This window comes from Mycobacterium sp. D16Q13, from assembly GCF_002013375.1.
In the GTDB taxonomy this organism is placed as follows: Bacteria; Actinomycetota; Actinomycetes; order Mycobacteriales; family Mycobacteriaceae; genus Mycobacterium.
This window is the reverse complement of sequence record NZ_MAEW01000017.1, coordinates 56340-112886: the sequence shown is the minus strand read 5'-3', so window position 1 is coordinate 112886 and position 56547 is coordinate 56340. Positions and strand designations below refer to the sequence as shown.

The following is a 56547-nucleotide window of genomic DNA, read 5'->3' as shown; positions in this document are numbered from 1 at the left end:
GACGGCAATGCCGACTTCCGCCAGCCCGGCCACGCCGAGTTCGAAGACAAGGACTCCACCGATCCGCTGGAGCTCAAGGCCAAGGAACACGACCTCAACTACGTCAAGCTTGACGGCCAGGTCGGCATCATCGGCAACGGCGCGGGTCTGGTCATGTCGACTCTCGACGTGGTCGCCTACGCCGGCGAGAACCACAACGGCGTGAAGCCCGCCAACTTCCTGGACATCGGCGGTGGCGCCTCGGCCGAGGTCATGGCCGCCGGTCTCGACGTCATCCTGGGCGATTCGCAGGTCAAGAGCGTCTTCGTGAACGTGTTCGGTGGCATCACCGCGTGTGACGCTGTCGCCAACGGCATCGTCGGCGCCCTGAAGACTCTCGGTGACACGGCAAGCAAGCCGCTCGTGGTCCGTCTCGACGGCAACAAGGTCGACGAGGGCCGCGCGATCCTGGCCGAGTTCAACCATCCGCTGGTCATCCAGGCCGAGACCATGGACGCCGGTGCCGACAAGGCCGCCGAGCTGGCGAGCAAGTAAGGGAGCTTGAATCAATGTCTATCTTTCTGAACAAGGATTCGAAGGTCATCGTCCAGGGCATCACCGGCGGTGAGGGCACCAAGCACACCGCACTGATGCTCAAGGCCGGCACCCAGGTCGTGGGCGGCGTGAACGCCCGCAAGGCCGGAACTACGGTGTCGCACAAGGATGCAGACGGCAACGACGTCGAGCTCCCGGTCTTCGGTTCGGTGGCCGAGGCCATCAAGGAGACCGGCGCCGACGTGTCGATCGCCTTCGTGCCGCCCGCGTTCTCCAAGGACGCGATCATCGAGGCCATCGACGCCGAGATCCCGCTGCTGGTCGTGATCACCGAGGGAATCCCGGTGCAGGACAGCGCGTATGCGTGGGCCTACAACCTTGAGAAGGGCAACAAGACCCGGATCATCGGGCCCAACTGCCCCGGCATCATCACCCCCGGTGAGGCGCTGGTCGGCATCACGCCGAACAACATCACCGGCACCGGTCCGGTCGGCCTGGTGTCGAAGTCCGGCACGCTGACCTACCAGATGATGTACGAGCTGCGCGATTTCGGTTTCTCGACTGCCATCGGCATTGGCGGAGACCCGGTCATCGGCACCACCCACATCGACGCCATCGAGGCGTTCGAGAAGGACCCGGAGACCAAGATCATCGTGATGATCGGTGAGATCGGTGGCGACGCCGAGGAGCGTGCGGCCGACTACATCAAGGCCAACGTGTCCAAGCCTGTCGTCGGCTACGTCGCGGGCTTCACGGCCCCCGAGGGCAAGACCATGGGTCACGCCGGTGCCATCGTGTCCGGCAGCTCGGGTACCGCTCAGGCCAAGAAGGAGGCCCTTGAGGAGGCCGGTGTGAAGGTCGGCAAGACGCCGTCCGAGACCGCCAAGCTGGCTCGCGAGATCCTGCAGAGCCTGTAACAGGTTACGTGCGCAAGGGCCCCGACCGGATTCCCGGTTGGGGTCCTTGTCGTTTCGCCCATGTTGTGCCGCATTCTGGCCGAAATCGCGCCTCCGGTAGCACCTTTCATCTCTCTGGAGGCGCCGGATCTACTGTCAGGCGATCTCGGGTTTCGTTCAGTGAGATTGTGTGACCTACGCATGAACAATCGGATGACGGGGCATCGTCGCCCCTGGTAACCGGCTACCTTCTCGGTTCGTGGGCCTCTCGTTCGACACATCCGGGCTGGTGCCGAGCGTTGACGGCTGGTACGACCCGGCGACCGGCGATCAGTTCTGGGTATCCGATTCGCGGGGTCCCTACCTGTCGGTGCCGCTGGAGGATCTGAGCGTGGTGCGCCGTGCGCTCGTCGAGACGGTGCTCGCTCGGCGCGCTGGAGTCATTGAGGCCTACATCGTTGGCGTCGATACCCTCCCGGGCCTGTTGTACGTGGTGAAGGTTCCGAAAGCTGATGCCCCGCAAGGGCTCACCTTCATGGCATCGATAGTCGTTCCGCGTGCGCATTCGTACGCGATGGTCTGCGGAGCGTTCGCGGAGGGGCCGGTGACCGGGGTGCGCGAGGCGACCGTGCTGGAAGAACTGCTGGCGGTTGGCGATCCGTCATCGCGCATGTGGCCCCCGCACCCGTACGCGCCTGATCTCGAACCGGGCATCCCGTACAACATCGCCGACGAAATACGTTGGGACGATAAGTTTCCCGATCATCCGCTATCGCGTCTACGTCGTTGGGTGGCGCGGGTGACGCCAACCATTCGAGTGGAACAGAGGTTCGCGGCTCAGCCGCCGTTCTCCGTGCGTTAGGCGAATGCGGCCAGTTTTCCGGACAGCCGTTCGATGTATGCCCGCACCTCGTCCTCGGAGCGATCGGGCATCCCGAAGATCGCCTCGGTGACACCCAGCTCGCGCCACGCGGCGAGCTGCTCGGGGTCCGGCTTGCCCGCCAGCACGTAGATCAGTGGGTCGCCCGCACGGCCGGCCGCCGCCCACTCCTCTTTGAGCGCCACGATCTTGCCGGTGATGTCCTCGTCGCGTGGGGTCGACATCCAGCCGTCGGCGTTCTTCGCGATCCACTTGAAGTTCTTCTCGGTGCCGCCCGCGCCCACGATCACCGGCACATGCTTCTGCACCGTCTTGGGCCACGCCCAGCTGGGGCCGAAATTGACGAATTCGCCTGAATAGCTGGCCTCTTCGTTCTCCCAGAGCTTGCGCATCGCCTCGATGTACTCGCGCAGCATGGTGCGGCGACGGCCGGCGGGAACGTTGTGATCGGCCAGCTCGTCAGTGTTCCAGCCGTATCCGACGCCGACGGTAACCCGGCCGCCGCTCATGTGATCAAGGGTGGCAATCGATTTGGCGAGGGTAATGGGATCGTGCTCGACGGGGATCGCGACCGCGGTGGCCAGCCGGATCTTTGAGGTCACCGCACACGCGGCGCCGAGAGACACCCATGGATCCAAGGTGCGCATGTAGCGGTCGTCGGGTAGTTCCGCGCCGCCGGTCCCGGGATGCGCGGCCTCGCGCTTGATCGGGATATGCGTGTGTTCGGGAACGTAGAAGGTGCTGAACCCGCCGTCCTCGGCCGCCTTGGCGGCGATGTCCGGCGAGATGCCGCGGTCACTGGTGAACAGAACGAGCCCGTAGTCCATCCACCAATTAGAACGTGTTCCAGTTTTGTTGTCGAGGGTGGGGCCCAAACCCGCGGGGGAACGGATCACGGTGAGCGAGACGGATGACCGCTCAAAGGGTTCGCTGTTTGCATATCCCCGTGACGACCGAACGGATATCCGACCACGTCAAATTCGCGTACTGGGTCCCCAATGTCAGCGGCGGGCTGGTCACCAGCACCATCGAGCAGCGCACGGACTGGGGTTACGACTACAACGTCGCCCTGGCACGCGCGGCCGAGAACAACGGCTTCGAATACGCGCTCACCCAGGTGCGCTACGAGGCCAGTTACGGCGCCGAGTATCAACACGAATCCACCAGTTTCTCCCTGGCTCTGCTGCTGGCCACCGAGCGGCTCAAGGTGATCGCCGCGGTTCACCCGGGGCTTTGGCAGCCGGGTGTGCTCGCCAAGCTAGGCGCGACGGCTGATCACTTGTCGGGCGGTCGCTTCGCCGTCAACGTGGTGTCCGGATGGTTCAAGGACGAGTTCACGCACTTGGGCGAACCATGGTTGGAGCACGATGAGCGGTATCGGCGAAGCGGCGAATTCCTCCAGGTGTTGCGCAAGATCTGGACCGAGGATGACGTCGACTTCCGGGGCGATTTCTATCGGATCCACGACTTCACGCTGAAGCCGAAGCCGCTGCACACCCCGGAGCTGTTCCAGGGCGGCAACTCGACGGCCGCACGGCGCAACGGCGGCCTGTACTCCGACTGGTATTTCTCCAACGGGAAGGACTTCGCCGGTATCACCGACCAGATCGTGGAGGTCCGGGACCACGCCCGAACCGTCGGCCGCGAGGTCAGCGTCGGGCTCAACGGTTTCATCATCGCCAGAGATACCGAGGCCGAAGCGCGCGAGGTGCTACGGGAGATTGTCGCCAAGGCCAACCGCCCCGCCGTTGAGGGTTTCCGCGCGGCCGTTCAACAGGCTGGTTCGGCCACCGGCGATAAGAAGGGGATGTGGGCGGATTCCTCGTTCGAGGACCTCGTGCAATACAACGACGGATTCCGCACCCAGCTCATCGGTACCCCGGAACAGATCGCCGAGCGGATTGTCGCCTACCGGCGGCGGGGTGTGGACCTGATCCTGGGTGGCTTCCTGCACTTCCAGGAGGAGATCGAATACTTCGGCGCCAAGGTGCTGCCACTGGTCCGTGAGATCGAGGCGGCCGACGCTCAGGAAACCCACAGCGAATATCGCGTACCGGTTTTGAGCTAACCGATGTGCCTCGGCCGCGTCTAGCCTTGTCTGCGTCCGTACCGGCGCCGGGTGCAGTAGCGTGGAGGCGATCCACCCCGAGACCACGACCGAAACCGTGATGTAGGAGATGTAATGACGTATTCGACCGGTGGGCCCGGATACCAGCCCGCGCAGCCGTCCAACCCGTACGGCACCCCGTCCTTTGTGGCTGAGCCCAACACGGGCGCGCTGGGGGTTTACCTACCCGGTGGTGTCTTGGTGCTGAGCCTGATCGGCTTCATTGCCGGCTTCGGGCCGTTCTACACCGGGAAGGCCAGCTCGGGGACATCGGGAAGCTTCGGCGGATTCGACCTCCTGGCCTTGTCGCCGGTCTTCGGCTTCGCGCAGTTCGCTCTGCTGATCGCCGGTCTGACCGCGGGTGTCTCGCTCCTCTCCGGCAAGGATGACAAGCAGGCTCCCGTGGCAATCCTGTCGATCGTCGGATTCCTCTTCGTGCTTGGTGGACTTTTCGGCAACCCGTTCGCGGCCGCCTTCGGTGAGGTCGGCATCGGGTGGGGCCTGATCACGCTCGCCGTGGTGTCCGGCCTGCAGGCCGCGGCCGCCGTCTACGCCCTGCTCAGTGAGGTGGGCGTCGTCAAGGCCAAGACCGCCTCTCCGGCGACCAACCCGTTTGGCAGCCAGTACCAGACGCAGCAGAGCCAGTACTACACCCCGCCGCAGCAGCCACAGCAGCAGCTTCCCAAGCAGGGGCAGGGCTACGGCCAGGCCGGTGCACAGGGCTACGGCCAGCAGCAGGGCTTCGGTCAGCCGGCCGCTCAGGGTTACGGCCAGGCCGGTGCACAGGGCTACGGCCAGCAGCAGCCCTCTCCCGCCGGGCCGCCCTCGTACGGCGGCTACGGCCAGCAGCCGCCGCAGTCGGCGCCTCCGACTCCGCCGCAGGGCTTCAGCAGCACCGGGTTCACGCCGCCGTCGGCACAGCCGGCTCAGCAGGCCGCGTCGTCGCAGCCGACCCAGCAGTACCCCACCTTTGGTGCGGCCAGCGGTCAGGCTCCCGGTGGTGAGCAGCAGGGCGGCGCCAGCGCCGGTTCGGCCGCTGCCAGCGGTGACGATCTGTTCGGCACCTCTCGTCCCTCCAACTAGACGGTGTTTACTGCCGTGATCGGCGCGTGAATCAAACCTCGCGCGCCAATCCCGCGCAGGCTCGCGCACTGCTGACGGTTGCCTTTGGCCCGTCAGCAGTTGCGTTGGTCATCATTGCGGCAATCGTCCTGGTGCAGTTGGTGATTGCCAACAGCGACATGACCGGGACGTTCGGTGCGGTGGCCAGCATGTGGCTGGGCACCCACCTGGTACCGATCTCGATCGGTGGGCGAGTCATCGAGGTGCTGCCGCTATTGCCAACGGCGGCAATGGTGTGGGGTGTCGCCCGAACCGTCGCCTCGACAATCGCACCCACCGCTTCCTGGTACGTGATCCGGTGGGTGATCGCCTCGGCGCTAGCCGGCCCGCTCCTCATGACGGCGATATCGCTGGCGATCATTCATGACGCATCGACGGTGCTGACCCAGCTGCAATCACCAAATGCCTTGCGCGCATTCGGTTCTGTCCTCGGTGTTCACGCGGCCGGTGCAATTGCCGGCGTTTTACTGCGGGTCGGCAGGCGGCTCGCGGTGGTCCTAGAGCTGCCGTCATGGCCGATGGAGGCCGCCCGTGGCGCTGCCGCCGGGGTACTCGCGTTGTTCGGGCTGTCCGCGGCCGTGACGGCGGGGTCGCTGGTGGTGCACTGGGCGACGATGGATCAGCTGTACTCGGTGACCAACGATTTCGTAGGTCAGCTGAGCTTGACACTGTTGGCGCTCCTCTATGCGCCCAACGTCATTCTGGGTGCATGTGCGCTGGCGGTCGGATCCAGCGCACATGTGGGCACCGCGGCCTTCAGTGCGTTCGCCGTATTCGGCGGTCAGCTGCCCGCAGTGCCGATCCTCGCGGCCGTTCCCACACCGCCGCTCGGCCCCGCGTGGGTGGCACTGATGATCATCGGTGCGGTGTCCGGGGTGGCCGTCGGCCAGCAATGCGCACGCCGACCCGTGCCATGGCCCACCGCGATTCACAAAGTGGTCACGGCGGCGCTTCTGGCGGCAACATTCCTGGCGATCGTCGGCAAGCTCGCCGGAGGACAGCTGGGGAACTTCGGACGCCTCGGGATCGACCAGGGCACGTTCGGCCCCGGGGTGTTCTTCTGGTTCCTGGTCATCGGCCTGTTGACGGTGTTCATGCTGGGCGGAGCCACCCGCCTCCCGGCCAGGGCGCGGCCGGAACCGGTGCAGGAGCCGGAACCCGAATCCGTGCCTGAACCGGCACCCGAGCCGGCGCTGGAACCCGAGCCGGACATTGAACCCGAGCCGGAACCGGAGTCGGAGCCGGAACCTGAATCAGATCCGGAGCCCGGCCCCGAGAGTGACTCCAGCGACCCTCCAGAATCGGCCACGTGACCAGCCCGGCTACGCTCAGCGGCGTGTCGGTGTCGGATTCTCTTCGCGCAAGCGGCTCATCGGAGCCCCAGCAGGCCGTTGAGATTGCGCCGTCTGCCCCCGCGCGCGTCGTGGTCCTGGCTTCCGGTACGGGAACCCTCCTGCGCTCCCTCTTAGACGCGGCCACGGGTGACTTCCCCGCTCGGATCGTCGCGGTGGGCACCGACCGGCAATGCGATGCCGTCGATATCGCCGCTGGCGCGCAGCTTCCCAGCTACACCGTGCGGCTCGGTGAGTACGACACCCGCGAACACTGGGACGCCGCGATCACCGAGGCCACCGCCGCGCACCGGCCCGATCTGGTGGTATCGGCCGGATTCATGAAGATTCTTGGACCACAGTTTCTTTCACAGTTCTTGGGTCGGGTCATCAACACTCATCCCGCGCTGCTGCCGTCTTTTCCCGGCGCGCACGCCGTGCCCGAAGCCCTGGCGCATGGGGTCAAGGTCACCGGCTGCACGGTGCACCTGGTCGATGCCGGGATGGATACCGGCCCGATCCTCGCGCAGCAAGCCGTCCCCGTTCACGGGGACGACGACGAGGCGAGCCTGCATGAACGCATCAAGGTGGTGGAACGGACGCTGCTGGTAGATGTGCTGGCCGCGGTCGCCACCAGAGGTTTGACATGGAACGGAAGAAGGGCCTCCATCAAGTGAGTACGCAGCGACCCGTACGGCGGGCATTGATCAGCGTCTACGACAAGACCGGACTCGAAGAGCTCGCCAGTGGGCTGCACGCCGCCGGTGTGGAACTGGTTTCCACCGGATCCACCGCGAAAACCATTGCCGCCGCGTCAATTCCGGTGACCCCCGTGGAAGAGGTCACCGGTTTTCCGGAGGTACTGGATGGCCGGGTGAAGACCTTGCATCCGCATGTGCACGCCGGTGTCTTGGCCGATACTCGCCGCGAGGAACACCTCACTCAACTCGAAGAGCTGGGCGTCAAGGGCTTCGAACTGGTGGTGGTCAACCTGTACCCGTTTGCCGCCACGGTGGCCTCGGGTGCCACCGAGGACGAATGCGTCGAACAAATCGACATCGGCGGACCCTCGATGGTGCGCGCCGCTGCCAAAAACCACCCGAGCGTGGCGGTGGTCGTCGACCCCGCCTCATACGGTGAAGCACTGGCTGCCGTCGGTGCCGGGGGGTTCACCCTGGAGGCGCGGAAGGTCCTGGCGGCCAGAGCGTTCCGTCACACCGCCGAGTATGACGTGGCCGTGGCAGGCTGGCTGTCGGCTGTCGCGGAGCCCGAGGGCGCGGAGTTGCCCGCCTGGATCGGCGGGACATGGAACCGCTCGGCGGTGCTGCGCTATGGCGAGAACCCGCATCAGCAGGCAGCCCTGTACACGGGTGCCTCCGGGCACGGATTGGCACAGGCCGAGCAGCTGCACGGAAAAGAGATGTCGTACAACAACTACACGGATGCAGACGCCGCCTGGCGTGCCGCGTGGGACCAGGACAAGGCCTGTGCGGCCATCATCAAACATGCCAACCCGTGCGGTATCGCGGTGTCGGACATATCGATTGCCGACGCCCACCTCAAGGCCCACGAATGCGATCCGTTGAGCGCTTTCGGCGGGGTGATAGCCGTCAACCGTGAGGTGAGCGTGGAGATGGCGGAGCGGGTCGCCGACATCTTCACCGAGGTGATCGTCGCGCCCGGTTACGCCGAGGGCGCGGTGGAGGTGCTGAGCCGCAAGAAAAACGTGCGTCTGCTGCGCCTGGCGCAGTCACAGTCCGGGCGCACCGAGTGGCGACACATCAGTGGTGGTCTGCTCGTACAGGAGCGCGACGCGCTGGACGCCGAGGGTGACGATCCGGCCAACTGGACACTGGTGGCCGGCGCCGCCGCGGACGAGGACACGTTGGCGGACTTGGTGTTCGCCTGGAAGGTCGGGCGGGCCGTCAAGTCCAACGCGATCGTCGTCGCCTCCGGTGGCGCCACTATCGGTGTCGGCATGGGACAGGTCAACCGCGTCGACGCCGCGCGATTGGCAGTCTCACGGGGTGGGGATCGAGTCTCCGGTGCGGTCGCGGCCTCGGATGCGTTCTTCCCCTTCCCCGACGGCCTGGAGGTGCTGACGGAGGCCGGAGTGCGCGCGATCGTGCATCCGGGCGGGTCGATGCGCGATGAGCTGGTGGCCGATGCCGCCAAGGCCGCCGGAATCACGTTGTACACCACCGGAGCACGCCACTTTGCCCACTAGGGTGCACTAAGAGGGAGAGCCAATGGTTCAGCCCAGTTTGGATTGGCCGGGCGAGCCATTGCGCTCGCTGGTGTGGACGCTGCAGGCGTGGGTGATCACCATGGTGGTCTTCCTTGCGGTGGCCTTTCTGATCGCCCGTTTCACTCAATGGGGGCAACAGTTCTGGCGGGTAAACGCCCCCTTCTTCTGGGGGAGCGACACCTGGCGCACGTGGGCGTTGGTGGCGTTCATGATGTGGCACACCGTGTACATGGCGCGCGTGACGGTCATCTTCACGTACCAGTACAAGGACCTGATGAATGCGTTGCAGGTTGGTTCGGAGGCGCTCGTCACCCATGACTCCGGACTGCTGGCGGACGCGCGTCAGGCATTTTTCACGTCCTTCGCGATCAGCGGAGTGCTGGTAGTACTCACCGTGACGTACACGGTGGTGGATCTCTTCCTGCGGAGAGTGCTCGCCATCCGGTGGCGGGTATGGCTCAACACGCGGCTCGTCGACGACTGGATGAGCAAGGATGCGTTCTACCGCAACCGTTTTCTGGATACTCCGGTAGAGAACCCGGATCAGCGAATCCAGATCGATATCGAGACGCACACCACCAAGTCGGTGGATTTGGTGCTCGGCGCGGTAAACAAAACCCTCTTGATCGTGATGTTCACCGGAGTGCTGTGGCAGCTCTCGGGTCCGTTGCTGCTGTGGGGAGTCGAGATCCCGCGCGCCATGGTGTTCATCGCCTTCGTCTTCTCGATCACCGTGACGGTCCTTGCGTTCTGGATCGGCCGGCCGTTGGTACGGCTGAATTTCTTGAACGAACGATTCAGTGCGAGTTTCCGCTATGCGTTGGTGCGCCTGCGCGACAGTGCGGAGCGGGTGGCGTTCTATCGTGGCGGCGAGCGTGAACGCGGACTGCTCCATGCGCGCTTCGCCGACATCATCGCCAACATGTGGCGGATCGTCTTCGCGCAGCTGCGACTGAACGGCTGGAATCGTGGTGTCGGCGATGTGACGACGGGAATGATCCCCTACATCGTGCAGGCGCCACGATTCTTTACCGGGCAGATCAAGGTGGGGGACCTGCTGCAGACCGTTGCGGCGTTTGGAAGTGTCTGCGGCGCAATGTCCTTCTTCCGGGACAGCTATGACGAATTCACCGTCTATCGGGCCGCACTCATGCGCATCGACCAGATGCTCGACAGCGACCACCGAGCCCGCGAACTGCCGAGGATCGACGTGACCGACGCGGACAACGCCCTGACCCTCACCGATGTCGATGTCCGAGATCTACAGGGGCTGGACATGATCGCGGACCTGAACCTCGAGCTGTCGGCGGGTGGCAGTGTCGTCGTCAAGGGCCCATCGGGATGCGGGAAGACGACCCTGCTGCGCAGCCTGGCACAGCTGTGGCCACAGGCCACGGGTGTGGTCGCGCGTCCCGACGGCTGGGCGACGCTGTTCCTGCCGCAGCTGCCGTATCTGCCGTTGGGCAATCTGCGCGAGACCGTGGTGTATCCGCTTCCGGTGGAGGAAGTTTCGGACGAGAAGTTGACGCAGGCTTTGCGTGATGTCTCCCTGGGACATTTGGCCGAGCGGTTGGAGGAAGAAGCCGACTGGGCGGCCGTGCTCTCGCTGGGCGAGCAGCAGCGGGTGTCCTTCGTGCGGGTGCTGCTGGTGCGCCCGACAGTGGTGTTCCTCGACGAGTCGACCTCGGCCCTGGATGAGGGGCTGGAGGACGCGATGTATGCGCTGGTGCGGGAACGGCTGCCCGACAGCGTCGTGTTCAGTGTGGGGCACAGGTCGACGATCGACCGCCATCACCAGTCGCGGTTGCAGCTGACGGGCAGTGGTGCGTGGGAGCTCTCGCCGGTGTGAATCGGCTGAACACGGGAACTTTTGGCTACGGCCGTACGACTGATCTAGTGACGGCGCCTGCGGGCTGGGCGTGGTCCACCGCAGTGGCTCCATGCGACGGATGCCACCACGGTGCTTCTGATGAGTTGGGCAGTTAACCGTTCAATGAAAGGAACCGCCATGCGCGATATCGCTGTTGAGATCGTTGTCGAGGACGATGAAATCGTCACCGCGACGGAAATGGTTGCCAGCCACTAAGAGTGGACGTCGGGCGTGCGTGGCCGTCCCCTAGGCCGCGCACGCCCGGACGCAAGCACGGAGGCGAAAACAGTGTTCGTCCATGACCCCCGCTGGCGCCGGTTCGTCGCGGACTGGGCCCCTCGCTATGAAGAAACGGTCTTCATTTCCGGGCTGGTGCCGGACCAGAAGGCGATCACCGATCGGATAGCGGCGGCAGTGACCTCAGCGACCACCGCCGAAGGAAAAGGACTGCGACTGCGCGCGTTCCGGGGCAGCGAGTTCGACTTCAAGCTCACCGAGCGGCTCTCACGCAGCGCGCCCAAAGGCGCGCAGTCCTTGACCGAGTGGCTCGCCGATAACGCCGACGATCGTCCGGCATGCGTCGCCATCAACGACGCCTCCTCATGGGATCTGGGTCTTGCCGCGTTGGCCCAGGCTGTGGTGCGCAGTCTTGTCCCGGATCGAGACCTGGTGTCCGGCGCGGATATTTACACCTTCATCGCTGATGTGGAATGGACACCCTTCGGAATTCACAAGGATGACGAGCCATCGCTGATCTTCCACCTGGGTCCGGGTGTCAAGGAACTCTGGGTGTGGCCCGCGGAGGGAATGGACCAACATCAGTTATTCGAGAACCCGTCATTGGGCAAGGTCTCATTTGACTTCGACCGACTGCTTCCCGGCGCCAGCCGCTACACCCTGTGTCCGGGTGACTTCGTGTGCATCCCCCGGGGGCGCTACCACCTTTTTCGCAACGCAGGTCCCTCGGTGTTTCTGGGGATCACACTATTTCCGCCCAACGTCCGGAAATCATTCTCGGACTTGATGATCGATCACTTCGGTGCGCGGCTCGACGCGGCAGGCGAGCCCCGCAGCTTCGAGGATGTCGGTCAGCTGGTGATGGAGATGCTCCACGACCCCGCGGCGATGTCCGGATTGGCGACAACCATGGAACTGGCGGCGGCGAAACAGCGCACCGCCGGGTATCTGCGCGCGCCGAAGGTGGCGGCCTTACGTACCGGCGATCCTCCCGTTGGTGCCACATTCGGCTGGGCTTATCCCGGAGTGGTGCAATCATTCATCGGCGCGGAGCGAACCCATCTGGTGGCCCGTGGTCGCGATATCGCGTTCGGCGGCGCGGTGAACCTTGACGGACTCTTAGCGCTTACCGGGGAGTTCACCCTGAATGATCTTGACGCGGTTCTTGCCGCAGAACTGGATATCGACCGGCGCCGTCAGGTTGTGAATGCGCTGTGGCGCTTCGGCGCTCTGGATCTTGTTACTGCTCTTCCAGCGACTCGCGCCGCTTGCGCCGCTTCCGCTTGACGTTCACGCCACCCCACAGCGAGAACCCCTTGACCGTCACGTGCGGGGCACCCTCTACGCCTCGGCCACTCGCCGAGTGATCGAAGCCACCCATCACCGCGACACCTTTGACGTCGACGTTGACCTCCGGCGGTAAGAGGATCGTCTGGCCGCCCATGATGGAGAAGGAGCGGATCTCCACCTCATTGGAGGTGAAGTCGGCGTAGCGCAGGTCCAGCACGCCGCCACCCCACAGCGCGAATGAAGTGAGCTTGCCGGGTACGTTCCAGCGGCCCCGTCGTTCAAATCCGCTCATGATTGCCATCAGCACCGTCGAGGGGGCTGGCTTGCTGTCTTGACCGCGAACTTGAGAAGTAGCGACTGCGGGCAGGTCCGCGCTGAGCTGATCAAGCTCACCGTATGTATTTGCCGAGTACACCTTCGTGAGGCGCTCCTCGAACTCAGAGAGCTCCAGCCGACCCTGCGCGGCAGCGTCGGATAACAGCTGTGCGACGCGCATACGATCGGCGTCTGCGGCCCGCATCGATGCGGTAACCCGCTCAGGGAGGTTGCTCATCACCGCCGAGCCTACGACGAACGGCGCTTAAAGGCACGCGGTTCATTAGTGTTGCTCAGCGCACTACACACGTAGTGCAGTCTGGTTCACACCTGCCACGCGGGCGGACGCTTCTGCAGGAAGGCCAACATGCCCTCCTGCGCCTCGGGAGACACGAACAAACGCGCGGAGGTTTCTGTCAACTCGACTGCACGCGCATCGAAATCGGCGAGGATCGGCGCGGTGGTGAGCCTCTTCGACTCGGCCAGCCCTTGCGGCGAACCAAGCGCGATGTCATCCACTAACGAAGTGACCGCGGCCTCGACTGCCTCGGGACTATCGACGGACTTGGTCACCAAACCGATCTCCGCGGCCACCCGCGCGTCGAACCTCTCGCCGGTGACGAAGTAGCGCCCGGCCGCCCGGCCGGTGAGCCGGGGCAGCAGCGTCAGCGAGATGATCGACGGCGCGACTCCGATGCGTGCCTCGGTCAGTGCGAAGGTGCTGTCGGGTCCTGCTACCGCGATGTCGGCGGCTCCCACCAGACCGAAACCCCCGGCCCGCACATGGCCGTTGACGGCGATGATGACGGGCAGGGGCAGCTCAAGAATGTCGCGCAGTAGCGTGGTGAGTTGGCCGGCCCGATCCTTGGCGACATCTTGGGGATCGGACGACGCCGCTGAGCTTTCCGACAGGTCGGCGCCCGCGCAGAAGGTGTTGCCGGTGTGGGTGAGCACCACGGCACGCACCGTCTTGTCGACAGCGGCCCGCTGCAGTCCCTCTCGCAGTTGCAGCACCAACCTGCTGGACAACGCATTGCGGTTGTGCGGTGAGTCGAGGGTCAGGCGAGCGGCGCGGCCTTCCACCTCGTACTGGACCAGAGTGTCAGATTCTTTCGCCATTCGGCGGACCTTTCCTTTAGTACGAGCGGGGTAGGCCGAGGGACGTCTGCGCCACGAAGTTGAGGATCATCTCCCGGCTCACCGGGGCGATACGCCCGAAGCGCGACAGATTCAGCAGGGGCGCCACGGCGTACTCGGAGGTCAATCCGTTGCCGCCCAAGGACTGCACGGCACGGTCGGCCGCGCGGCAGGCCACGTCCGCCGCGGCGTACTTGGCCATGTTGGCCGCCTCCGCGGCGCCCCAGTCATCGCCGCAGTCGTACAAAGTGGCGGCCTTCTGCATCATGAGCTTGGCCAGTTCCAGCTCCACCTTGATCTCGGCGAGCGGGTGCGCGATGGCCTGATGCGCGCCGATCGGGGTCTTCCACACCTGCCGGGTCTTGACGTAGTCGGTGGCCTTGTTCAATGCGAGCCGGGTGAGGCCAACTCCACTGGCAGCGCCCATGATTCGCTCGGGGTTCAATCCGGCGAACAGCTGCATGAGCGCGGCGTCCTCGGAGCCGACGAGCGCATTACCGGGCACCCGTACATCATCGAGGAACACCTGGAACTGCCGTTCCGGGAGCGTCAGCTCCATATCGATGGGTGTGTACTCGAACCCCTTGGTGTCGGTGGGCACCACGAACAGGGCAGGCTTGAGCTTGCCGGTCTTGGCCTCCTCGGTGCGCGCCACCACCAGCACGGCGTTGGCTTGGTCGACACCGGAGATGAAGACCTTGCGCCCATTGAGGATCCAGTCACCACCGTCGCGCTTGGCGGTGGTGATGATGTTGTGGGAGTTCGAGCCGGCGTCGGGTTCGGTGATGGCGAACGCCATGGTGAAGGTGCCATCAGCCATCGAGGGCAGCCAGTTCTTCTTCTGCTCATCGGTGCCGTAGCGGGCGATGATGGTGGCATTGATGGCGGGGGACACCACCATCATCAGCAGCGGGCACCCCGCCGCCGAGAGCTCCTCGAATACGAGCCCAAGCTCGTACATGCCGGCACCGCCGCCGCCGTATTCCTCGGGGATGTTCACTCCCAAGAAGCCGAGCTTTCCTGCCTCATCCCACAACTCGGTGAGGGGAGCATGAGTCTTGGACTTTTCCAGGTAGTACTCGTGGCCGTAGTTGCCAGTGAGCGAGGCCACCGCTTGCCGCAGTGCCTTGCGCTCATCGGACTCGACATAAGGATTGGTGACGGTCATGACTCTCCTTCGTTGGCGGCCAGCTGGGCCAGTACGGTACCCAGCTCGACCTGTTGTCCCGGTTCGACATTGAGGATCTCGATGACGCCGTCGGCGGGGGCGACGATGGTGTGCTCCATCTTCATGGCCTCCAACCAGACGATCGGCGTCCCTGCGGTGACGGTGTCTCCGACCGCGGCACCCACCCGCAGCACCACACCCGGCATCGGCGCGATGAGTGAGCCCGCCGCCAGCTCGGTGCTGGGGTCGGTAAACCGGGGCACCACAGTGAGTGCGACCGGGCCGAGCGGTGAGTCGACGTCTGCGTATTCCCCAGTGGGGGGACCGCCGTAGCGGGCGACGTCGAAGCCCCGCCGGACGCCGTCGATCACCAGTGCCACGTGATCCGGTGTCGCCGAAACTAGTTTGATGGCGGGCCAATCTCCATCGAGTTCCAGCCCCGCGCGGGTCAGGCGGTAGCGCACGCTGATGGTGCTTTCGCCCACCGCGAATTCCTTGGTCTGGTAGCCGGATGCCAGGTTGCGCCATCCGCTGGGCAGATCCGCGCAGACGATGGCATGTGCCCGGTTGGCCGCGGCATCGGCAAGTGCTGCCGCGAGCGCCGAGTACTGGTGCGCCGCTTCGTCGGCTAGGGGTTTCGAAAGGACGTCGAGGCCATGCTTGTCCAGGAAGGACGTGTCGGTGTCGCCGGCGAGGAACGCCGGATGCCGCAACACGTTGACCAGCAGGTCGCGATTGGTGGTCAGGCCATGCAGGCGAGTGCGTTCCAATGTCGACGCCAACAGCCGGGAAGCTTCGGTGCGCGTTGGTGCCACCGTGATGACCTTGGCGAGCATCGGGTCGTAGTGCACCGACACCACGCTGCCGTCGACGATGGTGGAATCCAGGCGCACCCCGTTGCGCCCCGGGTGTCCGGGCACGTGGAATTCCGCGGAGACTCCAGGGATCCGAAATGTGTGCACAGTGCCGCTTTGTGGCTGCCACCCGGCCGCGGGGTTCTCCGCGTATAAGCGCGCCTCAATCGAATGGCCATGAATGGCAGGCGGTTCGGCAGGAAGCTTGCCGCCCTCTGCCACCTGGATCTGCAATGCGACCAGGTCGAGTCCTGTGGTGCACTCGGTGACCGGATGCTCCACCTGCAGGCGTGTGTTCATTTCCAGGAAGAAGAACTCGCCGCTCTCCGTGGCCAGGAACTCCATAGTCCCCGCGCCGACATAGCCGATGGTCGACGCAGCGGTGCGTGACGCCTCGAAGAGCTGCTCCCGCATGCCGTCGATTCGGGTCACCAGGGGTGAGGGTGCCTCTTCGATGACCTTCTGGTGGCGGCGCTGGATGGAGCACTCGCGCTCACCCACAGCCCACACGGTGCCGTGGGTGTCGGCCATCACCTGTACTTCGATGTGTCGACCGGTGCCCAGGTAGCGCTCGCAGAAGACTGTCGGGTCGCCGAACGCCGATTGAGCTTCCCGTTGTGCGGCAGCGATTTCGGCGGGGAGCTTGTCGAGCTCAGAGACGATCCGCATGCCGCGGCCGCCGCCACCGGCGGACGCCTTGACGAGCACCGGGAGCTGATCGGCGGTGACGGTATCCGGGTCGAGCTGTCCCAGCACCGGAACGCCGGCGGCGTCCATGAGTTTCTTGGACTCGATCTTCGAGCCCATCGACTCGATGGCGGTGACTGGCGGACCGATCCAGGTCAGGCCGGCATCGGCCACCGCGCGAGCGAAATCGGCATTCTCGGAAAGGAATCCGTAGCCGGGGTGGATGGCGTCGGCACCGGTGGCCTTGGCCGCGGCGATGATCAGCTCACCGCGCAGGTAGGTCTCGGCGCTGGATGTGCCGGGTAGGTGGACCGCAGCATCGGCCTCGGAGACGTGCGGACTGTCGGCGTCGGCGTCGGAGTAGACGGCGACCGTGCCAAGCCCCAGCTTGCGGCAGGTAGCGAAGACGCGGCGGGCGATCTCGCCGCGGTTGGCCACCAGAACAGAGGTGATAGTCACTTAACTCTTACCTCACATCCGGAAGACGCCGAAGTTCGACGTCCCCTCGATTGGTCCATTAGCGATGGCGGACAGGCACATACCGAGCACGGCCCGGGTGTCGCGGGGATCGATGACCCCGTCGTCGTAGAGACGCCCGGACATGAACATGGGCAGCGACTCGGCTTCGATCTGCGCCTCGATGGCGGCCTTCATCGCGGCATCCGCGTCCTCGTTGACGGCCTGGCCCCGTGCCACCGCGGCGGCACGGCTCACGATGGAGATGACACCCGCCAGCTGGGTACCGCCCATGACCGCCGACTTGGCGCTGGGCCACGCGAACAGGAAACGCGGGTCGTACGCGCGCCCGCACATGCCGTAGTGACCGGCCCCGTATGAGGCGCCGACGATCAGCGACAGATGCGGCACGGTGGAGTTGGACACGGCGTTGATCATCATCGACCCGTGCTTGATCATGCCGCCCTCTTCGTACTCCTTGCCCACCATGTATCCGGTGGTGTTGTGTACGAACAGAAGTGGTGTGTTGGTCTGGTTGGCCAGCTGGATGAACTGGGTGGCCTTCTGCGCTTCCTCGCTGAATAGCACGCCACGCGCGTTGGCGAGGATGCCGATGGGGTAGCCGTGTAGACGCGCCCACCCGGTTACCAGTGACGACCCGTACTGCTCTTTGAACTCGTCGAACTCCGAACCGTCGACGATGCGTGCGATGACCTCACGCGGGTCGAACGGGATGCGGAGGTCTCCAGGCACAATGCCGATGAGCTCTTCCTGATCCGCGATCGGTTCGACGACCGCCGCGGGCTTGGGGCCCTTCTTGACCCAGTTGAGGCGGGACACGATCTGACGCCCGAGCCTTACGGCGTCCTGTTCGTCCACCGCCAGGTAGTCGCCTAAACCGGAAACCCGGGAGTGCATTTCCGCGCCACCCAGAGATTCGTCATCGGATTCCTCGCCGGTCGCCATCTTGACGAGCGGGGGACCGGCCAGGAACACCTTCGAACGTTCCTTGATCATCACGACGTGATCGGACATGCCGGGGATGTAGGCGCCGCCGGCGGTCGAGTTTCCGAACACCAGGGCGATCGTCGGTATGCCGGCTGCCGAAAGCCGAGTGAGATCGCGGAACATCTGCCCGCCGGGGACAAACACTTCCTTCTGGGTGGGCAGGTCCGCGCCGCCGGACTCCACCAGCGAGATCACGGGTAGACGGTTCTTGAAGGCAATGTCGTTGGCTCGCAGCACCTTGCGCAATGTCCAGGGGTTGCTGGTGCCACCCTTGACGGTGGGGTCGTTGGCCACGATCATGCACTCGACGCCTTCGACCACGCCGATGCCGGTGACCAGCGAGGCGCCGACGGTGAAGTCGCTACCCCATGCCGCGAGCGGGCACAGCTCCAAGAACGGGGAGTCGGGGTCGATCAAGAGCTCGATGCGCTCACGTGCCAGCAACTTGCCGCGTTCATGGTGGCGGGCAACGTATTTGTCACCACCGCCGGCGAGCGCTTTTGCCGTCTCGGCGTTGACCTCGGCAAGTTTGGTCAGCATGGCCTCGGCGGCGTCGAGGTACTCCGGTGAGTTGGTGTTGACGGTGGTGCGCAGCTGCGTCATGACTGATACCCCAGGAGCTTGGCGGCCAGCGAGGTGAGGATCTCGGTGGTGCCGCCGCCGATCCCGATGATGCGCATATCGCGGTACTGCCGTTCGATTTCGCTCTCGGTCATGTAGCCCATGCCGCCGAACAACTGGACACCCTGGTTGGCCACCCACTCGCCGGCCTCGACTGCGGTGTTCTTGGCGAAGCAGACCTCGGCGATGAGATTGGTCTCGCCCGCGATCGCGCGATCCACCAGGACGTGCGTGTACACCCGTGCGACATCGATCCTGCGCGCCATTTCGGTCAGAGTGTTTTGCACGGACTGGCGGGAGATGAGCGGACGCCCGAAGGTCTGCCGATTCCTGCACCATTCCACTGTCAGGTCAAGACAGCGTTGCGCACTCGAATATGCCTGGGCGGCAAGGCCGATACGCTCTGACACGAAGGCGCCGGCGATCTGCGCGAAGCCGGTGTTCTCACCACCCACCAGGTTCTCGGCGGGCACCCGTGCATCGGTGAACGACAGCTCGGCGGTATCCGAGGAGCGCCATCCCATCTTGTCGAGCTTGCGGGTGACGTCAAACCCCGGAGTGTCCTTGTCGATCAACAGCAACGAGACCCCCGCCGCGCCCGCTCCACCCGTACGCACCGCGGTCACCACATAGTCGGCGCGCACGCCGGAGGTGATGAAGGTCTTGGCGCCGTTGACGATGTAGTGATCGCCGTCCCGCTTGGCCGAGGTGGTCAGATGCCCCACGTCGGATCCGCCACCGGGTTCGGTGATGGCCAGCGAGCCAATGAGATCGCCCGCCAGGGTGGGCTTTACGTAGCTTTCGATGAGCCGCTGATCGCCTGAGGCGATGATGTGCGGCGTGGAGATGCCGCAGGTGAACAGGGAGGCGAACACGCCGCCGGGCACACCGGCGTAGTGCAGTTCCTCGCACACGATCACCGGGTCGATGGCATCGCCGCCACCGCCGCCGACTTCCTCGGGTGCACCGGGGCCCAGCAGGCCCAGATTGCCCGCCTTGCGGTGTAATTCACGAGGAAGCAGTCCCTCGCGTTCCCATTCGTTGACATTCGGCAGGATCTCGCGCTCGGCAAAGTCACGCACCGTCTCCCGAAGTGCCTTGCGCTCCGGAGTGTTCCAGGAATTCACGGTGGTCACTTTCCTTCCAATAGGGATTCGGGGATGTCGATCTCACGGGAACGCAGCCATTCGCCAATACCCTTGGCCTGTGGGTCAAACCGGGCCTGATAGGCCACTCCCTTGCCGAGGATGCCCTGGATGACGAAGTTCACGGCCCGCAGCTTGGGCAGCAGGTAGCGTGCCACCTCCAACTGCCTGGTTTCGGGCAGCAGTTCCCGCAGTGTGTCGATTGTCAAAGCATGGGCAAGCCAGCGGTATTCCTCATCGGTGCGTACCCATACGCCGACGTTTGCACTGCCACCCTTGTCGCCGCTACGGGCGCCCGCAAGGATGCCCAAGGGGGCTCGGCGCAGCGGCCCGGCCGGTAGCGGCTCGGGCAGTGCCGCCGCCGGGGCATCGGCGAGCGGCAGCGTCTGCGAGGCCTGCGCGATATCGATCCGGGAACCGTCGGCGAGGACCGCGACATGCGGAACCTTTTCCGCGGGGACGTATCCCGGAGTGAACACGCCGTACGGCTCGCCGTCCTTGGGGGGTGTGGTGACATGGAAGCCGGGGTAGCTCGCCAGGGCCAGCTCCACCGCGGCATTGGAGAACTGGCGGCCGACCTTGTTCGGGTCGGAGTCGCGCACCATGACGTGCAGCAGTGCGCTGGCGGCCTGCTCGGTGTCGGCGTTCGGGTGATCGGTGCGGCCTAGGGTCCACTGAATGTCCTCGGGCGCCGAGGTCATCGAAGACTCCAGCTGCTTGCGGGTCAGGTCAGCCTTGGCGTCAATGTCCAGTCCGGTGAGCACGAAGGTCATCTGATTGCGGAAGCCGCCCAAGGCGTTCAGCGACACCTTGAGGTCCGGCGGGGGCGCCTCACCCGTCACGCCCGAGACGCGCACTCGGTCCGGACCTTCCTGGGTCAGCTCGATGCTGTCGATCCGGGTGGTGACATCGGGGTTGGCGTACCGGCCCCCGGTGATCTCATAGAGCAGCTGCGCGGTCACCGTGCCCACACTGACCGCGCCGCCAGTTCCCGCGTGCTTGGTGATGACCGACGATCCGTCTTCATATACCTCGGCCAGCGGAAACCCGGCGTGCGAGAGGTCGGGGATCTCGGTGAAGAAGGCGTAGTTGCCCCCGGTGGCCTGGGTGCCGCATTCGATGATGTGCCCGGCCGCGACCGCTCCGGCGAGTTTGTCGTAGTCGTCGCGTCGCCAGCCGAAGTGCGCGGCGGCGGGACCAACGATCACCGAGGCGTCGGTGACGCGACCGGTGACAACGATGTTGGCCCCGGAGTTCAGGCATTCCACGATGCCCCAGGCGCCGAGATAAGCGTTGGCGGTGAGCGGCGATCCCAATCCGAGCTCTGCGGCGCGGGGCAGCAGATCGTCACCCTCGACATGGGCGACCTTGGCCGGGACACCCAATTTTTCTGCGAGTGCGCGGATGGCGTCTGCCAGGCCCGCGGGGTTGAGGCCGCCGGCATTGGCGACGATCGTGACGCCCTTGTCCTGAGCCAGCCCTAGGCACTGCTCGAGCTGGCGCAGGAAGGTCTTGGCGTAGCCACGTTCGGGAGCCTTGGCGCGGTCGCGGCCGAGGATCAGCATCGTCAGTTCGGCCAGATAGTCGCCGGTCAGATAGTCGAGCTCACCGCCGGTGAGCATCTCGTGCATGGCCGATATTCGGTCACCGTAAAAGCCTGAACAGTTCCCAATTCTTACCGGCGCAATGGTCACGGTGGTCCTCTCGAGGTCGGCATCGACTGCTCGTGCGCTGCTAAATTACCCCACCTACTAAAACGTCAATCTGGCGGTCCAACCAAGTGGTTGGCCGAGCTGGATTGCCGCGTCAATAGGACCCGTTCAGGTGGCACGATGCGAGACGAAACCGCCACTATGCGGCGTGCCGGCCTGGATCGATTGAGGCAAATTTGCAGCTCATGTCGGCCACCGGCTATCGTGTGTTGATTGTCGCTCGCTGCGCCCCACATGCTGGCGCGGCGCGGGCGAATGACACAGAAACCTGAGAAATAAGGAGAGGGCGCGACCATGGCCGTCCCCAAGCGGAGAATGTCCCGCTCTAATACCCGTAGCCGGCGCTCGCAGTGGAAGGCCACTGCCACTGAGCTGGTCAATGTCACTGTCGGCGGACAGAACCACAAGGTTCCCCGTCGCCTGCTCAAGGCTGCCCGCCTCGGGCTCATCGATTTCGACCGTCGCTGAACCTTCCGGGACCTGATTCTCAGGCTTCCTCAGTAATATCTCAGCCGCACGGTTAACACTGGTGCCTGTGCGAATTCTTGTAGTCGATGACGATCGTGCTGTGCGTGAGTCGTTGCGACGGTCTCTGTCCTTCAATGGGTACTCGGTGGATCTCGCCGAAGACGGCGTCGATGCGCTGAACGTCATCGCCAACGATCGGCCGGACGCGTTGGTGCTCGACGTGATGATGCCCAAGCTCGACGGCCTCGAGGTGTGCCGTCGCTTGCGCAGCACGGGAGACGATCTGCCCATCCTGGTGCTCACCGCCCGGGACTCGGTCTCGGAGCGAGTGGCCGGCCTCGACGCGGGTGCGGACGATTATCTGCCTAAGCCCTTCGCACTCGAGGAACTCCTGGCCCGGATGCGAGCGCTGCTGCGCCGGACCACCGTCGATGAATCGGCAGACGCCGCCACGCTGAGCTTCGGCGACCTCACCCTCGACCCGATCACCCGCGAGGTGTATCGAGGCACTCGGTCCATCAGCCTGACCCGCACCGAATTCGCACTGCTGGAAATGCTGATGGCCAACCCTCGCCGCGTGTTGACCCGCAGCCGCATCCTTGAAGAGGTGTGGGGATTCGACTTCCCGACATCCGGCAATGCGCTTGAGGTGTACGTGGGCTACCTGCGGCGCAAGACGGAAGCCGAGGGGGAGCTCAGGCTCATCCATACGGTCCGCGGTGTCGGCTATGTGCTACGGGAGACCCCTCCGTAATCCCCATGGCGACACTACGAATGCCGAGGCGGATACGGGGCTCCAGCACGGCAATATTTTCCCCGCTGCGGGCAACCAGCTCATCGGTATCGCTGCGCTGGCGCGTGATGCTGCTCGCGATGTCGATGGTGGCGATGGTCGTGGTGCTGATGGCCGTCGCGTCATACCTGTTGGTATCCACCGCGTTGTATCGCGATGTCGACAAACAGCTCAATGATCGCGCCAACCTGCTCATCGGCAGCGGGCTGCTGTCGGTGGATCCGCGTCGCGCCATCGAGGGCACCGCGTACTCGGCCGATGTCAATGCCAAGCTGATCTTCCCGGGGCTGATCACCTTCTCGGCGACCCAGCAGGGACAGACCATTCCCTACGGCGCACCCGAGCAGGCGGTGACCCGGGGCGAGCTGGAGCAGTCGCTGCGCACCGTCAATCACCAACGCGTGCTTGCTCTTAGGCTCGACAACGGCAGCACGCTGATTATGGCCAAATCGCTCGACCCCACCGATACTGTGTTGCGGCGACTGGGCTGGGTGTTGCTGATCGTCGGTGGCGTGGGTGTCGCGGTGGCGGCCGCGGCCGGCGCCATGGTGGCCGGTACCGGGTTGCGGCCGGTGGCCAGGCTTACCGACGCCGCCGAACGAGTGGCCCGAACCGACGACCTGCGGCCCATTGCCGTCACGGGCAGCGACGAATTGGCACGGCTCACCATCAGTTTCAACACGATGTTGCGTGCCCTCGCAGAGTCGCGAGATCGTCAGGCACGGCTGGTGACTGATGCGGGCCACGAGCTGCGCACCCCGCTGACCTCGCTGCGTACCAACACCGAGCTGCTGATGGCCGCCATGCAACCGGGTGCTCCGCGTCTCCCCGACGAGGAGATGGAGGCGCTGCAGCTCGATGTGATCGCCCAGATCGAAGAATTGTCCACACTGGTAGGCGATTTGGTTGATCTGGCCCGAGGCGACGGTGCCGACATCGTGCACGAGCCGGTCGACATGGTCGAGGTGGTAGAGGGTGCGCTGGAACGAGTTCGGCGCCGCCGCAACGACATCGAATTCGACGTCGTCATGCAGCCGTGGCAGGTCTATGGAGACGCGGCGGGGCTATCCCGAGCTGTTCTCAATCTGCTCGACAATGCCGCGAAGTGGAGCCCATCGAGCAGCACAGTGTCGGTGCGGCTGGCACAGGTCGACGCCGCGCATGCCGAGCTGGTGATCTCCGATCGCGGTCCCGGGATCCCGCCCGCCGAACGGGATCTGGTCTTCGAGCGGTTCTATCGCGCGACCCCCGCCCGGGGAATGCCGGGCTCCGGTTTGGGGTTGGCCATCGTGAAACAGGTTGTGCTGAAACATGGTGGCGCCATCAAGGTCGAGGAGACGGAGTCCGGTGCGGTGGTCGACGGGAATCCGGCCCCGGGTACGTCAATGCACGTACTGCTTCCGGGCCGGCCGGGACCAGTCAGGTCGCCGAATTTGGGCGACACGACCGGCCGCCGGAACTCTGTGCCAAACGAGAGGGAGATCTCAGTGGATTCTCAGTCCCCTCCGGCAGCGTGGCACCCGAGCTAGTCGATCGTGAACGCCTATGAAGGACGTGTGAGGAAGTTCCTATGACTAACGACCCCCACGGCAGCTGGTCCTACCGGCCGTCTGGCCCTTACTCCGGGCAACAACATGGGCATCAGGCTCCGACGCACCATGCCCAGTCGGGTCACCAGTACCAGGGACAGGCGTATGGCTACCCGTCCGCCCCGCCGAACCAGCAGCGCCCCGCTCCGAAGCAGTCGCAGGCGCCGCGGAGCAGCCGTAGTGGTGGGCTCGTGGTGGGTGCTGTCGTTCTGGCTCTGGTCTCCGGTGGTCTGGGCGGGACCGTGGGCGCGGTCGTCGCCGACCGCCAGCACCGGGCACCTGTCGTCACCAGCGGCAGTACCGGTCTGACCCCCATCTCGCCCGGGCGTTCACCTGCGGCCCAGCCGGTCGCCTCCTTGCCTGCGGGGTCGGTCGAACAGGTTGCGGCCAAGGTTCTTCCGAGTGTCGTCAAGCTGGAAACGATCATGGGTCGGTCGAGCGAAGAGGGATCCGGGGTGATCCTCTCCGCCGATGGTTTGGTGCTCACCAACGCGCACGTGGTCCAGGCGGCGGGGGAGCCCGGCGCCAAGACCACCGCCACCATCGCCGGCGGCAAGAACTCGCCCTTCACCGTGGTCGGAATCGATCCGGCCACGGACATCGCCGTGATCCGGATCACCAGCGCCTCGGGCCTGACGCCCGTCGCACTCGGGTCGTCCGCGAATCTGGTTGTGGGCCAGTCTGTCGTCGCGATCGGTTCGCCGCTGGGTCTGGACGGCACGGTGACCACCGGCATCGTCAGCTCGCTGAATCGCCCGGTGTTCACGGCGGGGCAGGCAGGCAATCAGGACACCGTGCTGGACGCGATCCAGACCGATGCCGCCATCAACCCGGGTAACTCCGGTGGCGCGCTAGTCAACCTGAACGGCGAGTTGGTGGGAATCAACTCCGCCATCGCGACCATGGGTGGCGATTCCAGCGGCGAGACGCAGGGCGGATCAATTGGTCTGGGCTTTGCGATTCCGGTCGACCAGGCCAAGCGGGTCGCCGATCAGCTGATCACCAACGGTCACGCCACCCACGCGTCCCTGGGGGTACGGGTTGGCAACGATAAGGAGATCCAGGGCGCCAGAATCGTCGAGGTGGTCGCCGGCGGAGCGGCCGAGAAGGCCGCGATACCCAACGGTGCGGTGGTCACGAAGGTGGACAACCGCCCGGTGAACAGCGCCGACGGCCTCGTGGCGGCGGTGCGCTCCAAGGCGCCGGGAGACAAAGTGACGCTGACGTACACCGATGGCAACGGTGGACCGGAGAAGACCGCTGACGTGATCCTGGGTGAGGTCGCCCGATGACCCAGATGTCCCTGCGAGCCGTTACGGTTGCTTCCATGACAGAGCTTGAGGTGGGACCGGTGGGGCGATCTCTGGTCGTCATCGTCAACGACAGGACAGCTCACGGCGACCAGGACACCAGTGGTCCGCTGGTTACTGAGCTGCTTTCGGAGGCCGGAATCGTCGTCGATGGTGTGGTGGCAGTCGAGGGGGATCTGGCCGAGATTCAGAATGCCGTCAATATGGCGGTTATCGGCGGTGTGGACCTGGTGGTGACCGTGGGTGGCACGGGTGTCACCCCGCGCGACGTCACTCCCGAGGCCACTCAACCGCTTCTCGATCGTGAGCTGCTCGGTATCGCCGAGGCCATCCGGTCCTCGGGGCTGGCGGCCGGTGTCACGGAGGCGGGTTTGTCTCGCGGCGTGGCGGGTATTTCGGGCAGCACCCTGGTGGTCAACATCGCGGGCACGCGTGCCGCTGTGCGCGATGGCATGGCTACGGTGACACCGATGGCGATTCAGATCATCGAGCAGCTATCCAGCCTGGAGATCTGATCGGGTGCAGGCGCCAGAGGGCCGCGATTGTGACCTTCGCCACAAAAGTGGTGCAGGGGGAACAAGCGCCAGCAATGCGGATATCGACCGTATCTTCGGTCAAGCCGAGCCGTCTCTGGGTCCAGATGAACGCGATGTGAACGATTCGCGCGGCATGCACGAAAGTGATGAGTGGTTGCGCGATAACGTTCCGCCCCATCACGGCTAAGGAATTCCCGCATATCGAACGCGTAAATCCGGCAGGTCGCGAAGCCTGGATACCCATTCGGGGTGCCGGTTCCCTGCTGGTGCTCGCTCGTTTCCCAGCAAATCGTTCGTTCACCCAATTGTTAACCCGGAGATATCTTGGGTTTGGCTAACTTCCGGTTCACAAGTGCACCCGCTGCCGGGTGAGTCGACTGCGACCAGAACGAGTGTTCAGATTGCCGCGCCGTCACCGTGCCGATATCGTCCTTCTGTCCGTCGCTTAGGAAATTCTCATGTTCGCCATGAGGGGACTGTTAGGAACAGAATGAAGCTGTTGAGCAAGGTATCGGGCTGGGCTCGCCACGGTCTGTTGGCGGTTGGCGCCCTAGTCATGACTCTTGTTGCTCTCTTTGCGACGGCGGCGACGGCGCATGCCGGTCTGGACGATGAGCTGACTCTGGTTGACGGCAAGGGGCGGACGCTGCGGATTCAGCAGTGGGACACCTTCTTGAACGGGGTCTTCCCGCTCGACCGCAACCGCCTGACCCGTGAGTGGTTCCATTCGGGCCGCGCGGTCTATGAGGTGACCGGTCCGGGAGCCGATGCGTTCGAGGGGACCCTGGAGCTGGGCTATCAGGTGGGATACCCCTGGTCGCTGGGTGTGGGGCTGAACTTCAACTACACGACCCCCAATACCTCAATCCTCTACGGTATTCCGAACGCCTTCGGCGGTACCCCGGAAGCCTCGTACGTGCAGACCACCAACCTGCTGCCCTCGGCGGGCATCAACGTCGACCTGGGCAACGGCCCCGGCATCCAGGAAGTCGCCACCTTCTCGGTGGCCATTGCGGGCCCCAAGGGTGCCGTTGCGGTCAGTAACGCCCACGGCACGGTCACCGGTGCCGCCGGCGGTGTGCTGCTGCGCCCCTACGCACGACTGATCAGCTCGGCGGGCGACAGCGTCACCACGTACGGCGAAACCTGGGACATGAAATAGCTGACCCGGCGGGCCGGGCAGAAGGGCTAGGACGCCTTCTTCTGCTCGGCCAGCAGGTCGCGAATCTCGACGAGTAGCTCTGCTTCGGTCGCCGCGGCAGGGTCCTCACCGGACTTGGCCAGGCGGCTCTTGAGCGTGTTGTACGGCAAAACCACCAGGAAGTAGACGACCGCCGCGATCAGGATGAAGTTGATCGTGGCGGTGACCAAGACATTGAAGTCCAGGTACTGTCCGCCGCCGATGCTGACTCTGAGCGCAGGGTGATCCGAATCGGGCCCGGTGCCTATGCGATTGATCAATGGCTGAATGACGGCGTCGCTGAACTTGGTGACCAGTGCGGTGAACGCCGCGCCGATGACCACGGCGACCGCGAGGTCAATGACGTTGCCGCGCAGCAGAAAATCTCTGAATCCCTTGAGCATGGTCTGACACTAACGCAAGGTCAGCGTTACCGCCTGCACTAACGCGATTGCGGCGACGCGATTTGCCTGCTGCGGCGGCAATGCGACCATTACCACCCGCTGCGTCCCAACGCCTTTGGTGACGGGTTTCGGCGACACCAACACGACCACGGCACCCGTGGCCAGCACGGCGGGCTCGGGTGCCGTGGCATCTGGTGCGCCCGGTTCGTGGTCGGCAACGGTGAGGATGTCGACGATGTCTCCGGCGCGGATCATGTCGAGGGTCGCGGCGTCGCCCAGTGGTACCGGGACGATGCGCGCGTCCCTGCCGGCTGCTGACTCGGCCAGTCGCGGGCCCAACACCCGTAGATCGGTCAGCATTTCTCCGCGACGAACCGGCCCGGCCACCGTCGCTCCCACGACGGTTCCCGTCATGGTGCGTGCGCCGTCGGGAAGAATTGTCGTGGAACGCTTTTCCAGTCGGACATCGTCGCCGGTCAGGATCGTGCCGGGCGGGAGGTCATGGACGGCTACGACCACGTCGGTGCGATCGTTGGCGGGGTCCGGGCGGAATGCCAAGACCGCCGCGAACAGCACCAAGATCGCAGCGATGACCCGCCGGGCTAGTGCCGTTCGTGCCCAATCAGGGCGAAGCGCTGTCGATACGCGCTGCAGCACAGTGGGATCGAGGGGCGAACGAGCCATGCCTCACGCTAGGACGACACGTGTCCCCGCGTCAGCAGGCAATACGCCGCTGTGGATAACTCGTCAGCTGGCGGCGGCGGACGCGGTGGCGGTGGACGTCGAGCTGGAGGAGCTCGACGTCGACGACGAGCTGCTCGCCGAGGTCTCGGACGACGAGGACTTGGATTCGCTCTTGGCGCCGGAATCACTCTTCGAGGCGGCGTCCACGCTGCCCGAGCGGCTGTCGGTGCGGTAGAAGCCGCTGCCCTTGAACACGATGCCCACCGAGTTGAACAGCTTGCGCAGCTTGCCCGAGCACTTTTGGCACACGGTCAGCGCATCGTCAGTGAACGCCTGGACGATGTCGAACTTGTCGCCACAGTCGGCACATGCGTAGGAATAGGTGGGCATGAGGGGTCCTCCAGGAACTGACAAACCATGAAACGCCATTGGCACTCTACCGTCTGGAGTGCTAGGTCCGCCACTGAGCGACCTGGGGATTCAGCTGAGTGTGACGAATCCGTCGGCGGTCAGCGCGTGAGTCACCGGCACATCGTGCGGGCCCGCTGGGATCGCATCGAGTATCTCGCCGGTGTACAGAGGCGAGATCAGGGCCACCGAGGGTGCGGCGAACCCCAAGGATCGGTCGTAGAACCCGGCGCCGCGGCCCAGCCGGTTGCCCCGTTTGTCCACCGCGAGCGCCGGAATCAACACCAGCTCGGCATCGGCAAGGGCGGCCGGACCGAACAGCGGCGGGGCCGGTTCTCGCAGACCGAAGGGGGCGCCAACCAGCTCTCCCGGTCGGTACTGGCCCCAGGTCAGCGCCGTCGGCGTGCCGGTTCCGTCGTTGCGCGCGACCGGCAGCAAAACCTGTACACCGCGGGTTGTCAGGACGTCGAGCATCTCCACCGAGCCGGGCTCGGATCCCACCGGCAAGTAGGCGGCGATCACAGAAAGCCCAGAGGCCGCCGTCGCGACATGCGCGGTGAGCGCGTCGTTCTGTATTTCGCGGTCGGCACGCGACATTGCCCGTCGTGCCTGCACAATCTGTTGCCGCAGGACGTTCTTGATGTTCTCTGGGGTGCTGTGGGGATCGCCGATTCCGTGACGGTACCGCCTTGCCCGCGCAATCCCGTGGTCAGTGGTTAGGGTGAGTGGCTATGACGGCCCCTGACGTGTCCATCCCGCGCACCGCCGTGGTGCCCGCTGCAGGTCTGGGCACGCGGTTTCTGCCCGCGACCAAGACCGTGCCCAAGGAACTGCTGCCGGTGGTCGACACTCCGGGAATCGAGCTGGTGGCCGAGGAGGCCGCCGAGGCCGGTGCGGAGCGTCTGGTGATCGTCACCTCAGAGGGCAAGGACGGCGTCGTCGCGCATTTCGTGGAGGACTTGGTGCTTGAGGGCACGCTCGAGGACCGCGGGAAGCACGCGATGCTCGAGAAGGTGCGCCGGGCGCCCGGCCTGATCAAGGTGCAATCGGTGGTTCAGGCCGAGCCGCTTGGCCTCGGCCACGCCGTGGGCTGTGTGGAGCCGGTTCTCGACGACGACGAGGACGCCATCGCGGTGCTGCTGCCCGATGACCTGGTGTGGCCGCGGGGGGTGTTGGTGACGATGGCCAAGGTCCGGGCCAAGCGTGGCGGCTCGGTGCTCTGCGCCATCGAGGTGCCGCCCGAGGAGATCAGTTCCTACGGAGCGTTTGACGTCGAGATTGTCCCTGATGCTGCCAACCCAAATGTGTTGCGCGTTAAGGGGATGGTGGAGAAGCCGAAGGTTGAGGATGCCCCGTCGAACTACGCGGCGGCGGGTCGCTACCTGCTGGATCGGGTGATTTTCGATGCGCTCAAGCGCATCCCGCGGGGTGCCGGTGGCGAGCTACAGCTCACCGATGCCATCGCGCTGTTGATCGATGAGGGACACCCGGTGCATGTCGTTGTGCACCGCGGATCCCGACACGACCTGGGAAATCCCGGCGGCTATCTCAAGGCTGCTGTTGACTTTGCGTTGGACCGCGACGATTACGGTCCGGGCTTGCGGAAGTGGCTGGTCGAACGGCTGGGTCTGGGACCGACCACGCTGCCGGATTCGGAGTAAGAAAGGCACCAGTGCGTTCGGTCGAGGAGCAGCAGGCCAAAGTGACGGCGGCTGCGGTCGCGCCGCGCCCGGTTCGGGTGGCGATCGCCGAGGCCCAGGGTTTGTTGTGCGCCGAGGAAGTGGTGACCGTTCGGCCATTGCCCGGATTCGACCAGGCGGCCATCGACGGATATGCCGTACGCAGCGTCGATGTGCAGGCCGCCGGTGGTGTGGTGCGCGTGATCAGCCCGGGTGAGGGCGGCGATCCAGACGACGAAGACGACCTAGAAGAATCCAGCGGCGAGATCGGAACGGTCGAGCTACCTGTTGTCGGCACGGTGCGGGTGGGGGAGCGCACGCCCACCCGGCTGCAACCCCGTCAGGCGGTACGCGTGCAGACCGGTGCGCCGATGCCGACCTTGGCGGATGCGGTGCTGCCGTTGCGCTGGTCCGAGGGCGGCGAGTCGCGGGTCAAGGTGCTGCGCGCGGTGCGTTCGGGTGACTATGTGCGGCGCACCGGTGATGATGTGCAACCCGGTGATGTCGCCGTGCGGGCGGGCACGATCATCGGCGCGGCCCAGGTGGGGCTGCTGGCCGCGGTGGGACGTGATCGCGTGCTGGTGCATCCGAGACCTCGGCTGTCGGTGATCAGTGTGGGTGGCGAGCTTGTCGACGTCGACCGCACGCCGGGGAATGGTCAGGTGTACGACGTGAACTCCTATGCGCTGGCTGCCGCGGCCCGCGATGCGGGCGCCGATGTGAACCGGGTGGGCATTGCCAGCGCGGACCCCGCCGCGTTTCGGGAAGTGCTCGAAGGACAGCTGAACCGGGCAGAGGTTGTCGTGGTTTCTGGGGCTGTCGGCGGTGCCGCTGCCGAGGGGATTCGCGAGGCGCTTTCGGCGCTGGGCGATATGGAGGTGGGGCGTGTCGCCATGCATCCGGGTTCGGTGCAGGGCTTCGGTCAGCTGGGCCGCGATGCGGTGCCCACCTTCCTGCTGCCCGCGAACCCGGTCGGTGCCCTGGTGGTCTTCGAGGTGATGGTGCGTCCGCTGATCCGGCTGGCCCTGGGGCGCCGGCACGCGCAGCGCCGAATTGTGCGGGCGCGCACCGTGTCTCCTATTACCTCTATCGCTGGCCGCAAGGGTTTTCTGCGTGGTCAGCTGATGCGGGACCAGGACACCGGAGAGTATCTGGTGCAGATTCTGGGAGCGCCGGGCGCGTCCTCGCACCTTCTCGCGACGCTCGCGGAGGCGAATTGCCTCGTGATCGTGCCCGCCGACGTGGAACAGGTTCGTACCGGGGAGATCGTCGAGGTCGCGTTCCTGGCACAGCGCGGATGAGCGTCTGGAGCGAAGACCAGGAGCCCGCATGAGCGTCTGGCGTCAAGAGAGTGCGCACCCCGGCTGGCCGATGCCGCTCGGGAAACTGCGTGTGCCCGCAGGAGTGGTGTCGGTGCGGCCCATCCGGTTGCGGGATGGGATGGCGTGGAGCCGGGCACGGCTGGCCGACCAGACCCATCTGCAGCCGTGGGAACCGTCTTCCGAGGTCGATTGGATGGCGCGCCACGGTGTGTCGTCGTGGCCCGCGCTGTGTTCGGGTCTGCGGGCCGAGGCCCGCAAGGGGCGGATGATTCCGTGCGCGATCGAGCTGAACGGGAATTTCGTCGGGCAGCTGACGATCGGCAACATCGCGCACGGCGCGCTGCGTTCGGCGTGGATCGGGTACTGGGTAGTCAGCACGGTGACCCGGCAAGGGGTGGCGACTGCGGCACTCGCGCTGGGGCTCGATCACTGTTTCGGGCCCGTCACCCTGCACCGGGTGGAGGCAACGGTGCGGCCCGAGAACGGGGCCAGCCGTGCGGTGTTGTCGAAGGTCGGCTTTCGTGAGGAGGGGCTGCTCAAGCGGTACCTCGACGTTGATGGCGCCTGGCGCGATCACCTTTTGGTGGCGATGACGGTCGAAGAGGTGCGAGGTTCGGTGGCCGCGATGCTGGTGCGTTCCGGAAACGCCGCTTGGGTCTGAGCTCGTTCTTGCCGAGTCTGCGTCTTACGACGCTTTCGGGGGAAAAACCGTCGTGAGACGCAGACTCGCCATCTGAAGTGCTTCGTCGACGCGGCTGACGATCGTGCCGGGGCGGTGCCGAAGCAGTTCTGACGTGACCCGGATGATCGTCCAGCCTTCATCCGTGAGTGCTGCGGCACGGTCGATGTCCCGGGAACGTTGACGTGGGTCCGTCCAATGCTGCGCGCCGTCGAACTCGATTCCTACTTTCGCGTCTTCCCACCCCATGTCCACGCGTGCGACGAAGTCACCGAATCTGTCGAGCACTCGTATCTGCGTTTGAGGTTTAGGGAATCCGCTGCGGACCAGGAGCAGGCGAGTGCGGGTTTCTTGTGGTGACTCGGCTCCTGCGTCGACGAGTTCAAGCACTTCGCGTAGGCGTACGACGCCGCGGACGCCAGGATGGCCGGCCAGCACCGCGTGAACCTCGGGGGTCGTCAGGCCGGTCGCGTTCATCAGGGCATCGATTCTCTCCACGGCGTGGCCGAGGGGCAGCCGCCGCCCGAGGTCGAACGCCGTACGCGCGGGTGTCGTGGCATTCATGCCCTGGACCTCGGTGATTTCGTTGGCGAGTAACGAATCCTGGTGGACTGTTAATCCGGACGGTGTCCGGTAGTTGTCAAACACGAGTTCAGCTGGCCGATCGCCGTCTATCCATTTCGCACCGTGTAGTGCGGATGCTGACAGTCCGGCGACAACGCCCTGCCGTCGCGACCAGTACCAGGCCGCGACGGCTCGTTCGGTCGCCGAGAGCTGCGCATCTCTTGGCACGAATACGCCGGGGTACAGCTGCCGATACAACCGGCGCATCCGGCGTTCGGAGATTGCACCGGATGCGAGTACGTCGGCTGAGCGGAATGGCCACGGAATATCCCCCATGGCGCGCAGCGTCCCACCGCGCCCCGACACCCCCGTAGCGAGTCTGCGTCTTACGACGCTTTCGGGGGAAAAGCCGTCATGAGGCGCAGGCCCGCCGGATATTTGTGAGACAGATGTGACTATTGGGGCCTGTGATGCTTGCCCCTGTAGAATTACAGGTGTGTAATTGGTATCGGCGCGCCTCATAGCGTGCGCAGATCGCCAACCTAGCCTTGACCTGAGGCTTAGGCGCAAGGCACACCTGACGCGCGCAGAAAGGAGCAGGCCGAGATGCCGAGCATCCCCCAATCGGTGTTGTGGATCGGACTGGTCGTTCTGTGGCTGTTTGTCCTGGTGCCGATGCTGATCAACAAGCGCGACGTGGTGAAGCGCACCAGTGACGTCGCCCTGGCGACACGGGTACTCAACGGAAAGGCCGCCAAGCTATTGCGCCGCACCGGCCCCGCCGCCGGTCACCGCAGCGACCCGGATTTCCGTCGTGAGGACATCGACGAACTCGAGGATGAGGACGACGAAGACTCGACCGGAGTGATCGCGAGTGCGCCCACCGAGGAAGACAAGGACGCCGCGCGGGCCGTCAAGGCCATGGCCGTGCGCAAGGTTCGTCCAGAGAAGATCGAGAGCGACGACCCCGTTGACGTCGATGTCGTAGATGAAGATGCGATCGCCTTGCCGGTCGGCGAGGCCGCACTGTCTGATGACCTCGAGGATCTGGAAGAGGCACCGGTCGCCGAAACCGATTCGGGCACCTACGAGTATGTCGACGACACCTCGGGTCTGGCCATTCCCGCCGAGCCGACACGCGAACGCCACCAGGCGCCCCCCATGTACAGCTCATCGCGTCGCCGCCGGTTTGACCCCGACGTCATGGCCAAGGAGAACGCGCGCAAGTTCGCCTTCCGTAAGCGTGTGCTGATCGGTCTGGTCGCGGCGATGACGATCGCCGGTGTGGTGGCCGCGACGGCAACCAGCACCGCGTGGTGGGCGTGCGGCGCGCTGGCCGTGATGGCGGTGCTCTACCTGGGCTATCTGCGTCGTCAGACTCGCATCGAGGAGCAGCTGCGCCGTCGCCGTGCGGCGCGCTACCAGCGTGCGCGGGTGGTCGGCGTGGAGAACGTGGGGGACCGCGAGCTCGATGTGGTGCCGCAGCGCCTGCGCCGTCCCGGAGCGGCCGTCCTCGAAATCGACGACGAGGACCCGGTTTTCGAGCACCTGGATTACTACGACGAGCCGCGGCAGTACCGTATGCCGCACGCTGTCGGTCAGTAGGTATCTGATTCGGTCTGACGCAGGACGGCTGGTAAGGTCTTAGCGTCTTGGGGCTATAGCGCAGTTGGTAGCGCGTCTCGTTCGCATCGAGAAGGTCGGGAGTTCGATTCTCCCTAGCTCCACCATGAACCCCCGCTTGTCGGGGGTTTTTCTTTACCGTGAGACGTGCCAGACGAAGCTCAGTTCAGTCCGCGGATTCCTCGGGCGATTCGGCTTCCGTGGGACGTCTCGTTGTGCGGCCCGGGTTGCCGATACGGCGGTTGAGCGCATACACGGGAGCTGCTGCCCGGGCCACCAACGGCGGTATCGCCTGTCGTGCCCTGCGGGTATTGAAGAGCCCAGCGTTCATGCCGATACCGATAAAGGTCATCGCCACGATCACTGCTATCCCGACGAACGTTGTCGTCATACGCCCCACAGTATCGTCAAGCGCTGACCTGTGCTTCGAGGCTGTGGCGTGGGAGATCTCATGACCGGGAGAGGCGTCGCGCCCCCAGCCAGCCAATGCCTGCCACCGCTGCCGGGACCCCGAACACTGCCAGCAACACGGGGAGTTCCTCTGCGACGCCATACCCGGCTTCGAACACGCCCACCCCCATGTTGAACACGGCAACGCCGGCCCAGGCGACCAGGAAGTGCGTGAGGGCTGCCTGTATGCCGACCTTCTTGACCAGCGCGCCGACGGCAAGAAACGCCAGTGCTGCGATGACTCCGATGAGAATGATGATCGCGGTCCGGCTCATAGCGGTGAACTCTAGGTCATCGGATCCGCGACGGGGCTATGTCGAACACGCGGCCGAAGGCGTAGGAGAAGGCAGCGGGCGTGGCGTAGCCGAGGCGCCCCGCAACCTGGGTTACCGAGTGCTGCCGCAGCAGCGGGACCGCTGCCAGCAGCCGTGCCCGGACCCGCCAGGCCGCCGGACTCATCCCGACTTCTCCTCGGAAGCGGCGAGTCAGTAAGCGCTCGCTGGTGTTCAGTCGCCGCGCCCATTGGGCATTGGATACCGAGACTTCCGGTGCCTCGAGGTAGTGCCGACACAGCTGCGCCAGATCCGGCGACTTTGGTATGTCGACATGCAACGGTAGCGCGGTGAAGGACGCCAGTTCATGGAGTAGCAGGGCCACGAGTGCTCCGTCGCGTCCCGAGTGGTCGTAGTCGGCGGCGAGATCTGCTGCCGCGCTGAGTAGTTCGTGCATCAGCGAGCCGACGTCGACGACCACGCACGACGACGGCCACCACGGAACGGCCGACGGCTCGATGTAGAGGCTGCCGGTGCGTACGTCCAGCATTCGCACGCGATGGCGGGTGCGCGCCGGGATCATGACGGCGCGACGAGTGGGCACCGTCCAGGTTCCGGCGTCGGTGTCCACGATCATCGTTCCGGTGGTTCCGTAGAGGAACTGTGCGCGCCGATGCTCATGCCAATCCAGTAGCTGCCCGTTGGTGTAGTCGGTGGCGATCGGCAGCACATCGTGCGGCAGGTGGTCGACGTCGGCGAGCGGGACATTCCGCATCTGGTCAGGATATGGCCGAAATTCGAATGAATCGATCGAGTATTCGATTGTGTGTACGACGCGCGAGGATTGGACTGGTCGCATGAGCGTGATCGTGTTGGTGGTGATCGGAGTTCTGACGGGGTTCACCACGGTGCTGTTCGGTTTCGGCGGCGGATTTGTCACCGTCCCGGTGATCGTCTGGGCCGACGGCGCATTGGGTGGCGCGGCAACGGTGGTAGCCGTGGCGACCTCTGCGGTCGTCATGGTGGTCAACGCGGCAGCTGCCACGGCCGCGACCTCGCGAGCCACATTGGTGCACCTGCGACGTGCTGTAGCCGTCATCGCCTTGCTGGGGTGCGGGGGTGCTCTCGGTGCGGCCCTGGCCAGGCTGGCGCCTCCGCACCTCACGACATGGGGATTCGTGGTCTATCTGGTGATCACGATCGCCGACGTGCTGCTGCGCCCGGGATTCCTGCGCCACCCGACCACGATCGACGGCCCTCCACGCGACTTCGCCATCTCGCCCATGCTGGGCGTCCCCATCGGTGCGGTCGCCTCATTTCTGGGGGTGGGCGGCAGTGTGATGACGGTTCCCTTGCTGCGCCGCAGTGGCCAGCAGATGAGTATGGCTACCGCCCTCGCGAATCCGTTGACGCTGGCGATCAGCGTGCCGGCATTGGCGATCTTTCTCACCAGTACGTCGGCGGCGGTCGCGGGTGAGCCGTACTTCATCGGCGCGGTGGATTTCCGCTCTGCCACAGCGCTTCTCATCGGGGCGCTGCCGTTGGTGATCTGGCTGCGGCGGCGCCCGCCCCGGCTTCCCGATACCGCGCATGCCTGGGCCTATGTCGGGTTGCTGATCACGTCGGCCGTTGCGATGGTGCTATCGCCGGGCATCTTGTCGCCACATTTCACCTGATCGCCCCCAAACACCCAGGAATTTCCCAGGTTGAGAGTCCACAATTCTCAGATGGCGCGGACAGTATGGGTCGGATCGGGCCTCCTCGCACTCGTCGCAGTTGCCGGTTGCTCGCAGCCCGTGAGTCCGGTGGTGGAAACCTCCACGCCTGAGGTAACCGAGCTCAAAGTCAGTGCCGCTGCCGCGGATTCGTTATTCGCCGGGATCGATGTGGTGAAGTCGCTGGGCTTCCCGACGGCGGACACCACACATACCGACACGGCTCCGGTCTACGGGCCCGCCATCAACCCGTCGGATCCGTGTGGCGTGTTGCACGCGGCGTCACAGGGCGACTTGGGTGACGGCTGGCAGGCGTTTCGTCAACTGAATGTCGACAGCAGCGCGGACCCGCATCAGACACTGCACGAGGCCATTGCGATCTACCCCGACAAGCCCACCGCCCAAGCTGAATTCCATCGGATCACAGAGGCTTTCAATACGTGCAAGGCGCATTCGCCCGGCGCGTACACGTTCGGCATGCGCAACCCGATCACGATCACCTGGGCCGACAACACCGGTGCCACGCACATCCACACCACGGGCAACGTGGTGTACGGGGTGACCTCGTCCGGTGCCACCGACAACGCAGAAGTCGCCGGTCAGATTGCCAACCAAATGAAGACGAACATCATCGACCCTGCTTAGAACCACCGTTCACTGGGTACTGTCCCGGTGTGCTTACGGAGCTGTATCACGGTGCGATCGTCTTCCTGGTAGTCCTGGCCGTCGTCACCTTCATCAGTGGCTTCTGGTTCACCAATCCCTACGGCAGGTTCGCGAAACCGGACGAGAAGTTCACCGCCCCCGCGAAGATCGGTTGGCTGATCTTCGAATGTCCGCAGTGGTGGGCGTTCACCATCACGTTCTGGGCCGTCGCGCATCATCACGGCGCACCAGCGCTCGTGCTGTACGGCCTGTGGCAGTGTCACTACCTGTATCGCGGACTGATCTATCCGCTGTCCCGCAGAGGTAGTGGAAAACGCTTCCCCTACAGCGGAATCGCGTTTGGCTTCGTCTTCAACGCGGTCAATGGTTTCGCGAACGGATACGCCGTCGCATTCGCCGCGCATCTGCAGAGCTCCACCTGGTTCACCGACCCCCGCTTCATCCTCGGCGTGCTGGTCGCGATCACCGGTTGGCTCGTGAACTTCCAGGCCGACCGCATTCTCATCAATCTGCGAGCTGACGGTTTCGATGGTTATCGCATTCCGTACGGCGGCGCGTTCAGGTGGGTGTCGGCCGCCAACTATTTCGGCGAGATCATCCTCTGGGCGGGTTGGGCACTGATGGCGTGGACACTGCCCGGGCTGATTTTCGTGCTGTTCTCGATCGCCAATCTGCTGCCGAGGGCGCTCTCGATCCATCGGTGGTACCGCGAGACCTTCGCCGACGAGTACCCGCGCGAGCGCAAGGCCATCGTTCCCGGGCTGCTGTAGGGACCTAAGCCCTGACTTTTACGCACTACTTCAAAACGTAAGCGATTCGTGTAACACTGAGTTACACGATCAATGTGGAGGTGTGTGCGACATGGCTGCTCCGGTAACGGCCTCATACCCGAAGACGCGACGCATCAGATTTTGGTTTGGTGACCCCGTCCCGATGCGAAGGCACTTCGCCGACAATGACATCGCGCTGAGCCATGTGCTGGCGGGTGCCTCCGCGGTGTTCCCGCCGGGGGAGGAGTTCTTCGTCCGATCGGTGCGTCGCTACGCGGACAGGATCACCGAGCCGACGCTCAAGAAGCGCGTCGCCGGGTTCATTGGTCAGGAAGTCACCCACGGTCTGCACCATCGCGAGCTCAACGAGAAGCTCACGGAAATGGGGTACCGCAGCAAGATGGTCGAGACGATAGGTCGGCGCTCCGGCAAGGTCGAAGACCTCGTCGACAAGTACCTGCCCAACATGGACCGCCTCAAGTACGTCCGGCTGACCATGCTGGCCGCCACGGCCGCGCTCGAGCATTACACCGCGGTTCTGGCCGAGCGCCTGCTGGAAAGCGGGGAGCTGCAAGACATGGTGACCGATGACGAGGTGCGAAATCTCTTGTACTGGCACGCGATCGAGGAGCTGGAGCACAAATCGGTCGCGTTCGACGTCTACCGTGCGGTGGGCGGGCCCGAATGGCTACGGCGTGCCGTGATGGCCGTCATCTGGACAGGGACGGTGCCGTTCGCCACCGCGGGCTCGTGGTTCTCCATCGCATGGAGTGATCCGGACGGCCGGCGCCAGCCCGGGCGGGTCCTCCGCGAAACGGTCGGGTTGGTTCGCGGGCCTCTGCTGAACGACGGCATGATCGGCAAGCTGGCCGTCTATATGAAGAAGGACTTCCACCCCGACGATCTCGACACCGAGGCGCTCCTGGATCAGTGGCGTGCCGAACTGTTCGGCGCCGAGGGCACGCTCGTCGATCATTTGAAGTAGAGACAACAATGCCCCGGGCTTGTGGCCCGGGGCATTGTCAGCTCACCGCTGTGTTCAGCAGCTCAGCGCGACATGCGCGACCTTGCGATCGACTGTCGGCACCGTGGTGGGGTTGTTGCGCACATCACGTGCCGCTTGCACGTTGTTGACGGGCGATTCCTGTGTCACCGATTCGACGGTGCACTTCGTCAGGTCACCGGCGCCCGTCTTGGAGACGATCACTCGGTACCCGTTCGACTTGAGGTCATTGATGACGGCGCTAGCATCGCCCGATCCCGCTGGTCCGGCGAGCGCGACACTTGCCGATCCTAGCGATGCGCCGATGATGCCAGCTGCGGCAATACCTGCAAATAACAATTTCTTCACGATTTCACTCCTCTCGCCTCACTCCTCGTGGCCTGCGTGTTACGCGGATGTGTCCGCCTACCACACAAAGACCGAATCCCCGACTCGCTGAACCATCAACGTCCGTGAATCTGTCCAGTCCAACGCGGTAATACTCGGATTGATTCCCACTCGGGGAAATTAACGTCAAATTCATAGGCGGGTCTGCGCGCGCTCTGAGGTGCACGGCGTAACGGGAGCTTTGAGCGCGCAGCACTCAGCGAACTGGCAAATCAGGTTAGGTAAGGCTAACTAGACGTTGCAGTTAAGCGAGATGTACACCAGTTTGTGGTCAAGCACCCGCACCGGCAGCACCAGCCACTTCCCGCTGGGCATCCAGGTGCGCTGGTACTCGGTGCGATAGACATCCTGTCCGTTGCGGATGTTGGACACCGTGCACTTGTTGGTCGGGGCAGAACCGTTCCGGTCGATGATGACTTGGTAGCCCTGCGACTGATACTGGTTGATGACCGACTGTGCGTCATCGGCGAGTGCAGTCCCGGGGGTGAGGGCCATCAGCGCTCCGACGCCCACTGCCGTCAGACACGACCGACCTAGCCTAACCACCGTCTTCATCTCACACCATCCTCACAGTTTCTAACTCTTGGCCACACAGACATTGTTCCCTATAGGTGCCATCGATTTTTCGGTCCGAATCGATACAGTGGCCGGGTGTTGAAGCCGGTGACCGTCAAGAGCTGGGGAATCTGGGCCACCTGTGCGCTTGCGCTCGTCGTGCCGGGTTGCAGTCGAACCGTCCAGAATCCCGTCAATCACAACGTCAAGATCGGAAACATCGCCGCGCTGAAGAGCCAGTTCGGGCCGGAGTTCGCGATCAAGACAATGGAACCAGCGGGGATGGACCCCAAGCTGCTCTCGCCCGCCCCGCTGCCGCCCGGGATGACGGTGGAGCCCGCGGGCTGTGCCAAGTACAGCGGCGGCAGTGCGGTGCCTGCCGGGCTCAAGGGGAACATGGCCGCGCTCACGGCCACCGGTGCGGGTAATCAGTACGTGGCGGTTGCGGTGGAAACCTCCCAGGAGGTCCCCTTCGATCCTGCTGTGCCGGAGGAATGCAAGAAGGTCGGTTTCCGCGGCAACGGAGTCGTGGGACAGACCGAGGTGGTGGATGCGCCCGCCATCGACGGTGCGCGCACGCTCGGCATGAAGCGTGACGTGCTCAGTGGCACGTCGGGCAGGGCCGTCGGCCAGGAAGTGCTGAACTACTCGGCATATCTCGGCCGCTACATGGTGGTGGTCACGGTCAGTCCGGTCGCGGTGGGGAAGGTTCCGCCCGCGCCACCCGACGGCAAACGCGCGTCGGAGCTGTTGGTCAAAGCGGTAGCCGCCGTCCGTTCCTAACGCACGTCACGGGGCCGGTACTGCAGGCTGATTCGCGGGCCCACGGGTTTGGATGTCTTCGGGATCGCATGTTCCCAGGTCCGTTGGCAGGTGCCGCCCATCACCAAAAGATCGCCATGGCCCACATTGATGCGGATTGACTCGCCGCCGAGCCTCGGCCGCAACGCGAAAGTGCGTGTGGCGCCGATGCTTACGATCGCCACCATAGTGTCTTCGCGTAGGCCGCGACCGATGGTGTCGCCGTGCCAGGCGACGCTGTCGGTGCCGTCGCGGTACTGGCACAGGCCCACTGTGGTGAACTGCTCACCGAGCTCGGCGGTGTACTCGCCGTTGAGGCGATCGCAGATGCTCTCCAGTACCGGATGCGGTGGCGGGCCCGCGGTCAGATCATGAAAGCTGACCAGTCGGGGGACATCGAGGGTGCGGTCGTACATGCGGCGGCGCTCGGCACGCCATGGCACCTGTGCCAACAGCTGGCCCAGGAGATTGTCCGCACGTCCAAGCCATTCATGGTGCACCTCAAGCCAAGCGCCACCCGCCAATTCGCGGCGCGGGACCGGTGGTGCGCCAAACAGGGATGCCTGCACAGTGTGTGGAGAGGCCGTCACACTCCCATGATATCGCACACATGTTCGATTGCATGGCAAGCTAGCGTCATCTCATGACGGATGCTCCAGTGCTGGGTGCTAATTCAGAGGTGGGACGGCTGCGGGCGGTCGTGTTGCACCGGCCCGGCGACGAGCTCAAGCGGCTCACCCCGCGCAACAACGACCAGCTGCTGTTCGACGGACTGCCCTGGGTTGCGCGCGCTCAGGAGGAGCATGATGCCTTCGCCGGCGTGCTGCGTTCGCGGGGTGTCGAGGTGCTGCTGCTCTCCGAATTGTTGCGCGAGGCGCTGGCCAGCGGTGCCGCGCGGGTACAGGGCATATCTGCGGCGGTCAGCGCGCGCAGGCTGGGTTACGCGCTGGCGCAAGATCTCTCGGAGTACTTGCGGTCGTTGGAGGCCGCGGACCTCGCCTACGTGCTGATGTGTGGGATGACGTTCGATGAGCTGCCCGTGGGAGGCAAGGTGGCGCAGCCGTCCTTGGTGCGGACCATGCACCATGGGTCGGATTTCGTCATCGAGCCGCTGCCGAATCTGCTGTTCACCCGGGACTCGTCGTTTTGGATCGGCCGCAAATTCGCGATCACCTCACTGGCACTGCCGGCGCGGGTGCGTGAGACCTCGCTCACCGACCTGATCTATGCCCATCACCCGCGATTCCTCGGAGTGCGCCGGGCCTATGAGTCCCATTCGGCCCCTGTCGAGGGTGGTGACGTGCTGCTGCTGGGCCCCGGCGTGGTGGCGGTCGGAGTCGGGGAGCGCACCACGCCTGCCGGTGCGGAAGCCTTGGCGCGCAGCCTGTTCGACGACGATCTTGCCCATACCGTGCTCGCGGTGCCCATCGCGCAGGAACGTGCGTCCATGCACCTGGACACCGTGTGCACCATGGTCGATACCGATGCCGTCGTGATGTATCCGGCGATTCAGGATTCGTTGTCGGCATTCACCATTCGTCGCACCGACAGTGGGGTCAGCATCTCGGGTTCGGATCCATTCGTGGAAGCGGCGGCCGATGCGATGGGCATCGGCAAGCTGCGCGTCATTGATACCGGGCTGGATCCGGTCACCGCCGAACGCGAGCAGTGGGACGACGGGAACAACACCCTGGCGCTGGCTCCCGGTGTGGTCGTCGCCTATGAACGCAATGTGGAAACCAATGCGCGCCTGGAGGCTTCAGGTGTTGAGGTGCTCGCCATCTCGGCGTCGGAATTAGGTACCGGCCGGGGCGGGCCGCGCTGCATGTCCTGCCCGGTATCGCGCGATCTGCTCTAGCCCTGCCCGCCGACACGCCGCGTTATGTGCATTCCGCTGGGCGTGTCACGGCGTGTCGGCGGCATGGGTTAGCGCCAGCTGGGCAGCCACATCTCCATGTTCCACATGAACGGTGAGATCGCGGCACCGGTGAGTATCGGGTACAGCCACGCGAAGTTGGTGACCACTACCGCCAGATAGAACGTTGCAATGAACATTCGCAACGTTTTCCGCTCCGGGTTGGCCACCGGCTTACGCAGGAAATCGCCGATGATGAACGCGATCATCATCACCAGGAACGGCACCATCGGGGTGGCATAGAAGAAGTACATCTGCCGATCGATGTTGCCGAACCAGGGCAGCCATCCCGCGCAGTAGCCCACCAGTGCCACGGCGTAACGCCAGTCGCGCCGGACCACCGTCGCCCAGGTGGCCCAGAGCAGCACCGGAACCGCAAGCCACCAGATGGCCGGGGTGCCTACCAACAACACCGCGCGGACACAGGAATTGGCGCCGCAGCCGGGGATGTTCTTGTCCTCGATGGCGTAGAGCAGGGGGCGCAGCGACATCGGCCACGTCCACGGCTTGGACTCCCACGGATGGTGATTGCCGTTGGCGTTGGTCAGCGTCGAATGGAATGTGTAGACGCTGTGCGTGTAGTACCAGAGCGATCGCAGGGCATCGGGCACCCAGCCGCCGATCCCGATTTGGCGTCCCTCGGCGTGCCTGTTGATACCCGTCTCGGAGGCGAACCACGACCAATACGAGGCCATGTACACGACGAAGGGTATGACCAGCAGGGCATACAGGGCCGGGCCCAGATCGCGCACCGCGGCGCCGGCCCATGGCCGCTGCACCCCGTACGCGCGCCGTGCCGCGATGTCGAAGGCGATGCACAGCACTCCGAAGAACGCGATGAAGTACAGCCCCGACCACTTTGTGCCGCAGGCCAACCCGAGCAGGATCCCGGCGCCGAAGCGCCACCAGCGCACGCCCAGGCGCGGACCCCATACGGTCTCGCCGATCCGCCCGTCGAGGTACGCGTTGTACAGCCGTTCCCTCACCTGATCCCGATCCACGATCAGTGCGCCGAAGGCAGCCACCACGAAGAGCGCCTGATACACATCGAGCAGCGCGGTGCGTGCAGTGACGAAGCTGACCCCGTCTGCGATCAGCAGCACCCCTGCGATGGCGCCCACCATGGTGGACCGGCTGATCCGCCGGGCGATGCGGGCGACCAGCAGCACCAGGATGGTGCCCGACAGCGCCGCCGCGAACCGCCAGCCGAACGAGTTGTATCCGAAGAGCCATTCGCCGATGGCGATCATCTGTTTGCCGACGGGCGGATGCACCACGAGCCCGTAGCCGGGGTTGTCCTCGACGCCGTTGGTGACGACCTGCCAGCCCTGCGGTACGTAGTGCTTCTCATCGAAGACGGGGGTGCCGCGATCGGTGAGTGCGCCGACATTGATGAAGCGGGTGAGCGCCGCGATTGCGGTGATGACGGCGGTCATCACCCAGCCCTGAAGCCGGTCGGTAGGCCCGAAGTCCGCGGGCGGTATCCGGGGCCCCGGCGACTGGAGATCCGACTCGGCTGCCGAGGTCGGCGGCAGGGTTGCGGGCACGGTCACACGGTCGATCGTAAGGGAGGACCCGAGACCGGCATCTTGGTGCGGCGGGCGGAAGCGGCAGCACGAGGGACTTAGTCTTGCGGGATGGGGAACTTGCTGCTGGCGGCGACACCGCTCGGGGAGCCTGGGGACGCCTCGCCCCGATTGCGTGAGGCATTGGCCAAGACATCGGTGGTGGCTGCCGAGGACACCCGCCGTGTTCGGGCGCTGGCCAAATCGCTGGATGTGCAGATCAGCGGGCAGATCATCAGTTTCTACGACCAGAACGAGGCCAGCCGTATCGAGCCGCTGCTGGCCGATCTGGAGGCGGGGTACGACGTCCTGGTGGTCACTGACGCCGGGATGCCGTCGATCAGTGACCCGGGGTATCGCTTGGTCGCCGCCTGCGTGAAACAGGGGATACCGATCAAGTGTCTGCCCGGGCCGTCGGCGGTGACGACGGCGTTGGCCGTCTCGGGGCTCCCGGTGGACCGTTTCTGTTTCGAGGGTTTCGCACCGCGTAAGCAGGGGGCGCGGCGGCGCTGGCTAGCCGAGCTGGTGGCCGAACCCCGTACCTGTGTGTTCTTCGAGTCGCCGCGACGGCTGGGGGAGACCCTGGCCGATGCGGTGGAGGTGCTGGGGCCGGAACGCCGCGCCGCGGTATGCCGTGAGCTGACCAAGACTCATGAAGAGGTGTTGCGGGGCACCCTGCGCGAGTTGGCCGTCTGGGCCGAGGGCGACGTGCTCGGGGAGATCACGGTGGTGCTCGACGGCGGTCGTCCCGCCGTCCCCGAAATCGAAACCCTGGTGGCCAGGGTGGAGGAGCTCATGGACGACGGTATGGGGCTGCGGGAGTCCTGCGCGATGGCGATCGGCGAATCCGGTGCGACGCTGTCGAGGCGCGATCTGTACGACGCGGTGGTCAAAGCGCGGGCTTGAGTGCCGCGATCGCCGTGAGGTCGACCGTGGCGGCTGCCTTGTGTAGGCACTCCTGCCACTCGGCATCGATATCGGAGTCGGCGGTGATACCGCCGCCCACGCCGAGCACGGCGGTGCCGTCGGGGGCGATCTCCACGGTGCGGATCGCGACGTTGAGTTCCAGGCCGGCCGCGGGGGAGAGCATGCCGACGGTGCCGCAGTACACCCCGCGGTGATCCGATTCCCATTGGCGCAGTAGTTGGCGTGCACGGGTTTTGGGTGTTCCGGTTACCGAGGCGGGCGGGAACGTGGCGTTCAGGAGGTCGCTGGCGGTGGCGTCCAGGGACACCTGGGCGGCGACGGTGGACACCAGATGCCACACGCCGGGCGCCGGGTGGACGGCGAGAAGCTCGGGAACGGTGACGGTTCCGGTGATGGCGATGCGCCCCAGGTCATTGCGCACCAGGTCGGTGATCATGACGTTCTCGGCGACATCCTTGACCGAGGTCAACAGCGCCGCGGGGTCCTCGGTCCCGGCCAGGGTGCCCTTGATGGGGCTGGAGCGGACGTCGGTGCCTTTGCGCCGCAAGAACAATTCGGGTGACAACGAGGCCACGGCGCCCCAGGCGCCGGAGACGAATGCGGCGCGGTCCGGTGCGGTTCGAGTGATCGCGTCGGCGAAGAAGTCCAACGGATCGCCCGCCAGTCTGCCGCGGAACTGCGTGCACACACAGGCCTGGTACACCTCGCCTGCCGCTATGGCTTCCAGACAGCAGGTCACGGCAACGCGGTGGTGCTCACGATCGGGGGCCGTCCAGTCGATGAACCATGGCGCGGGGTCGCGGGGGTGTGTCAGTGCCTGGAGTATCCACGCCGGGCACTCCTCACCCAGAAGGCTTTCGTACCACCAGCATTCGTCATCGTCTAGCCGCAGTACCGCATCGGTCCAGCCGCCGGCGGCGGCGGGGAGCCGTCGAGCCTGGCTGCCGGAGGCCAGGTCCGGATATCCGAGGAAGCCAATCCAGCCGCCGCCCACCGCGCCTGGTGGAACAGGGTCCACATGAGAAGTCTTGCCGCTGAACGCTTGTCGTGGCAGCACTGGGTGCGCGGAGAGCGACGGGGAGATGATCGCCGGCGAATCGAACCAGGATCCGATCAAGGCCGCGGGTGCTGGACGTCCCGTCGCGCGCGTGGCGCTGGCAAGAGCTCGCAGCACGGCCGGCGGCGCACCGAGGTTGCCGAGCTGCTGGACGCGCATCGGTCTAGTTTCGCAGACCCTTCACCAGGATCGCGCGGGTGTACAGCAGTGAGAAGCCCTGGCGCTGGGTGTTCTGCTGGGACTTCGACCCGGGCTGGGTGGTCACCACCGCCAGCTCCGCGCCATCGCGGGCGGCTTCGTGAAGCCGGGTGGTCAGCAGTGCCGTTTGGATACCGCGCCGGCGGTGTGGGGCTGCGGTGGCCGCACCGTTGAGCTGGGCCACCCCGTCGAGGATGCGCATGCTTGCGCCGCCGGCGACAGCACCCTCGCGCAGAGCGATGTACCGCTGCTGGCCCTGAACTGTGGACAGTGCGGCGATCGCGCGGAAAAGCACCTCGCGCGGAAATGATTCGTGCGAGGCCACACCCTGGTCATCGGGTACCGCGAACCCGTCGACGACCACGTCGACCCAACTGGTCAGCTCATCGCTGCCGCTGTGACGCACCGTGACGCCGTCGGGAATGACCGGCGCTGGGGCATCGGCTAGGGGAAGGCCGAGGACATCCTCGAAAGACACCAGCAGGTAGCCCCGGGCGGTGAGCAGCTCGCAGATCGCGGGATCGGCGAGGCTCGCGATTTCAGCCTGCACCGGGGTATCCCGTTCGGCGAACTCCCGCTCGACGGCGTCGAGTTCGGATTCGCTTGGCACACCGCTGAACCCGAGTCCAGCGATCTTGTTCATCGGTGAATCCGGTCCGGCGTAGGACGCGATGCCCCCTGCCAGCGGTATCACCAGACCGCCGTCGCACTTCCCAGTGCCCGCGGCGATGGTGTCGGCCTCGGCACGTTCAATGCGCGCGGCGGTATCGATATCACAGAACACGCCGGTGATTGTGTCCGATGTACCGCCCGAACCGCCACCGGGTTATCTGCTGATGTGACGCGCTGTTTCGGCGGTGGCCAGCTTGTCGGGGTTGCGGATCGCGAAAACATGCGCCACCTTGCCATCCGCGATCGACACGGCCAGCACCGCGTCGAGACGTCCTTCGCTGTAGATCAGTAGGGCCGGCGTGCTGTTGTAGGTGCTTAGTTCCATGCGGACATCGGGGAACGCGGCGGCGGCCCGCGACAGACCGATGGCCACGCGTGCCACTCTGTCGGCCCCATAGACCGGACGCCGTGCGGCACTGACCTTGCCGCCGCCGTCGGATGTCCACACCGCGTCGGGGGCCAGCATTTCTACTAACGCGTCGACATCGCCCCCCGCCGCGGCCAGCAGGAATTTGGTGGTCAGTTCCTCGGCCTGCTGGTCGGTGGGGGTGAACCGGCGCCGGCGCGACTGCACATGCTCTCGGGCACGGTGCGCCATCTGACGTACCGCGGACTCCGATTTGCATACGGTGGAAGCGATTTCGGAGTAGTCGAAGCCGAAGACCTCCCGCATGACGAATACGGCCCGCTCGTCCGGTGCCAGGGTTTCCAACACGACCAGCATCGCCATCGACACCGATTCGGCCAGGACCACATCTGTCGAGGCGTCCGCCGCGTCGCCGTCGAAGGTCACTCGCACCGGCTCCGGTAGCCACGGTCCCACATACTCCTCGCGCCGACGGCTGTTGGCGCGCAAGGTGTTCAGTGATTGGCGGCTGACAATCTGCGCCAAGTAGGCCTTGGTATCGGTGACCGTGCTCAGATCCACCTGCGCCCACCGCAGATAGCTCTCCTGCAGTACGTCATCGGCCTCTGTGGCGGAGCCCAACATTTCGTACGCGATGGTGAACAGCAGCGGGCGCAGGTGGGTGAACAGCTCTGCGTGCGCGGTGTCGGACACCGCTACGCCTGCACCTTGAGGGCTTCAGAGCGCTTGGCGCCCTGCGGCCAGTAATAGGCCTTCGGATGCTTGGCGGCCTGTTTCAGGAAGTAAACCGTTCCGCGGCAGACCATTTCCTTGATCGCCGCACCGGACCGGCCGCCGATGAACAGCTTGCGTGGTGTGTCGTCGGCGCGTGAGGTCTGGATGACGGCGGCACGACGTCCGATGCTGACGTTCTGCCCGACGAAGATCTGCCCGCCCGCTACCGGTTGCAGCCCGTCTACCAGAGCCAGCACAGTCTTGACCGCACGCGCGGCCAGCGGCCCGGCGGCCTGGCAGCTCATCCGCAGCGGCACGCCTGAGGGGCTTACCGCATCACCGGCCGCGACGATGCGGGGATGGTCGACGCTGACCAGCGTCTCATCGGTGAGCAGTCTCCCCAGCGCGTCTGTCCGCAGTCCGCTGTCGGCGGCCAGCTGCGGTACGCCAAATCCGGCGGTCCACACCGTCAGCGCACTCGGCAGTTCGCGCCCGTCGGACAGGGTCACGGTGTCCTCATCGACTCCGACGACCGTGGCGGGCGCCAGCACCTCGACGCCCAGCTTTTCCAGATGCTTGGCGGCCGCGCGCCGGGCCGGTTCGCCGATCGAGGGCAACAGTTGCTTGCCGCAGACCAGAGTCACCCGGCGGCCCGCCTCGGCGAGTTCTCCGGCCAGCTCGACACCGGTCAGGCCCGCACCGACGACCACGATCGGTGCCTCAGGTGCCAACCGCTCATACCGGGCCCGTACCTGCTGGGCGTGTTCGAACTCGTTGATGGACAACGCATGTTCGGCCACGCCGGGGATGTTGGGAGTTGTTGTGGTGCTGCCCACGGCGTAGACCAGATAGTCGTAGGGCAGCACCGCGCCCGAGGCGAGCTCCAGCTTTTGGGCGTCGGCATCGATGTGGGTGACCTTGTCGACCACGAGGCGGATGGCCGGATTGAGCAGCTGGTCGTAGTCGACCGTCGCGCCCCGGTTTCCGGCGACCAGCTGGTGCAGGCGGATCCGTTCGACGAAGTGCGGTCGCGGATTGACGAGGGTCACGGTCAGGTTCTTGTTGGCCAGCAATTGGTTGGCCGCCAGGGTTCCCGCGTAGCCCCCGCCGATCACGGTCACATGGGTGTTCTCGGTCATTTCGGTGACTTCCTTTCAGTCGCTGATGCCCTTAAGACACCGGCGCGATGAAATCTGTGACAGACCGTGACCGGGATCACGTATGACCTACTTGGGCACCTGATACTTCGGGAACACGCCCGTCGGCGCGGGCAGGCTCACGCCAGCCTTCAGCCGGGTACCGATGGCGGCGAAGTCCCGCTGATCTTCGGACTGGCCCAAGAGGTCCAGCAGCTTGGCCGCCGATTCGGGCATGACCGGCTGCGCCAGCAGCGCGACAATGCGCACCACCTCCAGCGTGGTGTACAGGACGGTGCCGAATCGCTGTTGATCGGCCGCGTCGTCACTCTTACCCAGTACCCATGGCTCCTGGGCGGAGAAGTAGCGATTACTCGCGCTCAGCACCTGCCACATCGCCTCAAGCGCGAGATGCATCGCAGGTACCTCGAAGTGTGTGCGCGCCTGTTCTAACAGGCCGTCAGCGGCCGCGAGCAGTTCGGTGTCCTCAACGGTGTAATCGCCCGGCTCCGGCACGATTCCGCCAAGATTCTTGGCCACCATCGACAGCGAGCGTTGCGCCAGATTGCCCAGCTCGTTGGCCAGATCGGCGTTGATCCGCCCGATCAAGCCGTCCTCGGTGTAGCTGCCATCCTGGCCAAACGGAACCTCACGCAGCAGGAAGTACCGCACCTGGTCCAGCCCGAAATGATCGATCAGATCGACTGGGTTCACTACATTGCCGATCGACTTGCTCATCTTCTCGCCCTTGTTGGTGAGGAAGCCGTGCGCGAAAACCCGTTTCGGCAGCTCGATTCCGGCCGACATCAGGAATGCCGGCCAGTACACGGTGTGGAACCGGATGATGTCCTTGCCGATCATGTGCACATTGGCCGGCCAGTACCGCTGGAACAGCTCTGAATCGGTGTCGGGATAGCCGGCGCCGGTCAGATAGTTGGTGAGGGCGTCCACCCACACGTACATGACGTGGTCGGGATGGTCGGGTACCTGCACTCCCCAGTCGAAGGTGGTCCGGGAGATGGACAGATCGCGCAGACCACCGGAGACGAAGCTGACGACCTCGTTGCGCCGTACTACCGGGCCGATGAACTCCGGATGCGCCTCGTAATGCGCCAGCAGCTTGTCCTGGTACGCCGACAGCCTGAAGAAGTAGGAATGCTCCTCGGTCCACTCGACGGGGGTACCGCTCTCGGTGGCGGTGCGGGTTCCGTCGGCGGCGACCGTGGTCTCGGCGTCCGTGTAGTACGCCTCGTCGCGCACCGAGTACCACCCCGAATAGGTGTCTAAATAGATGTCGCCGTTGTCGGCCATCCGGCGCCAGATCGCCTTGGATGCCTCGTGGTGATCGGGGTCGGTGGTGCGGATGAACCGGTCGAACGAGATGTTGAGCTTGCGCTGCAATGCCTCGAAGACATCGGAATTGCGCCGTGCGAGCTGCGCCGTCGGGATTCCGGCCGCGGTGGCCGCCTGCGCCACCTTCAGACCGTGCTCGTCGGTGCCGGTGAGATACCGCACGTCGAAGCCGTCCAGCCGTTTGAAGCGGGCGACGGCGTCGGTCGCGACGTACTCGTACGCGTGCCCGATATGCGGTTCACCGTTCGGGTAGGCGATGGCGGTGGTGATGTAGAAGGGGCCAGACGCGTTCGGCCCAGAAGAGTTCGGAACAGATGATTCAGGCATGGTCTGAGCAACTTTATAGACTGGTGTTCTGATGACGCCCGGCAATAAGAGGCAAGCCCCGCCCAATCCCGAGCCGCTGGCACCTCTCATCGACGCCCACACCCATCTGGATGCGTGCGGTGCGGTCACCGGGGATGACGTACGAGCCATCGTCGACCGTGCCGAGTCCGTCGGCGTGGGGCGCGTGGTGACGGTGGCCGACGACCTCGAGTCGGCCCGATGGGCGGTGTCGGCCGCTGCCGGAGATCCACGGGTGTACGCCGCTGTCGCCTTGCACCCCACCCGCGCGGGCGACCTCACCGACAGTGCGCGCGAGGAGTTGGAAAAGCTGGCCGCGCATCCTCGCGTCGTCGCGATCGGGGAGACCGGTGTGGATCTGTATTGGCCGGGCCGATTGGAGGGCTGCGCGGAGCCGTCGGTTCAGCGCGAGGCATTTGCTTGGCACATTGAGCTGGCTAAGCGGACGGGCAAGCCGCTGATGATTCACAACCGTGACGCGGACGCCGAAGTGCTCGATGTGCTCAGGTCCGAGGGCGCGCCGTCCTCGGTTATCTTCCACTGCTTCTCATCGGACGCCGAGATGGCGAAGAAGTGTGTCGCTGAGGGCTGGATTCTGAGTTTGTCGGGGACGGTGAGTTTCAAGAACGCGCGGGCGCTACGGGAGGCCGCTGTGCTCATTCCCGACGAACAACTGCTGGTAGAGACCGATGCGCCCTACCTAACACCCCATCCCTATCGGGGTGCGCCGAATGAGTCGTACTGCCTGCCGTACACCGTCCGGGCCCTCGCTGAAATAACCGGGCAACACCCTGAGCGATTAGCGGCCGCGTCCACCGCGACCGCATTAAGGGTGTTCAAGATTGTTGATGAGTTGCCTCCGTGCGATGCTTTCGTTACCGTGTCGTGATCAGATCGCCGGGTTTCGTCACCGTTGACATCCGGTATCGACGCACCGAAACGAACGCAGGAATCTCCTACTCGTGAATGCACTGACGAAGCTCAACGCAACGCGATCGCCCTTGCTACGCGCCCTCGTGGCCGCCCTGCTGGTGGTGATCGGCGCGGGCGGTGGCTACGCCATCGCTGCGCATAAGACCCTGACTCTCAGGGTCGACGGAAACGCCATGACGGTCACGACCGTCAAGTCGCAGGTGTCCGAGGTCCTCGCGGACTATGGATACGCGCTGTCCGACCGTGACGATGTCGCTCCCGCCAAGCACGATTCGGTGAGCGACGGCGACACCATTGTTCTGAAGCGTTCCCGTCCGCTGGACATCTCCGTGGACGGGCAGGGCACCCAGCAGGTCTGGACCACGGCCAACACGGTGAACGACGCGCTGTCTCAGCTGTCGATGACCGACACCGCTCCGACCGCCGCCACCCGCGGCAGCCGTCTCCCGCTGGAGGGCATGTCGCTCGCGGTGGTGAGCGCCAAGACCGTTCAGCTCAACGACGGCGGCGTGATCAGCACCCCGCGTATCGCCGCTCCGACCGTGGGAGCGCTGCTGGAGGCTACCGGTAACCCGCTGCAGCAGTTCGACACCGTCGATCCCGCACCGAGTACCCCGGTGACGGCCGACATGCCGATCACCGTGACGCGCATCCGGGTCTCCAAGGTGACCGAGCAGGCCCCGTTGGCGCCGACCCCGCAGAGGATCGAAGACGCCGAGATGAACATGAGCCGCTCGGTCGTCGAAGATCCGGGCGCTCCCGGATCCCAGGACATCGTGTACTCGGTGCTGTCGGTCAATGGACGCGAGACCGGACGGATGCCGGTGTCCAACAACGTGCTGACACCCGCGCGTAACTCGGTGCTTCGGGTCGGCGCCAAGCCCGGCACCGAGGTTCCCACCGTGACTCGTGGATCGGCGTGGGATGCGCTGGCTTCGTGTGAGGCCGGTGGCAACTGGGCCATCAACACGGGTAACGGTTTCTACGGTGGTGTGCAGTTCGACTACGGAACCTGGTTGGCGCACGGTGGTGCCAAGTACGCACCGCGTGCCGACCTCGCGACGCGCGAGGAGCAGATTGCCATCGCCGAGAAGACGTTGGCCGTGCAGGGTTGGGGAGCTTGGCCAGTGTGCAGCGCGAGGGTCGGTGCCCGCTGACCATCAGGCTGCTCGGCCGTACCGAGATCCGACAACTGGCCAAGGATCTCGATTTCCGACCGACAAAGACGCTGGGCCAGAACTTCGTTCACGACGCCAACACCATTCGCCGGATTGTGTCGGCATCGGGTGTCGGTAAAAGCGATCATGTCATCGAGGTTGGGCCCGGCCTGGGCTCGCTGACACTGGGGCTACTCGACAAGGGCTGCACGGTGACGGCGGTCGAGGTGGATCCAGTGCTGGCACGACGCCTTCCGGCCACCGTCAAGGAACACTCGCACAGCGAGTTCAACCGGTTCTCGGTGATTCACCAGGACGTACTGAAACTCACCCCCGCCGATATCTCCGGGGAACCCCCGACGGCGATGGTCGCCAATCTGCCGTACAACGTCGCGGTGCCGGCATTGCTGCGGATTCTTACCGAATTCGATTCGGTGAAGACCCTTTTGGTGATGGTCCAGTCCGAGGTTGCCGATCGGCTGACGGCTGAGCCGGGTTCCCGTATCTATGGTGTGCCGAGTGTCAAGGTGCGCTACTTCGGCAAGGTGAAGCGTCTCGGCACGGTGTCTCCCGCGGTGTTCTGGCCGATTCCGCGGGTGTACTCGGGTCTGGTGCGCATCGACAGGCATCCGGACGCGATATGGCCTTCCGATCCTGGGTTCCGCAAGGAGCTCTTCGATCTCATCGACATCTCATTCGCCCAGCGCCGCAAGACCTCTCGTAACGCATTCGCCGAATGGGCGGGCTCGGGTGACGAGTCGGCGCGCCGCCTGTTGGCTGCCAGCATCGACCCGGCGCGTCGCGGTGAGACGTTGGACGTCGCCGATTTCGCCCGCCTGCTGGAGCGTTCGGCGATCGTCTAGGTTCTACTTGTCACCGAGGTTGGGCGGGTCGTCCATCATCGGAGTCTCCGCGATCACCGGATACTGCCCGGTATAGCCGACTCGCTCACGTGCCAGCTGCATGACTCGTTCCCTGGACAGGTACCAGCCGATGGTGAGCAGCGGCGTGAAGATCGCCAGAGCCACCAGATTCCAATAGTTTTCGTAACACATGAGCGCCAGCACCAGCACCAGGAAGACCAGCGTCGCGTATCCGGTGTAGGGGGCCCCGGGCATCTGGAACTTGCCGCGCCGAAGGATGCCGCGTTGCGACCATTGGTAGAGCCGTAGCTGACAGATGACGATGGTGGCCCACGAGGCGATGATGCCGAGCGCGGCCACATCCAGGGCGGTCTCGAATGCTTTGGCCGGGATCACCATGTTCATGAAGACGCCGACCACGGTGAAGCATGCGGTGAGCGCGATGCCGGCAAAGGGAACGCCGTTGGATGTCATGCGGGACAACAGCTGTGGTGCGCTGCCGTTCATCGACATGGATCGCAGAATGCGGCCGGTGCTGTAGAGGCCAGCGTTGAGGCTCGACAGCGCGGCGGTAAGCACCACGAAGTTCATGATGTCACCGGCGTACGGCAGGCCCACCCGGGAAAAGAACGTCACGAACGGGCTCTCGCCCTCCTTGTAGAGGGTGTACGGGAGCAGCAGCGCCAGCAGAATCAATGAGCCGACATAGAACACGGCGATGCGGACGATCACGGCGTTGATGGCCTTCGGCATGACCTTCTCGGGATTTTCCGTCTCGCCCGCTGCGGTGCCCACCAGTTCCACTGAGGCATAGGCAAAGACCACCCCGGAGGTGACCACCACAAGGGCCAGTAATCCGGTGGGGAAGAGCCCGCCGTTGTCGGCGAGTATCGAGGGTCCGGTGGTGGCGCCCTCGACGGTGAACCGCCCCGCCAAGAACACAATGCCGACAATCAGGAAGGCCACCAATGCAACGACTTTGATGAGTGCGGCCCAGAACTCCATCTCGCCGAACAGCTTGACGCTGATCATGTTCAGGGTGAGCACGATGACCAGGGCGATCAGCGCGATGGTCCACTGCGGGATGGCCTTGAAGCTGCCCCAGTAGTGCATGTAGAGGGCAATGGCGGTGACATCCACGATCGAGGTGGCCGCCCAGTTGACGAAGTACATCCATCCGGCGACGTAAGCCGCCTTCTCCCCGAGGAATTCGCGCGCATACGACACGAAGGAACCTGAAGACGGGCGGTGCAGTACCAGCTCGCCCAGAGCGCGCAGCATGAAGAAGACGAACACGCCGCAGACGGCGTACACGAGCCACAGGCTTGGTCCGGCTTCGTGTAAACGTTTTCCGGCCCCCATGAACAGACCCGTGCCGATGGCACCGCCGATGCCGATCATCTGGACTTGGCGGTTCTTCAGACCCTTGTGATATCCCTCGTCCTCACGCGCGAGGCCCGACGTATCGTAATTAGCTGGAGATGCCATGGGGCGACGGTACCGGGGATTAGGTCATCGCGTGTGTCAAAAGTGTTATGAACTCCGTACATGTCGGATAGCGGTTTAACGGATCCTTGGCCATGGCCTTGGCGACGATGGAATCGAAAGCCCGTGGGATGTGCTTATGGCGGTACGAAATAGGCCAGGGTGTGGCGTTGAGATGCAGGTCGGCGAGCTTCATCGCGGTGCGTGCCGTGAACGGGGGTTTGCCGTCGAATAGCTCAACCGCGGTGCAGGCCAGCGCGTATTGATCGGTGGCCGCCGTCACAGGTTGCCCGCGCAGCACCTCGGGCGCGGCGTAGGGCAGCGAGGTTTGCACGACGGGCCGGCGCGGTCCGTCCGCGAAGACGAGCTCTTGGGCGATGCCGA

The 56547-nt window shown here is 64.8% G+C and carries 58 protein-coding genes, 1 tRNA gene and 1 pseudogene (2 of these 60 running past the window's edge); 32 read left to right on the top strand and 28 right to left on the bottom strand.

The genetic code is table 11. From position 1 onward, the window contains the following. The 3 genes from sucC to B4400_RS18300 all read left to right on the top strand — a co-directional run. On the top strand, positions 1–534 hold the 3' portion of the coding sequence (sucC, locus tag B4400_RS18310; protein WP_078290511.1) for an ADP-forming succinate--CoA ligase subunit beta. The gene continues 630 nt to the left of window position 1, outside the view; the window shows 534 of its 1164 coding nt (coding positions 631–1164); its start codon lies beyond the left edge, outside the window; its stop codon occupies positions 532–534. 14 nt (positions 535–548) lie between these two features. Beyond that, on the top strand, positions 549–1451 hold the full coding sequence (sucD, locus tag B4400_RS18305; RefSeq protein ID WP_078310347.1) for a succinate--CoA ligase subunit alpha: 903 nt from the start codon (positions 549–551) through the stop codon (positions 1449–1451). Positions 1452–1689: 238 nt separating this feature from the next. Then, positions 1690–2292, top strand: coding sequence for a hypothetical protein (locus B4400_RS18300; RefSeq protein WP_078310342.1), 603 nt, complete (start codon positions 1690–1692; stop codon positions 2290–2292). On the opposite strand, the gene B4400_RS18295 is transcribed toward B4400_RS18300, so the two are convergent. Then, positions 2289–3137, bottom strand: a complete 849-nt coding sequence (locus B4400_RS18295) for an LLM class F420-dependent oxidoreductase (RefSeq protein WP_078310337.1) — start codon at positions 3135–3137, stop codon at positions 2289–2291. The two genes, B4400_RS18300 and B4400_RS18295, sit on opposite strands and share 4 nt — an antisense overlap. A 119-nt stretch (positions 3138–3256) precedes the next feature. On the opposite strand from B4400_RS18295, the gene sfnG reads away from it, so the two are divergent. The 6 genes from sfnG (at position 3257) to B4400_RS18265 (ending at position 10967) form a co-directional block, all read left to right on the top strand. After that, a complete protein-coding gene (sfnG, locus tag B4400_RS18290; protein ID WP_078310334.1) occupies positions 3257–4378 on the top strand; it encodes a dimethylsulfone monooxygenase SfnG in 1122 nt (373 codons plus the stop codon). 114 nt (positions 4379–4492) lie between these two features. Then, the gene (locus B4400_RS18285) at positions 4493–5500 is read left to right on the top strand and encodes a DUF5336 domain-containing protein (RefSeq protein ID WP_078310331.1); all 1008 of its coding nucleotides are present in this window, start codon (positions 4493–4495) and stop codon (positions 5498–5500) included. A 26-nt stretch (positions 5501–5526) separates the two neighbouring features. Next, entirely contained in the window at positions 5527–6852 is a 1326-nt protein-coding gene (locus B4400_RS18280; RefSeq protein ID WP_078310327.1) for a cell division protein PerM, read from the top strand. Then, complete coding sequence (purN, locus tag B4400_RS18275; RefSeq protein WP_078310324.1) at positions 6849–7547, top strand: phosphoribosylglycinamide formyltransferase; 699 nt, start codon at positions 6849–6851, stop codon at positions 7545–7547. The genes B4400_RS18280 and purN overlap by 4 nt, the downstream gene beginning before the upstream one ends. Beyond that, a complete protein-coding gene (gene purH, locus B4400_RS18270) occupies positions 7517–9097 on the top strand; it encodes a bifunctional phosphoribosylaminoimidazolecarboxamide formyltransferase/IMP cyclohydrolase (protein ID WP_139361472.1) in 1581 nt (526 codons plus the stop codon). Before purN ends, purH begins: the two co-directional genes overlap by 31 nt. A 22-nt stretch (positions 9098–9119) precedes the next feature. Next, positions 9120–10967 (top strand): ABC transporter ATP-binding protein/permease, encoded by a 1848-nt coding sequence (locus tag B4400_RS18265; protein WP_078310316.1) that lies wholly within the window; start codon positions 9120–9122, stop codon positions 10965–10967. A 44-nt stretch (positions 10968–11011) separates the two neighbouring features. Here B4400_RS18265 and B4400_RS25155 read toward each other — a convergent pair. Then, positions 11012–11201: pseudogene (locus tag B4400_RS25155) on the bottom strand (hypothetical protein). 75 nt (positions 11202–11276) lie between these two features. Between B4400_RS25155 and B4400_RS18255 the strand changes: the two are divergent. After that, on the top strand, positions 11277–12512 hold the full coding sequence (locus tag B4400_RS18255) for a hypothetical protein (RefSeq protein ID WP_078310312.1): 1236 nt from the start codon (positions 11277–11279) through the stop codon (positions 12510–12512). Here B4400_RS18255 and B4400_RS18250 read toward each other — a convergent pair. The 7 genes from B4400_RS18250 to B4400_RS18220 form a co-directional block, all read right to left on the bottom strand. After that, the gene (locus B4400_RS18250; RefSeq protein WP_078310308.1) at positions 12466–13068 is read right to left on the bottom strand and encodes a DUF1707 SHOCT-like domain-containing protein; all 603 of its coding nucleotides are present in this window, start codon (positions 13066–13068) and stop codon (positions 12466–12468) included. The two genes, B4400_RS18255 and B4400_RS18250, sit on opposite strands and share 47 nt — an antisense overlap. Before the next feature lie 86 nt (positions 13069–13154). Beyond that, positions 13155–13949 (bottom strand): enoyl-CoA hydratase family protein, encoded by a 795-nt coding sequence (locus tag B4400_RS18245; protein WP_078310304.1) that lies wholly within the window; start codon positions 13947–13949, stop codon positions 13155–13157. A 16-nt stretch (positions 13950–13965) separates the two neighbouring features. Next, complete coding sequence (locus tag B4400_RS18240) at positions 13966–15135, bottom strand: acyl-CoA dehydrogenase family protein (protein WP_078310301.1); 1170 nt, start codon at positions 15133–15135, stop codon at positions 13966–13968. Beyond that, positions 15132–17135: an ATP-binding protein gene (locus tag B4400_RS18235; protein WP_078310297.1), complete on the bottom strand. Its 2004-nt coding sequence runs from the start codon at positions 17133–17135 to the stop codon at positions 15132–15134. The genes B4400_RS18240 and B4400_RS18235 overlap by 4 nt, the downstream gene beginning before the upstream one ends. A gap of 12 nt (positions 17136–17147) precedes the next feature. Continuing rightward, positions 17148–18743, bottom strand: a complete 1596-nt coding sequence (locus B4400_RS18230) for an acyl-CoA carboxylase subunit beta (protein WP_078310293.1) — start codon at positions 18741–18743, stop codon at positions 17148–17150. Then, entirely contained in the window at positions 18740–19888 is a 1149-nt protein-coding gene (locus tag B4400_RS18225; RefSeq protein ID WP_078310597.1) for an acyl-CoA dehydrogenase family protein, read from the bottom strand. The genes B4400_RS18230 and B4400_RS18225 overlap by 4 nt, the downstream gene beginning before the upstream one ends. Before the next feature lie 5 nt (positions 19889–19893). Continuing rightward, positions 19894–21537: an acyclic terpene utilization AtuA family protein gene (locus B4400_RS18220; protein ID WP_502688414.1), complete on the bottom strand. Its 1644-nt coding sequence runs from the start codon at positions 21535–21537 to the stop codon at positions 19894–19896. Between the two features lie 375 nt (positions 21538–21912). Between B4400_RS18220 and rpmF the strand changes: the two genes are divergently transcribed. The 7 genes from rpmF (at position 21913) to mspA (ending at position 27476) form a co-directional block, all read left to right on the top strand. Then, complete coding sequence (gene rpmF, locus B4400_RS18215) at positions 21913–22086, top strand: 50S ribosomal protein L32 (protein ID WP_078290527.1); 174 nt, start codon at positions 21913–21915, stop codon at positions 22084–22086. A 67-nt stretch (positions 22087–22153) separates the two neighbouring features. After that, a complete protein-coding gene (locus B4400_RS18210) occupies positions 22154–22840 on the top strand; it encodes a response regulator transcription factor (protein WP_078290528.1) in 687 nt (228 codons plus the stop codon). Between the two features lie 20 nt (positions 22841–22860). Next, a complete protein-coding gene (locus B4400_RS18205; RefSeq protein WP_078310286.1) occupies positions 22861–24408 on the top strand; it encodes a sensor histidine kinase in 1548 nt (515 codons plus the stop codon). Positions 24409–24449: 41 nt separating this feature from the next. After that, a complete protein-coding gene (locus B4400_RS18200) occupies positions 24450–25760 on the top strand; it encodes a trypsin-like peptidase domain-containing protein (RefSeq protein WP_078310283.1) in 1311 nt (436 codons plus the stop codon). 35 nt (positions 25761–25795) lie between these two features. Next, complete coding sequence (locus B4400_RS18195; RefSeq protein ID WP_078310278.1) at positions 25796–26293, top strand: MogA/MoaB family molybdenum cofactor biosynthesis protein; 498 nt, start codon at positions 25796–25798, stop codon at positions 26291–26293. A 4-nt stretch (positions 26294–26297) separates the two neighbouring features. Further along, positions 26298–26501 carry a hypothetical protein gene (locus B4400_RS25070; protein WP_078310274.1) on the top strand — a complete coding sequence of 68 codons (204 nt, stop codon included), beginning with the start codon at positions 26298–26300 and terminating at the stop codon, positions 26499–26501. 303 nt (positions 26502–26804) lie between these two features. Further along, complete coding sequence (gene mspA / locus B4400_RS18185) at positions 26805–27476, top strand: porin MspA (RefSeq protein ID WP_070916575.1); 672 nt, start codon at positions 26805–26807, stop codon at positions 27474–27476. A 26-nt stretch (positions 27477–27502) separates the two neighbouring features. Here the strand turns inward: mspA and mscL are convergent, their stop codons facing one another. The 4 genes from mscL to B4400_RS18165 all read right to left on the bottom strand — a co-directional run bounded on the left by mscL (position 27503) and on the right by B4400_RS18165 (position 29620). Continuing rightward, positions 27503–27898: a large-conductance mechanosensitive channel protein MscL gene (gene mscL, locus B4400_RS18180; protein WP_078310270.1), complete on the bottom strand. Its 396-nt coding sequence runs from the start codon at positions 27896–27898 to the stop codon at positions 27503–27505. Between the two features lie 9 nt (positions 27899–27907). Then, on the bottom strand, positions 27908–28582 hold the full coding sequence (locus tag B4400_RS18175; protein WP_078310265.1) for an SAF domain-containing protein: 675 nt from the start codon (positions 28580–28582) through the stop codon (positions 27908–27910). Positions 28583–28645: 63 nt separating this feature from the next. Next, entirely contained in the window at positions 28646–28972 is a 327-nt protein-coding gene (locus tag B4400_RS18170; protein ID WP_078310262.1) for an FmdB family zinc ribbon protein, read from the bottom strand. 90 nt (positions 28973–29062) lie between these two features. Beyond that, a complete protein-coding gene (locus B4400_RS18165) occupies positions 29063–29620 on the bottom strand; it encodes a 5-formyltetrahydrofolate cyclo-ligase (protein ID WP_353615248.1) in 558 nt (185 codons plus the stop codon). Positions 29621–29721: 101 nt separating this feature from the next. Between B4400_RS18165 and B4400_RS18160 the strand changes: the two genes are divergently transcribed. The 3 genes from B4400_RS18160 to B4400_RS18150 are packed head-to-tail and all read left to right on the top strand — an operon-like array spanning position 29722 to position 32652. Then, positions 29722–30651, top strand: a complete 930-nt coding sequence (locus B4400_RS18160; protein ID WP_078290537.1) for a UTP--glucose-1-phosphate uridylyltransferase — start codon at positions 29722–29724, stop codon at positions 30649–30651. 11 nt (positions 30652–30662) lie between these two features. After that, positions 30663–31970, top strand: coding sequence for a molybdotransferase-like divisome protein Glp (glp, locus tag B4400_RS18155; RefSeq protein WP_078310254.1), 1308 nt, complete (start codon positions 30663–30665; stop codon positions 31968–31970). A gap of 28 nt (positions 31971–31998) precedes the next feature. Further along, positions 31999–32652, top strand: coding sequence for a GNAT family N-acetyltransferase (locus tag B4400_RS18150; protein WP_078310250.1), 654 nt, complete (start codon positions 31999–32001; stop codon positions 32650–32652). Between the two features lie 24 nt (positions 32653–32676). On the opposite strand, the gene B4400_RS18145 is transcribed toward B4400_RS18150, so the two are convergent. Next, a complete protein-coding gene (locus tag B4400_RS18145; protein WP_078310595.1) occupies positions 32677–33570 on the bottom strand; it encodes a PDDEXK-like endonuclease domain-containing protein in 894 nt (297 codons plus the stop codon). A 270-nt stretch (positions 33571–33840) separates the two neighbouring features. Here B4400_RS18145 and sepX point away from each other — a divergent pair, with 270 nt between their 5' ends. Continuing rightward, the gene (gene sepX, locus B4400_RS18140) at positions 33841–34839 is read left to right on the top strand and encodes a divisome protein SepX/GlpR (protein WP_078310247.1); all 999 of its coding nucleotides are present in this window, start codon (positions 33841–33843) and stop codon (positions 34837–34839) included. Positions 34840–34888: 49 nt separating this feature from the next. Continuing rightward, positions 34889–34964 (top strand) — tRNA-Ala (locus tag B4400_RS18135). A 59-nt stretch (positions 34965–35023) separates the two neighbouring features. On the opposite strand, the gene B4400_RS18130 is transcribed toward B4400_RS18135, so the two are convergent. Genes B4400_RS18130 through B4400_RS18120 form a run of 3 tightly spaced genes read right to left on the bottom strand, consistent with a single transcriptional unit; the run spans position 35024 to position 36354 of the window. Beyond that, entirely contained in the window at positions 35024–35248 is a 225-nt protein-coding gene (locus B4400_RS18130) for a hypothetical protein (protein ID WP_078310243.1), read from the bottom strand. 58 nt (positions 35249–35306) lie between these two features. Beyond that, positions 35307–35582 carry a hypothetical protein gene (locus B4400_RS18125; protein ID WP_078310240.1) on the bottom strand — a complete coding sequence of 92 codons (276 nt, stop codon included), beginning with the start codon at positions 35580–35582 and terminating at the stop codon, positions 35307–35309. Between the two features lie 16 nt (positions 35583–35598). Then, positions 35599–36354: an AraC family transcriptional regulator gene (locus tag B4400_RS18120; RefSeq protein ID WP_078310591.1), complete on the bottom strand. Its 756-nt coding sequence runs from the start codon at positions 36352–36354 to the stop codon at positions 35599–35601. An 88-nt stretch (positions 36355–36442) separates the two neighbouring features. On the opposite strand from B4400_RS18120, the gene B4400_RS18115 reads away from it, so the two are divergent. The 4 genes from B4400_RS18115 (at position 36443) to B4400_RS18100 (ending at position 39715) form a co-directional block, all read left to right on the top strand. Further along, the gene (locus tag B4400_RS18115; RefSeq protein ID WP_078310593.1) at positions 36443–37255 is read left to right on the top strand and encodes a sulfite exporter TauE/SafE family protein; all 813 of its coding nucleotides are present in this window, start codon (positions 36443–36445) and stop codon (positions 37253–37255) included. A 51-nt stretch (positions 37256–37306) separates the two neighbouring features. Further along, positions 37307–37939, top strand: a complete 633-nt coding sequence (locus tag B4400_RS18110; protein ID WP_139361470.1) for a sensor domain-containing protein — start codon at positions 37307–37309, stop codon at positions 37937–37939. 29 nt (positions 37940–37968) lie between these two features. Continuing rightward, complete coding sequence (locus B4400_RS18105) at positions 37969–38730, top strand: DUF1295 domain-containing protein (protein ID WP_078310236.1); 762 nt, start codon at positions 37969–37971, stop codon at positions 38728–38730. A 91-nt stretch (positions 38731–38821) separates the two neighbouring features. Continuing rightward, a complete protein-coding gene (locus B4400_RS18100) occupies positions 38822–39715 on the top strand; it encodes a metal-dependent hydrolase (protein WP_078310232.1) in 894 nt (297 codons plus the stop codon). A gap of 54 nt (positions 39716–39769) precedes the next feature. Here the strand turns inward: B4400_RS18100 and B4400_RS18095 are convergent, their stop codons facing one another. Both B4400_RS18095 and B4400_RS18090 read right to left on the bottom strand, forming a co-directional pair. Next, on the bottom strand, positions 39770–40081 hold the full coding sequence (locus B4400_RS18095; protein WP_078310227.1) for a hypothetical protein: 312 nt from the start codon (positions 40079–40081) through the stop codon (positions 39770–39772). Positions 40082–40351: 270 nt separating this feature from the next. Continuing rightward, the gene (locus B4400_RS18090; RefSeq protein WP_078310224.1) at positions 40352–40675 is read right to left on the bottom strand and encodes a hypothetical protein; all 324 of its coding nucleotides are present in this window, start codon (positions 40673–40675) and stop codon (positions 40352–40354) included. 96 nt (positions 40676–40771) lie between these two features. On the opposite strand from B4400_RS18090, the gene B4400_RS18085 reads away from it, so the two are divergent. Next, positions 40772–41458, top strand: a complete 687-nt coding sequence (locus B4400_RS18085; protein WP_078310220.1) for a DUF5642 family protein — start codon at positions 40772–40774, stop codon at positions 41456–41458. Here the strand turns inward: B4400_RS18085 and B4400_RS18080 are convergent. After that, positions 41455–42066: an alpha-ketoglutarate-dependent dioxygenase AlkB family protein gene (locus B4400_RS18080; RefSeq protein WP_078290550.1), complete on the bottom strand. Its 612-nt coding sequence runs from the start codon at positions 42064–42066 to the stop codon at positions 41455–41457. The two genes, B4400_RS18085 and B4400_RS18080, sit on opposite strands and share 4 nt — an antisense overlap. A gap of 53 nt (positions 42067–42119) precedes the next feature. Between B4400_RS18080 and arcA the strand changes: the two genes are divergently transcribed. Continuing rightward, positions 42120–43334, top strand: coding sequence for an arginine deiminase (gene arcA, locus B4400_RS18075; protein WP_078290551.1), 1215 nt, complete (start codon positions 42120–42122; stop codon positions 43332–43334). A 68-nt stretch (positions 43335–43402) separates the two neighbouring features. Here the strand turns inward: arcA and B4400_RS18070 are convergent, their stop codons facing one another. Then, on the bottom strand, positions 43403–44944 hold the full coding sequence (locus B4400_RS18070) for a dolichyl-phosphate-mannose--protein mannosyltransferase (protein ID WP_078310216.1): 1542 nt from the start codon (positions 44942–44944) through the stop codon (positions 43403–43405). Between the two features lie 84 nt (positions 44945–45028). On the opposite strand from B4400_RS18070, the gene rsmI reads away from it, so the two are divergent. Then, positions 45029–45862 carry a 16S rRNA (cytidine(1402)-2'-O)-methyltransferase gene (gene rsmI / locus B4400_RS18065; protein WP_078310210.1) on the top strand — a complete coding sequence of 278 codons (834 nt, stop codon included), beginning with the start codon at positions 45029–45031 and terminating at the stop codon, positions 45860–45862. Here the strand turns inward: rsmI and B4400_RS18060 are convergent. From B4400_RS18060 to metG, 5 genes are all read right to left on the bottom strand, one after another. Then, on the bottom strand, positions 45846–47099 hold the full coding sequence (locus B4400_RS18060) for an aminodeoxychorismate synthase component I (protein ID WP_078310205.1): 1254 nt from the start codon (positions 47097–47099) through the stop codon (positions 45846–45848). The two genes, rsmI and B4400_RS18060, sit on opposite strands and share 17 nt — an antisense overlap. Positions 47100–47103: 4 nt before the next feature. Beyond that, positions 47104–47922, bottom strand: a complete 819-nt coding sequence (locus tag B4400_RS18055) for a GNAT family N-acetyltransferase (RefSeq protein WP_078310202.1) — start codon at positions 47920–47922, stop codon at positions 47104–47106. Positions 47923–47964: 42 nt separating this feature from the next. Beyond that, complete coding sequence (locus tag B4400_RS18050) at positions 47965–48870, bottom strand: RNA polymerase sigma-70 factor (protein WP_078310198.1); 906 nt, start codon at positions 48868–48870, stop codon at positions 47965–47967. 2 nt (positions 48871–48872) lie between these two features. Beyond that, on the bottom strand, positions 48873–50030 hold the full coding sequence (locus B4400_RS18045) for an NAD(P)/FAD-dependent oxidoreductase (protein ID WP_078310195.1): 1158 nt from the start codon (positions 50028–50030) through the stop codon (positions 48873–48875). A gap of 87 nt (positions 50031–50117) precedes the next feature. After that, entirely contained in the window at positions 50118–51707 is a 1590-nt protein-coding gene (gene metG, locus B4400_RS18040) for a methionine--tRNA ligase (protein ID WP_078310193.1), read from the bottom strand. A gap of 31 nt (positions 51708–51738) precedes the next feature. Between metG and B4400_RS18035 the strand changes: the two genes are divergently transcribed. The 3 genes from B4400_RS18035 to rsmA all read left to right on the top strand — a co-directional run bounded on the left by B4400_RS18035 (position 51739) and on the right by rsmA (position 54678). Then, positions 51739–52614, top strand: a complete 876-nt coding sequence (locus tag B4400_RS18035) for a TatD family hydrolase (protein WP_078310190.1) — start codon at positions 51739–51741, stop codon at positions 52612–52614. Positions 52615–52687: 73 nt separating this feature from the next. After that, positions 52688–53815 (top strand): resuscitation-promoting factor, encoded by a 1128-nt coding sequence (locus B4400_RS18030; protein WP_139361469.1) that lies wholly within the window; start codon positions 52688–52690, stop codon positions 53813–53815. Beyond that, on the top strand, positions 53779–54678 hold the full coding sequence (gene rsmA / locus B4400_RS18025; protein ID WP_170915052.1) for a 16S rRNA (adenine(1518)-N(6)/adenine(1519)-N(6))-dimethyltransferase RsmA: 900 nt from the start codon (positions 53779–53781) through the stop codon (positions 54676–54678). Before B4400_RS18030 ends, rsmA begins: the two co-directional genes overlap by 37 nt. A gap of 3 nt (positions 54679–54681) precedes the next feature. Here rsmA and B4400_RS18020 read toward each other — a convergent pair whose 3' ends face one another. Further along, the gene (locus tag B4400_RS18020) at positions 54682–56166 is read right to left on the bottom strand and encodes an amino acid permease (RefSeq protein ID WP_078310181.1); all 1485 of its coding nucleotides are present in this window, start codon (positions 56164–56166) and stop codon (positions 54682–54684) included. Positions 56167–56185: 19 nt separating this feature from the next. Continuing rightward, positions 56186–56547, bottom strand: partial view of a serine/threonine-protein kinase gene (locus B4400_RS18015; protein ID WP_078310178.1) — the final stretch only. 448 nt of this gene lie beyond the right edge of the window; 362 of the gene's 810 nt are visible here — the last part of the coding sequence; the start codon falls outside the window, past its right edge; its stop codon occupies positions 56186–56188.

Excerpts from the sequence above, each read along its gene's own strand:
- sepX (WP_078310247.1), top strand. The coding sequence starts at position 33,841 with ATGCCGAGCATCCCCCAATCGGTGTTGTGGATCGGACTGGTCGTTCTG.
- B4400_RS18130 (WP_078310243.1), bottom strand. The coding sequence starts at position 35,248 with ATGACGACAACGTTCGTCGGGATAGCAGTGATCGTGGCGATGACCTTT.
- B4400_RS18175 (WP_078310265.1), bottom strand. The coding sequence starts at position 28,582 with ATGGCTCGTTCGCCCCTCGATCCCACTGTGCTGCAGCGCGTATCGACA.
- B4400_RS18035 (WP_078310190.1), top strand. The coding sequence starts at position 51,739 with ATGACGCCCGGCAATAAGAGGCAAGCCCCGCCCAATCCCGAGCCGCTG.
- B4400_RS18045 (WP_078310195.1), bottom strand. The coding sequence starts at position 50,030 with ATGACCGAGAACACCCATGTGACCGTGATCGGCGGGGGCTACGCGGGA.
- rsmI (WP_078310210.1), top strand. The coding sequence starts at position 45,029 with ATGGGGAACTTGCTGCTGGCGGCGACACCGCTCGGGGAGCCTGGGGAC.
- mspA (WP_070916575.1), top strand. The coding sequence starts at position 26,805 with ATGAAGCTGTTGAGCAAGGTATCGGGCTGGGCTCGCCACGGTCTGTTG.
- B4400_RS18285 (WP_078310331.1), top strand. The coding sequence starts at position 4,493 with ATGACGTATTCGACCGGTGGGCCCGGATACCAGCCCGCGCAGCCGTCC.
- B4400_RS18200 (WP_078310283.1), top strand. The coding sequence starts at position 24,450 with ATGACTAACGACCCCCACGGCAGCTGGTCCTACCGGCCGTCTGGCCCT.
- B4400_RS18150 (WP_078310250.1), top strand. The coding sequence starts at position 31,999 with ATGAGCGTCTGGCGTCAAGAGAGTGCGCACCCCGGCTGGCCGATGCCG.
- B4400_RS18205 (WP_078310286.1), top strand. The coding sequence starts at position 22,861 with ATGCCGAGGCGGATACGGGGCTCCAGCACGGCAATATTTTCCCCGCTG.
- B4400_RS18120 (WP_078310591.1), bottom strand. The coding sequence starts at position 36,354 with ATGCGGAATGTCCCGCTCGCCGACGTCGACCACCTGCCGCACGATGTG.
- B4400_RS18060 (WP_078310205.1), bottom strand. The coding sequence starts at position 47,099 with ATGCGCGTCCAGCAGCTCGGCAACCTCGGTGCGCCGCCGGCCGTGCTG.
- purH (WP_139361472.1), top strand. The coding sequence starts at position 7,517 with ATGGAACGGAAGAAGGGCCTCCATCAAGTGAGTACGCAGCGACCCGTA.
- arcA (WP_078290551.1), top strand. The coding sequence starts at position 42,120 with ATGACGGATGCTCCAGTGCTGGGTGCTAATTCAGAGGTGGGACGGCTG.
- B4400_RS18145 (WP_078310595.1), bottom strand. The coding sequence starts at position 33,570 with ATGGGGGATATTCCGTGGCCATTCCGCTCAGCCGACGTACTCGCATCC.
- B4400_RS18020 (WP_078310181.1), bottom strand. The coding sequence starts at position 56,166 with ATGGCATCTCCAGCTAATTACGATACGTCGGGCCTCGCGCGTGAGGAC.
- B4400_RS18110 (WP_139361470.1), top strand. The coding sequence starts at position 37,307 with ATGGCGCGGACAGTATGGGTCGGATCGGGCCTCCTCGCACTCGTCGCA.
- sucD (WP_078310347.1), top strand. The coding sequence starts at position 549 with ATGTCTATCTTTCTGAACAAGGATTCGAAGGTCATCGTCCAGGGCATC.
- B4400_RS18265 (WP_078310316.1), top strand. The coding sequence starts at position 9,120 with ATGGTTCAGCCCAGTTTGGATTGGCCGGGCGAGCCATTGCGCTCGCTG.
- mscL (WP_078310270.1), bottom strand. The coding sequence starts at position 27,898 with ATGCTCAAGGGATTCAGAGATTTTCTGCTGCGCGGCAACGTCATTGAC.
- B4400_RS18220 (WP_502688414.1), bottom strand. The coding sequence starts at position 21,537 with ATGCACGAGATGCTCACCGGCGGTGAGCTCGACTATCTGACCGGCGAC.
- B4400_RS18160 (WP_078290537.1), top strand. The coding sequence starts at position 29,722 with ATGACGGCCCCTGACGTGTCCATCCCGCGCACCGCCGTGGTGCCCGCT.
- B4400_RS18170 (WP_078310262.1), bottom strand. The coding sequence starts at position 28,972 with ATGCCCACCTATTCCTACGCATGTGCCGACTGTGGCGACAAGTTCGAC.
- B4400_RS18240 (WP_078310301.1), bottom strand. The coding sequence starts at position 15,135 with ATGACCGTCACCAATCCTTATGTCGAGTCCGATGAGCGCAAGGCACTG.
- B4400_RS18125 (WP_078310240.1), bottom strand. The coding sequence starts at position 35,582 with ATGAGCCGGACCGCGATCATCATTCTCATCGGAGTCATCGCAGCACTG.
- metG (WP_078310193.1), bottom strand. The coding sequence starts at position 51,707 with ATGCCTGAATCATCTGTTCCGAACTCTTCTGGGCCGAACGCGTCTGGC.
- B4400_RS18230 (WP_078310293.1), bottom strand. The coding sequence starts at position 18,743 with ATGACGCAGCTGCGCACCACCGTCAACACCAACTCACCGGAGTACCTC.
- B4400_RS18250 (WP_078310308.1), bottom strand. The coding sequence starts at position 13,068 with ATGAGCAACCTCCCTGAGCGGGTTACCGCATCGATGCGGGCCGCAGAC.
- B4400_RS18245 (WP_078310304.1), bottom strand. The coding sequence starts at position 13,949 with ATGGCGAAAGAATCTGACACTCTGGTCCAGTACGAGGTGGAAGGCCGC.
- B4400_RS18090 (WP_078310224.1), bottom strand. The coding sequence starts at position 40,675 with ATGAAGACGGTGGTTAGGCTAGGTCGGTCGTGTCTGACGGCAGTGGGC.
- B4400_RS18295 (WP_078310337.1), bottom strand. The coding sequence starts at position 3,137 with ATGGACTACGGGCTCGTTCTGTTCACCAGTGACCGCGGCATCTCGCCG.
- B4400_RS18100 (WP_078310232.1), top strand. The coding sequence starts at position 38,822 with ATGGCTGCTCCGGTAACGGCCTCATACCCGAAGACGCGACGCATCAGA.
- rpmF (WP_078290527.1), top strand. The coding sequence starts at position 21,913 with ATGGCCGTCCCCAAGCGGAGAATGTCCCGCTCTAATACCCGTAGCCGG.
- B4400_RS18195 (WP_078310278.1), top strand. The coding sequence starts at position 25,796 with ATGACAGAGCTTGAGGTGGGACCGGTGGGGCGATCTCTGGTCGTCATC.